General features: G+C 65.8%; 46 protein-coding genes and 3 pseudogenes. 28 read left to right on the top strand and 21 right to left on the bottom strand.

What is annotated here, in order from left to right; genetic code table 11:
• Positions 1–51 precede the first annotated feature (51 nt).
• From J7367_RS02910 to J7367_RS02895, 4 genes are all read left to right on the top strand, one after another.
• The gene (locus tag J7367_RS02910; RefSeq protein ID WP_057659912.1) at positions 52–1278 is read left to right on the top strand and encodes a hypothetical protein; all 1227 of its coding nucleotides are present in this window, start codon (positions 52–54) and stop codon (positions 1276–1278) included.
• Positions 1279–1353: 75 nt separating this feature from the next.
• Positions 1354–1608 (top strand): hypothetical protein, encoded by a 255-nt coding sequence (locus tag J7367_RS02905; protein ID WP_057659909.1) that lies wholly within the window; start codon positions 1354–1356, stop codon positions 1606–1608.
• Positions 1609–2237: 629 nt separating this feature from the next.
• Positions 2238–2774, top strand: coding sequence for a DUF4019 domain-containing protein (locus J7367_RS02900; RefSeq protein ID WP_057659907.1), 537 nt, complete (start codon positions 2238–2240; stop codon positions 2772–2774).
• Positions 2775–2799: 25 nt separating this feature from the next.
• Entirely contained in the window at positions 2800–3201 is a 402-nt protein-coding gene (locus J7367_RS02895) for an MAPEG family protein (protein WP_007963996.1), read from the top strand.
• Positions 3202–3227: 26 nt separating this feature from the next.
• Here J7367_RS02895 and J7367_RS02890 read toward each other — a convergent pair whose 3' ends face one another.
• Genes J7367_RS02890 through J7367_RS02875 form a run of 4 tightly spaced genes read right to left on the bottom strand, consistent with a single transcriptional unit; the run spans position 3228 to position 4998 of the window.
• Positions 3228–3548 carry a hypothetical protein gene (locus tag J7367_RS02890; protein ID WP_057659906.1) on the bottom strand — a complete coding sequence of 107 codons (321 nt, stop codon included), beginning with the start codon at positions 3546–3548 and terminating at the stop codon, positions 3228–3230.
• A complete protein-coding gene (locus tag J7367_RS02885) occupies positions 3545–3787 on the bottom strand; it encodes an RNA-binding S4 domain-containing protein (RefSeq protein ID WP_057659904.1) in 243 nt (80 codons plus the stop codon). The genes J7367_RS02890 and J7367_RS02885 overlap by 4 nt, the downstream gene beginning before the upstream one ends.
• A gap of 36 nt (positions 3788–3823) precedes the next feature.
• Positions 3824–4471 carry a hypothetical protein gene (locus tag J7367_RS02880; RefSeq protein WP_022558940.1) on the bottom strand — a complete coding sequence of 216 codons (648 nt, stop codon included), beginning with the start codon at positions 4469–4471 and terminating at the stop codon, positions 3824–3826.
• Positions 4472–4500: 29 nt separating this feature from the next.
• Complete coding sequence (locus tag J7367_RS02875; protein ID WP_022558941.1) at positions 4501–4998, bottom strand: sigma-70 family RNA polymerase sigma factor; 498 nt, start codon at positions 4996–4998, stop codon at positions 4501–4503.
• A gap of 167 nt (positions 4999–5165) precedes the next feature.
• Here J7367_RS02875 and J7367_RS02870 point away from each other — a divergent pair, with 167 nt between their 5' ends.
• The 4 genes and pseudogenes from J7367_RS02870 (at position 5166) to J7367_RS02855 (ending at position 11849) form a co-directional block, all read left to right on the top strand.
• Positions 5166–7025 (top strand): DEAD/DEAH box helicase, encoded by a 1860-nt coding sequence (locus tag J7367_RS02870; RefSeq protein ID WP_057659902.1) that lies wholly within the window; start codon positions 5166–5168, stop codon positions 7023–7025.
• A 248-nt stretch (positions 7026–7273) separates the two neighbouring features.
• On the top strand, positions 7274–9679 hold the full coding sequence (locus J7367_RS02865; protein WP_057659900.1) for an EAL domain-containing protein: 2406 nt from the start codon (positions 7274–7276) through the stop codon (positions 9677–9679).
• Between the two features lie 112 nt (positions 9680–9791).
• Complete coding sequence (locus J7367_RS02860; protein ID WP_057659898.1) at positions 9792–10514, top strand: pseudouridine synthase; 723 nt, start codon at positions 9792–9794, stop codon at positions 10512–10514.
• Between the two features lie 207 nt (positions 10515–10721).
• Positions 10722–11849 (top strand): annotated as a pseudogene (locus J7367_RS02855) (sensor domain-containing diguanylate cyclase).
• Positions 11850–12013: 164 nt separating this feature from the next.
• Here J7367_RS02855 and J7367_RS02850 read toward each other — a convergent pair.
• Together J7367_RS02850 and J7367_RS02845 are read right to left on the bottom strand one after the other, a co-directional pair.
• Complete coding sequence (locus J7367_RS02850; RefSeq protein WP_007971847.1) at positions 12014–12961, bottom strand: DMT family transporter; 948 nt, start codon at positions 12959–12961, stop codon at positions 12014–12016.
• Positions 12962–13361: 400 nt separating this feature from the next.
• Positions 13362–14195, bottom strand: a complete 834-nt coding sequence (locus J7367_RS02845; RefSeq protein WP_057659978.1) for a DUF72 domain-containing protein — start codon at positions 14193–14195, stop codon at positions 13362–13364.
• Between the two features lie 614 nt (positions 14196–14809).
• Here J7367_RS02845 and rraA point away from each other — a divergent pair.
• From rraA to J7367_RS02830, 3 genes are all read left to right on the top strand, one after another.
• Positions 14810–15310 carry a ribonuclease E activity regulator RraA gene (gene rraA, locus J7367_RS02840; RefSeq protein WP_007963982.1) on the top strand — a complete coding sequence of 167 codons (501 nt, stop codon included), beginning with the start codon at positions 14810–14812 and terminating at the stop codon, positions 15308–15310.
• Entirely contained in the window at positions 15252–16928 is a 1677-nt protein-coding gene (locus J7367_RS02835; protein ID WP_057659896.1) for a serine hydrolase, read from the top strand. Before rraA ends, J7367_RS02835 begins: the two co-directional genes overlap by 59 nt.
• 145 nt (positions 16929–17073) lie before the next feature.
• A complete protein-coding gene (locus tag J7367_RS02830; RefSeq protein ID WP_007963979.1) occupies positions 17074–18339 on the top strand; it encodes a cation:proton antiporter in 1266 nt (421 codons plus the stop codon).
• Between the two features lie 63 nt (positions 18340–18402).
• Here J7367_RS02830 and J7367_RS02825 read toward each other — a convergent pair whose 3' ends face one another.
• Positions 18403–19596 carry an ATP-binding protein gene (locus tag J7367_RS02825; protein WP_057659894.1) on the bottom strand — a complete coding sequence of 398 codons (1194 nt, stop codon included), beginning with the start codon at positions 19594–19596 and terminating at the stop codon, positions 18403–18405.
• Positions 19593–20282, bottom strand: coding sequence for a response regulator (locus J7367_RS02820; protein ID WP_005912893.1), 690 nt, complete (start codon positions 20280–20282; stop codon positions 19593–19595). Before J7367_RS02820 ends, J7367_RS02825 begins: the two co-directional genes overlap by 4 nt.
• Positions 20283–20386: 104 nt before the next feature.
• Here J7367_RS02820 and J7367_RS02815 point away from each other — a divergent pair, with 104 nt between their 5' ends.
• From J7367_RS02815 to J7367_RS02790, 6 genes are all read left to right on the top strand, one after another.
• Entirely contained in the window at positions 20387–21856 is a 1470-nt protein-coding gene (locus J7367_RS02815) for an efflux transporter outer membrane subunit (protein ID WP_057659892.1), read from the top strand.
• A gap of 19 nt (positions 21857–21875) precedes the next feature.
• Positions 21876–22712 carry a MipA/OmpV family protein gene (locus tag J7367_RS02810; RefSeq protein ID WP_057659889.1) on the top strand — a complete coding sequence of 279 codons (837 nt, stop codon included), beginning with the start codon at positions 21876–21878 and terminating at the stop codon, positions 22710–22712.
• Positions 22713–22734: 22 nt separating this feature from the next.
• Complete coding sequence (locus tag J7367_RS02805) at positions 22735–23841, top strand: efflux RND transporter periplasmic adaptor subunit (RefSeq protein ID WP_057659887.1); 1107 nt, start codon at positions 22735–22737, stop codon at positions 23839–23841.
• Positions 23838–26897, top strand: coding sequence for an efflux RND transporter permease subunit (locus tag J7367_RS02800; protein ID WP_057659884.1), 3060 nt, complete (start codon positions 23838–23840; stop codon positions 26895–26897). Before J7367_RS02805 ends, J7367_RS02800 begins: the two co-directional genes overlap by 4 nt.
• A 203-nt stretch (positions 26898–27100) precedes the next feature.
• Positions 27101–27697: a plasmid pRiA4b ORF-3 family protein gene (locus J7367_RS02795; protein WP_057659975.1), complete on the top strand. Its 597-nt coding sequence runs from the start codon at positions 27101–27103 to the stop codon at positions 27695–27697.
• 173 nt (positions 27698–27870) lie between these two features.
• Entirely contained in the window at positions 27871–29703 is a 1833-nt protein-coding gene (locus J7367_RS02790) for an ABC transporter ATP-binding protein (protein WP_057659882.1), read from the top strand.
• A gap of 209 nt (positions 29704–29912) precedes the next feature.
• On the opposite strand, the gene J7367_RS02785 is transcribed toward J7367_RS02790, so the two are convergent.
• Positions 29913–31718 (bottom strand): DUF885 domain-containing protein, encoded by a 1806-nt coding sequence (locus J7367_RS02785; protein WP_057659973.1) that lies wholly within the window; start codon positions 31716–31718, stop codon positions 29913–29915.
• A 341-nt stretch (positions 31719–32059) separates the two neighbouring features.
• Between J7367_RS02785 and J7367_RS02780 the strand changes: the two genes are divergently transcribed.
• Both J7367_RS02780 and J7367_RS02775 read left to right on the top strand, forming a co-directional pair.
• Positions 32060–32458, top strand: coding sequence for a GFA family protein (locus J7367_RS02780; RefSeq protein ID WP_057659880.1), 399 nt, complete (start codon positions 32060–32062; stop codon positions 32456–32458).
• Positions 32455–33258, top strand: coding sequence for a DUF4349 domain-containing protein (locus tag J7367_RS02775; RefSeq protein ID WP_057659878.1), 804 nt, complete (start codon positions 32455–32457; stop codon positions 33256–33258). The genes J7367_RS02780 and J7367_RS02775 overlap by 4 nt, the downstream gene beginning before the upstream one ends.
• Before the next feature lie 199 nt (positions 33259–33457).
• Here J7367_RS02775 and J7367_RS02770 read toward each other — a convergent pair whose 3' ends face one another.
• The 3 genes from J7367_RS02770 to J7367_RS02760 form a co-directional block, all read right to left on the bottom strand.
• A complete protein-coding gene (locus J7367_RS02770) occupies positions 33458–33751 on the bottom strand; it encodes a hypothetical protein (protein ID WP_005912915.1) in 294 nt (97 codons plus the stop codon).
• An 87-nt stretch (positions 33752–33838) separates the two neighbouring features.
• Positions 33839–34090, bottom strand: a complete 252-nt coding sequence (locus tag J7367_RS02765; RefSeq protein WP_057659971.1) for a DUF2867 domain-containing protein — start codon at positions 34088–34090, stop codon at positions 33839–33841.
• A 90-nt stretch (positions 34091–34180) separates the two neighbouring features.
• On the bottom strand, positions 34181–35173 hold the full coding sequence (locus J7367_RS02760) for a LysR substrate-binding domain-containing protein (protein WP_057659876.1): 993 nt from the start codon (positions 35171–35173) through the stop codon (positions 34181–34183).
• 170 nt (positions 35174–35343) lie between these two features.
• On the opposite strand from J7367_RS02760, the gene J7367_RS02755 reads away from it, so the two are divergent.
• Positions 35344–36231 (top strand): DMT family transporter, encoded by an 888-nt coding sequence (locus J7367_RS02755; protein ID WP_057659873.1) that lies wholly within the window; start codon positions 35344–35346, stop codon positions 36229–36231.
• A 59-nt stretch (positions 36232–36290) separates the two neighbouring features.
• Here the strand turns inward: J7367_RS02755 and J7367_RS02750 are convergent, their stop codons facing one another.
• Together J7367_RS02750 and J7367_RS02745 are read right to left on the bottom strand one after the other, a co-directional pair.
• Positions 36291–37262: a peptidylprolyl isomerase gene (locus J7367_RS02750; RefSeq protein ID WP_057659969.1), complete on the bottom strand. Its 972-nt coding sequence runs from the start codon at positions 37260–37262 to the stop codon at positions 36291–36293.
• Between the two features lie 75 nt (positions 37263–37337).
• Positions 37338–37580, bottom strand: coding sequence for a DUF378 domain-containing protein (locus J7367_RS02745; RefSeq protein ID WP_017157139.1), 243 nt, complete (start codon positions 37578–37580; stop codon positions 37338–37340).
• 391 nt (positions 37581–37971) lie between these two features.
• Here J7367_RS02745 and J7367_RS02740 point away from each other — a divergent pair.
• A pseudogene (locus tag J7367_RS02740) lies at positions 37972–38076 on the top strand (DUF1328 domain-containing protein); the annotation flags it as partial.
• Positions 38077–38344: 268 nt separating this feature from the next.
• Here the strand turns inward: J7367_RS02740 and xopN are convergent.
• The 4 genes and pseudogenes from xopN to trxA form a co-directional block, all read right to left on the bottom strand.
• On the bottom strand, positions 38345–40546 hold the full coding sequence (gene xopN / locus J7367_RS02735; protein ID WP_057659871.1) for a type III secretion system effector XopN: 2202 nt from the start codon (positions 40544–40546) through the stop codon (positions 38345–38347).
• Between the two features lie 713 nt (positions 40547–41259).
• Positions 41260–41737, bottom strand: a pseudogene (locus tag J7367_RS02730) (hypothetical protein).
• 22 nt (positions 41738–41759) lie between these two features.
• Complete coding sequence (locus J7367_RS02725) at positions 41760–42209, bottom strand: DUF4442 domain-containing protein (RefSeq protein WP_209028896.1); 450 nt, start codon at positions 42207–42209, stop codon at positions 41760–41762.
• A gap of 330 nt (positions 42210–42539) precedes the next feature.
• On the bottom strand, positions 42540–43397 hold the full coding sequence (trxA, locus tag J7367_RS02720) for a thioredoxin (protein ID WP_057659868.1): 858 nt from the start codon (positions 43395–43397) through the stop codon (positions 42540–42542).
• A 206-nt stretch (positions 43398–43603) separates the two neighbouring features.
• Here trxA and J7367_RS02715 point away from each other — a divergent pair, with 206 nt between their 5' ends.
• From J7367_RS02715 to rsfS, 6 genes are all read left to right on the top strand, one after another.
• Positions 43604–44221: a DUF998 domain-containing protein gene (locus tag J7367_RS02715; RefSeq protein ID WP_007962219.1), complete on the top strand. Its 618-nt coding sequence runs from the start codon at positions 43604–43606 to the stop codon at positions 44219–44221.
• Positions 44222–44288: 67 nt separating this feature from the next.
• Complete coding sequence (gene leuS, locus J7367_RS02710; RefSeq protein ID WP_057659866.1) at positions 44289–46931, top strand: leucine--tRNA ligase; 2643 nt, start codon at positions 44289–44291, stop codon at positions 46929–46931.
• A gap of 576 nt (positions 46932–47507) precedes the next feature.
• Entirely contained in the window at positions 47508–48152 is a 645-nt protein-coding gene (lptE, locus tag J7367_RS02705) for an LPS assembly lipoprotein LptE (protein ID WP_005912936.1), read from the top strand.
• 22 nt (positions 48153–48174) lie between these two features.
• On the top strand, positions 48175–49203 hold the full coding sequence (gene holA, locus J7367_RS02700) for a DNA polymerase III subunit delta (protein ID WP_057659864.1): 1029 nt from the start codon (positions 48175–48177) through the stop codon (positions 49201–49203).
• Positions 49200–50069 (top strand): nicotinate-nucleotide adenylyltransferase, encoded by an 870-nt coding sequence (gene nadD, locus J7367_RS02695; RefSeq protein ID WP_057659862.1) that lies wholly within the window; start codon positions 49200–49202, stop codon positions 50067–50069. Before holA ends, nadD begins: the two co-directional genes overlap by 4 nt.
• A 56-nt stretch (positions 50070–50125) precedes the next feature.
• The gene (gene rsfS, locus J7367_RS02690) at positions 50126–50539 is read left to right on the top strand and encodes a ribosome silencing factor (protein ID WP_005912943.1); all 414 of its coding nucleotides are present in this window, start codon (positions 50126–50128) and stop codon (positions 50537–50539) included.
• 156 nt (positions 50540–50695) lie between these two features.
• Here rsfS and J7367_RS02685 read toward each other — a convergent pair whose 3' ends face one another.
• Positions 50696–52231 (bottom strand): alkaline phosphatase PhoX, encoded by a 1536-nt coding sequence (locus J7367_RS02685; RefSeq protein WP_057659860.1) that lies wholly within the window; start codon positions 52229–52231, stop codon positions 50696–50698.
• 121 nt (positions 52232–52352) lie between these two features.
• On the opposite strand from J7367_RS02685, the gene rlmH reads away from it, so the two are divergent.
• Entirely contained in the window at positions 52353–52823 is a 471-nt protein-coding gene (rlmH, locus tag J7367_RS02680) for a 23S rRNA (pseudouridine(1915)-N(3))-methyltransferase RlmH (RefSeq protein WP_003486825.1), read from the top strand.
• Between the two features lie 76 nt (positions 52824–52899).
• Here the strand turns inward: rlmH and J7367_RS02675 are convergent, their stop codons facing one another.
• On the bottom strand, positions 52900–53577 hold the full coding sequence (locus tag J7367_RS02675) for an energy transducer TonB (RefSeq protein ID WP_057659858.1): 678 nt from the start codon (positions 53575–53577) through the stop codon (positions 52900–52902).
• A gap of 310 nt (positions 53578–53887) precedes the next feature.
• A complete protein-coding gene (locus tag J7367_RS02670; protein WP_057659856.1) occupies positions 53888–56968 on the bottom strand; it encodes a TonB-dependent receptor in 3081 nt (1026 codons plus the stop codon).
• Between the last annotated feature and the right edge of the window lie 216 nt (positions 56969–57184).

Here is a 57184-nt window from a genome sequence, read left to right as displayed (position 1 = left end):
CATTCAGCCATAGACTGCGGGTGATCTCCGTCGCGCGCAGTGCCCCACATCATGCTGAAATCGGTTTGTTTGTCCCTTGCCTGCTTGCTCCTGCTGGCCGCCTGCGATCGTTCGGCGACCTCGGCCGATGCAGCAGTTGCGCAGCAGGGTGGTGCAGGGCAGGCCGGCGATGGCGATCACATGGTGTCGGTGGATACGCCCGAACCGGTACCGCCGCCGCGCCCGCGCACGCAGGCAGGCGAGGCAAGCTGGCCGCAGGCGGAACTGGAATCGGGCCAGGCCTGGATCAGCTGCGCGACCGATTACAGCCGCGAGGCCGGCGACGGCACGTTACTGGCGGCCCTGGACCGGGCCAGCGTGGAAGCGGTGCTGGCGCCGTGTCGCGAGACCGGGCTGGTGCGGGTGCGCTACGCCGGCAAGATCAACGCAGGTTTTGCGGCGCTGGTGTGGCGTCTGGCCTCGGTCGCGGAGCAGTGGAAGTTGCCGCATCGCATCCTGGACCTGGATTCCAGTGGCGGGCAGGTGGAGGCGGCAATCCGCGCCGGCTACACCATCGGGGAATCCAACTGGACCATCTGGGTGCGCGAAGGCTCGATCTGCCACAGCGCCTGCGTGTTCGTGCTGGCGGCCGGCGACAACCGCCTGGTCGCCGGCAAGGTCGGCATTCACCGCATGATGCGGATCAGCTCCAAGGCCACCTCGCGCGCCGAGCTCAATCGCGAACTGCGCGAGGTCTACGGCAACGTCAAGGATTACCTGGAGCGCAACGGCGTGGCGGTGGCGGTGGCCGACCTGATGATGACCGTGCCCAACCGTAGCCTGCGCCTGCTCAGCATGGAAGAGCTGCGCGAATACGGGCTGGATGGCACCAACGCGGTGCAGGACGACCTGGAACGCATCCGCCAGATGCGCAAGTGCGGCGATGCCTTCGTACGCCGCAAGGACGCGTTTCTGGTCGCCTTCGACCAGAAGTGCAAGGGCGAGGGCGCAGACCTGGACGCGGTCAATGCCTGCGGCCTGGCCTTGAAGCAGCGCTTCGGCTTTCCGGATGCCGCCTGCCCGGAAGAAAGCCCGCTGGCCGAAACCGATGCCGCGGCGCTGCCGGCCAGCCAGCCGGCCGAGACGCAGACGGGTGAGGCGCAGACCGGCCAAGCGCAGAACGACCAAGTCCAGCGCGACGCCGCAGGTGCGGCAACACCTGCAGCCGAACCAGACGCCGCGCCTGCGCAGGATGCGGCCCAGGCCGGCTCGCCGTCCGCGCTGCACCCCGACGGCTGAGCGCAGCGACCGGCTTCACGCGTATCGCACTGGGCGCTGCCTATCGTCGCTGCATCACAACCGAGCCGGTGACGTATGCGAGGCAAGACCAAGGGTGTGTTACTGGCATATCTCCCGTCGGCCCTGCTGGTGCTGGTCGGCTTCGGCGTGGCCGAGTTGCTGCGCCTGGCCGCTGCCGCCATGCACGAACAATGGCCGGCGACGCTGGCGACCTGGCTGAGTCTGGCGGCGCTGATTGCCGCGATCGCGCGTGCCTTCTGGGTCAGTTGGCGTCTGTGGCGGCCGCGTGGCGTGGCGGCCGTGCCGCCGGCCTCCGGGGGCGAGGCCTAGATCGCGCAGACAACGGCGATGGGACTTCAAAAGGGGGGGGGCTGTTCGCGACTGGCCCCTGATGACTCCAAGACATTGCCGCACGCATCGCACCCAGCCGATGCTGCCATCTGCAGCATGCCTGCCACTTCAAACAGAAGGACGAAAACGCCGCTGCCAGACGGATGACGTCCAATGCGCGCGGCCGTCGGCCGTGGCCAGAGGTCTCTGCTCGCCGCTTGCGTGCTCGAGATATGCGTTGTCCCCAAGGCCCGCGTCAGCGCCTGCCTTGCTGCCTTCAGTGCGGTCTCCGGACCTGCACCCGAGACTTGTGTTGCGCACGAGGCGTCCCAGAGCGTGTTATGTACGTTGAGGTGATGCGAAGCGTCCTGTGGCGCGTGGAGGCAAGGCGCGCAGCGCGGTCTGGGCGCGCCACAGGGCGTTCCTGGCGGGTTTGCCGTCGGCGGCACGGCGCGGGCGCCGCGCGGCTTGCCTTGGCGCCAGCCAAGCCGGCGCCCACGCGGCACCCGCTTTGCACCGCCGGCGGCCAACGCATCTCATCTCAACGTGCATCACGCTCTAGACTGCGCAACTCATCAAGGGTTTGCTGCGCTCTCCCTTTCCACCCGATCCGTACAAGGTCCCGTCCCATGCTTCGTTCTCGTCTGGTTATCGTGTTGGCACTGGCTCCAGCACTGGCGTTCGCTCAACAACCGCAGGCCGCCAGTCGCCCTGCTAGCCCGGCTGGGGCGCAACCGGCACCTGCAGCGCCCGGAGGGCAGCCGGCCCTCAGCCCGGCGCAGCAGGCGCAGCTGACCAAACAGAACACCGAGATGACCCAGGCCGCCTTGCGCGTGGCGCAGATGGTGGACGGCAACCAGGTCGCTTCGCTGTGGGATGGCGCGTCCAAGGTGGCCAAGACCGCGGTCAAGCGCGATGTCTTCGTCAGCCAGATCGGTACCGAACGCGCGCGGCTGGGTGCGGTAGTGGGGCGCGGGCAGGGCTCGGTCACACGGGTCAAGTACGGTCCCGGCGCGCAGGTGCCCGAAGGCCTGTATGTCAACGTCAGCTTACCGATCCGTTTCGCCAAGGCGCAGCAGCCGGTCCGCGAGTTGGTGTCGTTCCGTCTGGACGAAGACAAGACCTGGCGGTTGGCCGGTTACAGCCTGCGCACGGCGGTGAAGTGATGTTTCCATCGGCCGGGAGAAACGTATGCAACTGACGATCGAGCTGCAGATGCTGGGCTGGGCGATGGTGCTCGGGTTGGTTCAACTGCTGGCTGCCTCGGCCAGCATGACCGCCCAACGCGGCACCAAGTGGAACGCCAGCGCACGCGATGGCGAGGCCAAGCCGCTGACCGGCGTGGCCGCCCGGTTGGACCGCGCGTTCCGCAACTATCTGGAGACCTTTCCGATCTTCGCGGCCGCCGTGCTGGCGGTGAGCGTGGCCGGGCGCACCAGCGCAGACACCGCACTCGCCGTGCAGCTCTATCTGTGGGCGCGCGTGGCCTATGTGCCGGTATATGCCGCGGGTATCCCGTACCTGCGCAGCGCCATCTGGGTGGTGTCGTTCTGGGGCATCATCAAACTGGTGCGTGCACTGCTGGGCATTTGAGGCAGCGTCGCCGGCAGGTGTGAGCTTCAATCAGCAGCTTGCACCCGCGCCAAGATTGCATCGATGGCCGCCTGCGTATTGCCGGTACGCAGGGCTTGCTCCAGCATTGGAATCACCCAGGCGCAACCGGCCCTGGTCACATGTGCACACCAGTGGCCGCGCCAGGTGTCCAGTTCTTGCAAGGCCAGCATGCTGCAGCCGCCTCGCTCGGCATGGCCGCCGCGGATGGATTGCTCCAGCCAGAACGGCTTGTCCGCGTCGATGGCGATCGAAAAAACACAGACGTCGTGCGTCGGATCGTCGGCCGAAGGTGCGTTGTTGCGCCGGCTGATCTCCACGACCTTCATGCGTCAGGCTCGGCGTCCGGGTCCCATGCCAGTACGCGAATTTCCACATCGTCCAGCTGTACCAGCTGGCCGGGGCGGATCTTGGCGGTCTTGCGCAGCTCCTGCACGCCGTCGACGCTGACCGCGCCGCTGGCGACGATCGCCTTGCCCTGGCCGCCGCTGTCGGCAATGCCGGTCAGCTTGAGCAACTGGTTGAGTTCGATGTAGTCGCCGTCCAGGTCGAATTCCAGGTATTGCATGGTGCGCTCGGTCGCAGTGAGGCCGCGATTATCCGCCTACTCGCGCTGGAAACGCGCGATCTGTTCCAGCAGGGTTTCGGTACGAGCGACGCTGCGGCCGGCGTGCACGGTGTCCAGGCGTTCCAGCCAGGGGTGACCGCTGCGCTGCAGCCGTCGATAGCACAGCCAGGTGCCGATGCCGCCGAGTACGCCGACCAGCAGGTTGCATAGCAGCCAGGCGTACGGCAACGAAACGCCGGTGAACGCGCGCCACGCAGCGTCTGCCACTGCCACCCACAGCACCCAGAACGCTACGCCCAGCCACGGCGCCACGCGTGTGCGCCAGCGCCGCAGCTGTGCAAGCGCGCGCTGTGTCTGCAGCAGTGGCCTGGCGAAATCCAGCTGCGACAACAGCCACAGTTGACGGGCCGCAGAGGCTGCCAGCGCAACGCACCACATCTGCAGCAATACTCCGCCGACGATGGCTGCCGCCTGTTCGGGGAACGCAAGCCAGCTGTGGGCAACGCAGCCGCTCAATCCGATGGCGCACAGCAGTTGCGCCGACTGGCTCAGCCACAACGGGCGCAGGTGCGCGCGTGCTGCGTGGCTGCGCAGGTCGCCGAGCAGTTGGTTGGTGAGTTCGGCTTGTTGGTCCAGCCGTTGTTCCAGCGAACGCCAGGCCAGGGCGATGTCGTCCAGTTCCATGTCTTGCTCCGGTTGCGGATTGGTGGGGTTCACAGCTCGGCGCGGATGCGCGACTTCAGGCGGCTGAGTTTGGTGGCGACATTGGTTTCGCTGATGCCGAGCACGTCGGCGATCTCGCGATAGCTGTGTTCGTCCAGATAGAGCAACAGCAGCGCGCGTTCCAGCGGCGGTTGGTGTGCGATGAAGGCATACAGCGCGGCCACCTGTTGCTCGCGCACCGGGTCGTGCGCACATGGATCGGCGATGCGCTCCACCACCGCGTCCAGCGCGATCGGCTCGCCGGCCGCACGGCGGCCGCGCAGATCGCTGATCGCTACGTTCAGGGCGATGCGGTACATCCAGGTGGAAAAGCGCCGATTCGGGTCGTAGCCGGGAAATGCCCGCCACAATTGCGTGGCGATTTCCTGCGCCAGTTCGTCGCGGTCGTCGCGGCCGCGGCAATAGCTGGCCGCCACCTTCAGCACGATGGCCCGATGCTGCTGCAGCAGGGCGCTGAAGCGGGTGTGCAGATCTGTGTCCAGGGGCATGGCTCCGGTCGGGCAGGTGAAGGGGCGACACGGGGTGATTCGCGCAGGAGCGCAATTCCTCACAACCTGAATGGACTGTCATGAAAATTTCGACAGCAAGGGGGCTGAAGAGGCACACTATGCTGCTTTGCGCCTGCCGGCTCCGTGCGGCGCCTCCGGAGTTACCCATGACCCAAGAATCTTCCGCGCCGCTGCTGTTTGCAGATCTCGGCCTCTCGGACGCTGTGATGAAGGCCGTTGCCAATGTGGGCTACGAGTCGCCGTCGCCGATCCAGGCCGCCACCATCCCCGCGCTGCTGGCCGGCCGCGACGTGCTCGGCCAGGCCCAGACCGGCACCGGCAAGACCGCCGCGTTCGCGCTGCCGGTGCTGTCCAACGCCGATCTCAACCAGGTCAAGCCGCAGGCATTGGTACTGGCCCCGACCCGCGAACTGGCCATCCAGGTCGCCGAAGCGTTCCAGAAATATGCCGAGGCCATTCCCGGCTTCCGCGTGCTGCCGGTGTACGGCGGCCAGCCGTATGCCCAGCAGCTGAGCGCGCTCAAGCGCGGCGTGCATGTGGTGGTCGGCACCCCGGGCCGGGTGATCGATCACCTGGACCGCGGCACCCTGGACCTGTCCCAGCTCAAGACGCTGGTGCTGGACGAAGCCGACGAAATGCTGCGCATGGGCTTCATCGACGATGTCGAAGCGGTGTTGAAGAAACTGCCGGAGCAGCGCCAGGTGGCGTTGTTCTCGGCCACCATGCCGCCGGCCATCCGCCGCATCGCGCAGACCTACCTGAAGGACCCGGCCGAAGTCACCATCGCGGCCAAGACCACCACTTCGGCCAATATCCGCCAGCGCTACTGGTGGGTGAGCGGTCTGCACAAGCTGGATGCGTTGACCCGCATTCTTGAGGTCGAGCCGTTCGACGGCATGATCATCTTCGCGCGCACCAAGGCGGCCACCGAAGAGCTGGCGCAGAAGCTGCAGGCGCGCGGCATGGCCGCAGCGGCCATCAACGGCGACATGCAGCAGGCCGCCCGCGAGAAGACCATCGCCCAGCTCAAGGACGGCAAGCTGGACATCCTGGTCGCCACCGACGTGGCCGCACGCGGCCTGGACGTGGAGCGCATCAGCCACGTGCTGAACTACGACATTCCCTACGACACCGAAAGCTACGTGCACCGCATCGGTCGCACCGGCCGTGCCGGGCGTAACGGGGATGCGATCCTGTTCGTGACGCCGCGCGAGAAGGGCATGCTGCGCTCCATCGAACGCGCCACCCGTCAGCCGATCGAGGAGATGCAGCTGCCGAGCGTGGACGCGGTCAACGACACCCGCGTCGCGCGCTTCATGACCCGCATCACCGAGACCCTGGCCGGTGGCCAGATCGACATGTACCGCGACCTGCTGCAGCGCTACGAGGCCGAAAACAACGTGCCGGCGATCGATATCGCTGCCGCGCTGGCCAAGCTGCTGCAGGGCGATGCCCCGTTCCTGCTGACCCCGCCGGTGCGCGGTGCGCGCGAGGATACTGCGCCGCGCGAACGTCATGAGCGTGCCGACCGCGGCGATCGCCCCCGCTTCGAGCCGAAGTTCGAACGTGGCCCGCGTGCCGACGGCGAGCGTCCGCGCCGCGAGCCGGCCCCGCGTGGGGAGCCGGAGTTCGGCATGGAGAGCTACCGCATCGAAGTGGGCCACAGCCACGGTGTGAAGCCGGCCAACATCGTTGGCGCGATCGCCAACGAAGCCGGGCTGGAAAGCCGGTATATCGGTCGTATCGATATCCAGGACGATTATTCGATCCTGGATCTGCCGGCCGACATGCCGCGCGAACTGCTCGCCCACCTGAAGAAGGTCTGGGTGTCCGGCCAGCAGCTCAACATGCGCAAGCTGGAAGACGGCGAAGCGGCCACTGCGGCGTCCAAGCCCCGCTTCCCGCGTGGCGGCAAGCCGTCCGGTCGCCCGAACGGCCCGGGCCGTCCGATGGACCGCGCCGGCGCCCCGCACCGCAAGGGTCCGCCGAAGCCGCGCGGCGAGTAAGCCTGTTCGGCATCGCCGGCAGGCACCCTGCAGACGGTGGGCTGCCCAGTATCGCTATGCATTAAAGAGCATAGCGAGCGGGTGGCGCGTTACGGCGCCTCAAGGCGGCGGCGATCAGGCTGATCTCGTCAGCGTCGCTAACCCCGATTGCGGTACGCCAAGCGGGCATAGCCATACAGACTCGGCCGTTACTGCCTTCAGGCGCCCACTGGGCGCCTGAATCGCACTGGGGCGAAGGACGGACGGCGATGGCGCAGGCAATACGCGGCAAGGGCGGTGGGCAAACCATGCATCTGGTGCGTGGCTGGCTGACGCTTCCTCTGGCGCTGTTGATCGGTATCGCCGTCTGCATGACGGTGGTGTCGGCGCTGGTGATCGAAGTCCAGTCCGGCGCTACCGCCTGGATCGTCGGCCAAAACCATTGGTCCAACGCCCAGCAAGAATCGGTGTACTGGATGGAGCGCTACCTGGGCAGCGGCGATACGGCCGATCTGCAGGCCGCCTGCCGCGCGCTGGAAGTGCCGCTGGGCGACCGTGCCGCACGCTTGGCAATCGAACAACCGGTGATCGATTGGGATGCGGTCTACGCCGGTCTGGGCGCCGGGCGTAATGCACATCAAGACATGCCGCAAATGGTGCGGTTGTATCGCTACGGGCACCAAATTCCGTATCTCGGCGACGCCATCGCGCTGTGGAAGCGCACCGACGCCGGCATCCTGCAACTGAGCGACCTGGCCGACCGTGCCGCTTCGGTGCAGGCCGCCAACCGGCCCGACCCGCGTGCGCTGCAGGCACTGCGCGATGAACTGCATCTGCTGGACGGCCGCATGCGCCGCGACGCCTCCGACTTCCTGTCGTACCTGACCCGCTGCGCGCGGCTGCTGCACGATGTGATGGTGGTCTGCAGCCTGGCCACCTTGCTGCTGGTCTTGATCACCTGCGTACTGGCGATGCGGCGCATCCGCGATTATCTGCTGTCGCACGAAGGTCGCTTCCGCACCGCGTTTCAGCAGGCGGCGCTGGGCATGGTCAAGTTCGATCTGCGCGGCAACGTGCTGGATGCGAACGCGTCGATGGCCAATGTGCTGCTCTACCGGCCCGAGGAGCTGCAGGCCTGCACGCTGGCCGAGGTGATGCATCCGGAAGACATCAAGCTGGACAGCCGCGGCATGCTCGATTGGCCCAAGCTGCTGCAGTCCGGCGAGTTGCGCTTCGTGCGTGCCGACGGCGGGGTGATGTGGGGCCGCTGGAGCGCGTCGTTCGTCGAGCCGGGGCCGGAAGAGCCGACCCTGGTGCTCGCGGTGATCGAAGATGTCTCGCACGCGCACGAGCTGGCCGACGAAGTGGCCTTCCATGCGCGCCACGATGCGATGACCGGGTTGATCAACCGGCATGAAATCGAACGCCGGCTGCTGCGCCTGATCGAACTGCCGCAATCACCGCAGATGTGCCATGCGCTGTGCTTTGTCGACCTGGATCATTTCAAGCTGGTCAACGACACCTTCGGGCATGCGGTCGGCGACAGATTCCTGTGCCACTTCGCCGATGTGATCACCATGCAGCTGCGTTCCGGTGATTGGTTGGGGCGCCTGGGCGGCGACGAGTTCGCCATCCTGTTGGCCAATACCGATCTGGCGCAGGCGCAGATCGTGCTGGAACGCATGCATGGCGCACTCGGGCAACCGTGGAGCCATCAAGGCGGGCGACCGCTGACGCCCAGTTGCAGTTTTGGCGTGGTGGAGATTCGCCAGGGCGTCAGCGACCTCAATGCCTTGATGACCGCCGCCGATCTGGCCTGTCATGCAGCCAAGGAAGAAGGGCGCAACCGCATTCGCTGCTTCAACGAAAACGATCTGGCGCTGGCGCAGCGCCGCCACGATGGTGGCTGGATCAGTGCGGTGCAACAGGCGATCGCCGAAGAGCGTTTGCTATTGTATGCGCAGAAGATCCAGGTGCTGAACGACCCGGGACGCCTGCAGTACGAGGTGCTGGTGCGCATGCGCGCCAGCGACGGACGGGTGCTGAGTCCGGGTGAATTCTTGCCGGCCGTGGAGCGTTACGGCTTGGGGCGCATGGTCGATACCTATGTGCTGGAAGCGCTGTGCGCGCAGTTGTCGGCCAACCCGATGCATGTGGCGACGCTGGACCTGTGCCACGTCAATCTGTCTGCGCAGTCGATCGCGCAACCGGATTTTCTCGACGTCGTCTGCGCCCTGTTCGAGCGCTACCCGGCACTGGTGCCGAAGCTGTGCATGGAGATCACCGAAACCGCGGTCATCGGCGATTTGGAACACGCGCAGCGTTTCGTGCAGAGCGTGCGCGCGTGCGGCTGTCATGTGGCGCTGGACGATTTCGGCAGCGGCCTGGCCTCGTTCGGCTATCTCAAGCAATTCACCGTGGACGTGTTGAAGATCGATTGCGGCTTCGTCCGCAACTATGCGCACGATGCGGTGGATCGCGCGGCGGTGCATTCGATCGCCCAGGTCGGGCTGGCGCTGGGCATCGAGGTGGTCGCCGAAGGCGTGGAATCGGAGGCCGACATCCCCGGGCTGCGCGAAGCCGGTGTGGGCCAGGTGCAGGGTTTCAGCCTGCATCGTCCATGCCCGCTGGAAGAGCTGTTGCACACGCCGCAGCTGGTGGCCGTCTCCGGATAAGCGCGCTTGACCCAGGCGACTTCCCGCAGTGCCATGCCGGTGCTGCGTGTACACGCCTCTGGCGGCTGCACGGTAGTTTTGTTGGCTGCTCTAAATCGCCGATAATTGGCAGATGACGATCCGACTCAACAAATACATCGCCGAAACCGGCTTCTGCTCACGCCGCGAGGCCGATCGCCTGATCGGCGAACGCAGGGTCACCGTCAATGGCATGCCCGCCGGCACCGGCGCGGTGGTCGGCGAGGAAGACACCGTGCTGGTGGATGGCCAGCCGCTACGCATACGCGAGGCCAAGAGGCTCGGTGGTCGCAAGCACGTCTACATCGCGCTCAACAAACCGGTGGGCATCACCTGCACCACCGAGAGTTCGGTCAAGGGCAATATCGTCGAATTCGTCGGTCACGAGCAGCGCATCTTCCCGATCGGCCGGCTCGACAAGGACTCCGAAGGGCTGATCCTGATGACCAGCAACGGCAACATCGTCAACGAGATCCTGCGCGCGGAAAATCGCCACCAGAAGGAATATCTGGTCGCGGTCAACAAGCCGGTCACCGACGAATTCCTGCGCGGCATGGCGCGCGGCGTGCGCATCCACAACGAAACCACGCTGCCGTGCCGCACCGCGCGCATTGCCAAATTCGGCTTCCGCATCGTGCTGGAGCAGGGCCTGAATCGACAGATTCGCCTGATGGCTGCCGAGTTCGGCTACCGGGTGACCCAACTGCGCCGGGTGCGCATCGACAACATCAAGCTGGCTGCGCTCAAGCCGGGGCAGTGGCGCAACCTCAGCGATGCGGAATTGCGCGGCCTGCTGCCGCAACGCACCGACTGGTAAGCGCCTGTGCCGGGCCGACTGCATCGCTGTTAGGCCAGCGCAGCCGGCGTTTTGGGCATGGCACCTGTCCGCGCTGCAGTGCCGTTCTGCCGCGTCACACGCGCAACCCCGTGCTGGGTGTTTGCGCCCGCTAGATGGGTCACGCTTGGAAACATCCGATGCCGGCCAGGGCGGTGCTTGCGGTGTTGCACAGTGGGGGCCCGCCCGATGGTGGCACTGGCTGGGCTCCGGCATACTTTTACAGATAACAGCCAGGGGGCGGCAGTGATCAAACCGGAATTGCCGAGCAACGAGGCCGAGCGGCTGGCCGCGCTGCGCCAGTACGACGTGCTGGATTCGCCGGCCGAACGGGCATTCGACGACCTGACCATGATTGCCTCCACGCTGTGCGAGACGCAGATGGCGGCGGTGGTGCTGGTGGACGAAGACCGGCAATGGTTCAAGTCTGCGCACGGTGCGCCGCGCAGCGAAGCACCGCGCGATATCTCGTTCTGCGCGCACGCGATCCTGCGCCCGGACGAAGTGCTGACGGTGGACGACACCTTGCTGGACCCACGCTTCCACGATAACCCGATGGTGGTCGGCAGCGGTGGGGTGCGCTTCTACGCCGGCGCGCCGCTGGTGACCAGCCAGGGCATGGCGCTGGGCTCGCTGTGCGTGTTCGACCAGGCCCCGGCGCATCTGCGTCAAGGCCAGCGCGAGGCCTTGCAGGCATTGTCGCGGCAGGCCTCGCAGCTGCTTGAGTTGCGGCTGGCCGGCAGGCAGTTGCGCCAGCAGTTGCATGAGCGCGAGTGATACGAACAGCAGATGGCCGGCTATTACGCGCAGATGGATGCGTTGAACGCCGACCTGGTCGAACAGACCCGCACCGATCCGTTGACCGGCCTGCCCAACCGGCGCGCGTTCGCGGTGGCATTGGCGGCGGCCACCGAACAGACGCGCGCGGTGGGCCAGCCGCTGTCGGTCGCGCTGCTGGATGTGGACCATTTCAAGACCGTCAACGATGTGCATGGGCACGATCAGGGCGATGCAGTGCTGCGCGAGCTGTCTACACTGCTGCGTGCGCATATGGCCGGTGCCGGCACCATCGCCCGTTATGGCGGCGAGGAATTCGTGTTGCTGCTTCCCAATGCGGATCTGCTGCAGGCACGCGTGCAATGCGAATACCTGCGCCAGAGCGTGGCGGCAATGACGATCGCGCTGCCGGTGACGGTGAGTATCGGTGTGGCGACCTTGTACCCGCAGGAAAGCGTGGAGGCGGTGATCAAGCGCGCCGACCAGGCCCTGTATGCGGCCAAACGCGGCGGGCGCGATCAGGTGGTTGCGCTGGAGTAGGGGTGGGCGTGGTTGCGCGCTCGCCGATGCAGATGGCCTGGCAGGCGCCTGGAACCTCGATCGCTGCGCACCGGGATGCTGACGCCGCGGATGCGGCTTGAACGTCAGCGTGCTTCAACGCAGCGGTCGCTGTGGAGAAGCGTTGGTCTTGCAGCGCCGTGCAATCAGTCGACGATATTCTTCGCCTCGGCTGTGCCGAGCAATTCCGGGTGCGCAACCGTCCGCCGACGCTCCAGGACCGGATGCAGGAATACCGCGCCGAGAATGATCGCCACGCCGAGATAGAACTGCAGGGTCAGCTCGCGTTGTTCGCCCAGCAGCGCGATCGCCAGCACGATGGCGTAGACCGGTTCGAGATTGGTCACCAGTTGCACCGAATAGGCGCTGAGATGCCGCAACGCCACCAGTGCCAGCGCGAAGGGCAGCAAGGTGCAGGCCAGCGATAACGCCAGCAGCAACGCGCCATCGTGCAGGCTGGGCACGACCAGCAGATCGCCATGCAACGCCGGCAGCAGCAGCGGCATCGCCGGTGCAAGCAGGGTCAGGGTCAGGGTTCCGGCGCCCAGTTCCAGCGCGGTGACGGTGAGCGGGTCGGCATGCGCCACCATGCGCTTGTTGAGCGAGCCAAATAGACCGACGAACACCGCCGAAATCGCGCCTACCACCACGCCGGCCCGCATGCCGTCCGGCACCCCGCCAACGACCAGCGCCACGCCGGGCAACACGGCCAGCCCGAACAACAACTCGCGCGGACGGAACGGGCGATGCGTGACCAATGGCTCGATCACTGCCGTGAAAACCGGCGCCAGTGCGATACAGGTCGCCGCCACCGACGCATTGGCCAGCTTGATCGCGCCGTAGAAGGTGAGCCAGTGCAAGGCCACCAGCGCGCCGATGCCGCAATAGCCCAGCACCACACGCCCGGACAAGCCGCGCAGCCCGCGCCACACGCGTGGCCACAAGGCCAGTGCCACCACCACGATCAACATGCGCCACCACACCAGCGGCAATGCCTGCAGCGTGATCAGCTTGCCCAGGATCGCGGTGATGCCCCAAAGCAGGACGCAGAAGTGGATGTGCAGTTGCGCCTTGCGCAGGTCGGTCGTGGGCATGCGCCATTGTCGCCGAAAACTGCGTGATGTTGCGCTGCGAGGGCGGCGGCGCCCCTGTGCAGCGGCGGGGCGAGGGAATGGCCGACCAGCTGTCGAGCCGTCATCGCGCGACCCGCCAGCCATCGACCGACTTGCATCACGGCAAGATGGCCGGCGAGCGATGCACCGCCTCGCGCAGCGATCGATCGCTGCACCTCAGCGATCCACGCTGCGCTCCAGAGACGGCCGCATCGATCATCGCCGGTTGCATGCGCGGACCAAGAGCAGCTGATAAAACGGCAAGCCGTCGTCAGATGGCTGTGGATGCAGCATGCAGACTCCGAGCGCACGCGCGGACCTGCCGGTTCCGAAGTGCCGGCGGTGCCCGCATCGCCGCTGCGCAGTCGCGTTGCGAGCTGCTCTAACGCGCCGACAATTCTTTCAACAGCGCCATCGCCGCCGCCGGGTTGCGTTCTTTCGCCGCACTGATGAAAAACACGAAGACCTCGCGCAGCTGCCGTGTCGGCGCTGCCAATGCATCCACGTGCGGCAGGTCCGCCGGGTCTTCGCCACGACGCCAGGCCTGGACGCGCTCTGCCCAGCGCGCCAGTGCCGGCGCCGGATACCCCGCAGTCAGGCGCGCCTGGCTGCGCATCAAACGCGCATAGACGAAATCAGTGGAGAGATCGGCGAACGAGGGGTGCTCATCCGAATCGGTGACTACCGTGGCCACGCCATGGCCGCGTACCAGTGCGAGCAGCGAGGCATCCACCGCATCGTGGTCGCGGATCTCCAGCACATGGCGCAGCGCACGCGTGCCTGCACGCTTGGGCAGCAACGACAAAAACGCGTCCAGATCGTCGGCCTGCAGCCGGTGCCCTTGTTCGAACTGCCACACCACCGGCCCAAGGGTATCGCCGAGCTCGACAATGCCGCCGATGAAGTCTTCCACCTGCGCCTTGGTGCCAGCCAGCTTGCGCGACTGGGTAATGCGGCGCGGCGCCTTGGCCGAGAATACGAAGCCGGGCGGCACGTCATCGCGCCACTTTGCGTAGGTGGCCGGCTTCTGCGTGCCGTAATAGGTTCCGTTGATCTCGATGGCGGTGACGTGGCGGCTTGCGTATTCCAGCTCGCTTCGCTGCACCAGCCCTTCCGGGTAGAACATGCCCGCGCGCCACGGCGCATAGACCCAGCCACCAATGCCGATATGGATGCCTTCGAGGGCTGGCGGGGCGGAAGCGAACAGATCGGTCATTGCATGGATACTCGCTGGCGAGGTCGTGCGCCATTGCGGATGCTTCAGTGGATGCAACGCGCGCCGGCCGATCATAGCCGTGGCGCGCGTGGCGTGATGAGAACGTGCGGTTGCCACCGGGGCGCCGTTGCGCGGTGCAATGGTTGAGCCTGCACGGCGCATCGTGGCATGGCAGTCTGGCTGTCGTCGCGCCTGGGGGCGTTGCTCCTGCGCCGGTCTGCCGCGTTGGCGTTGCAAACTGCTCGAGGTGGGCTGCGCAAGACGCCAACGGCGCAGCTGCCGGCAAGCCGCGTCGGCTGCGTGACGCGTCTCGATGCCGCTGTTCGGCGCTTTCGCAGTGCTCACCTTACGCCGATGCCCTGGACGCTAGCGCAGCAGCGTATTGGCAGGCCCATGCCCGGCAAGCGCCGTATGACGACTGCCTTGCAGCGACCATCATGAAACGGCGAACGCAGCGTTGTCCGCGTGCGCGCAGCTTCGCTGCGCGTGCGTGACTGCGTGTCGCGTTATCGGACATCGGGTATCGGTCATTGGTTATTGGTCATTGGTCAGCCATCGCCCGCGCGCCGCCACAGCCGGCTACCATGCCAGCTCTGCCGCGCGAGATCGCCCCGATGACCTGGACCACGCCTGATCTGTGTGACCGCTACCCCGAAGCGACAATCGCCGAGCCGCTGTTCCGCCACTTCGGCGGGCGCACGGCATTCGCCGGACCGATGGTCACGGTGCGCTGTTTCGAAGACAACTCGCGGGTGCGCGAGCTGGCCGCCACGCCGGGCGACGGCCGCGTGCTGGTGGTGGACGGGCAGGGCTCGCTGAAGCATGCCCTGCTGGGCGACCAGATCGCGGCCAACGCGGTGGCGAACGGCTGGGCCGGCGTGCTGATTCACGGCTGCGTGCGCGATGTCGAGATGCTTGCCACGTTGCCGCTGGGGGTGCTGGCGCTGGCGGCGTGTCCGCGCCGCACCGAGCGACGCGATCTGGGCGATGTGGATGTGCCGGTGAACTTTGCTGGCGTCCCCTTCGTTCCGGGCCATTGGCTGTACGCCGATGCCAATGGCGTGCTGGTGGCGCCGCAACCGTTGGCGCTGGATGGCGCCGGCGGATCGATCTGACCAACAACCTGAAGGTGATGCAGTGACCTTGAACCGATGGCTGAGTGGGGGCGTGCTGATGGTGGCAAGCTTGGTGACGACGACGCACGCGGCCGAACTCCCCGCCGGCATGCAGCAGTTCGATGCGCAGATGGAACGCGTGCGCAAACAGTTCGACGTGCCCGGTATTGCGGTGGCCATCGTCAAGGACGGCCAGGTGGTGCTGGAGCGCGGCTACGGCGTGCGCGAGACCGGCAAGCCCGCGCCGGTGCAGGCCGACACGTTGTTTGCGATTGCCTCCAATACCAAGGCGTTCACTGCCGCATCGCTGTCGATCCTGGCCGATGAAGGCAAACTCTCGCTCGATGACAAGGTCATCGACCATTTGCCGTGGTTTCGCATGTCCGACCCGTATGTGAGCGGGCAGATGCGCATCCGCGATCTGCTGGCGCACCGCAGCGGTCTGAGCCTGGGCGCAGGCGATCTATTGTTCTGGCCCAGCACCAGCTACACCACTGAAGAAGTCGTGCAGCGCCTGGCCAAGGTGCCGCTGAAGGGCGGTTTTCGCGACCGCTATGCGTATGACAACATCCTGTACGCAGTCGCCCAGAAGGTGATCGAGCAGGTATCCGGGCAGAGTTACGCGGCATTTCTGCAGCAACGCATCTTCGACCCGGTGGGCATGCGCGGCACGCGCTTCAACGCCGACCATCTGCAGCCCGGCGATCGCGCCGCAGTCGGGCACGCCAAGTACGACTTTACCGAGCTGCGCACGGTGGCGCCGCTGACCTGGTCCAACAACTCCGGCGCCGGCGGCATCTATTCCAGCGTGCACGACATGGCGCTGTGGATGAACGTGCAACTGGCCGGCGGCATCCTGCCCGATGGCAGACCGCTGTTCAGCGCCAAGCGTCAGCAGGAAATGTGGTCGATGATCACGCCGATTCCGATCGGCGAGGTGCAGGTACCCGAGCTTGCCGCGGCGCGGCCGAACTTCGCCGGCTACGGTGAAGGCTGGAGCCTGAGCGATTACCGCGGCCATCGCATGGTCTGGCACACCGGCGGCTGGCCCGGCATGGTATCGCGCCTGACGCTGCTGCCGGATCAGAAGCTGGGTGTGGTGGTGTTGACCAATCAGGAGGTGGGCGCTGCGTTCAACGCGGTGACCTTCCAGGTGCTGGATGCGTTCTTGCAGGTGCCGTCCACCGATTGGACCGCCGCTTACGCCAAGCTGGTGGAGAAGGCCGATCGCGATGCGGACGCGAGTTGGAACAAGCACCAGGACGCTCGCGCGGCACGTTCGACGCCGTCGTTGCCGCTGCGCAGTTACGCGGTCACCTATCGCGACCCCTGGTACGGCGATGTGGCGATTGTCCAGGACGGCAAGCGGCTGCGCCTGCAGTTCGCCAAGACCGCCCAGTTGGTGGGCACGCTGGAGCATTGGCAGCACGACAGTTTCATCGTGCGCTGGGACGACCGCTCCTTGAATGCAGATGCCTTCGTCAATTTTGCGCTGACCCCGGATGGCGCGGTGCGCGAGATGCGCATGGAGCCGATTTCGCCGCTGACCGATTTCAGCTTCGATTTTCAGGACCTGGTGCTGACGCCGGTGCCGACGCCGACCGCCGCGGGCAAATGATGCAGGCAAGCGCGGATCACCTCTGCGCTGCGCCTGGCGGGCCCAAGCGCGCAGATGGGCTCAGATCGCCACGGCAGCCGCACGCTATCGAAGTGCAGCAGCTCCGGTTACGATCTGCGCACTTTTCAGGGATGTTGCCGCACGCATGACCACTCCGCAGATGTCGGTGTACTTCTTCTTGCAGGCTGCTGCGATCTTGTTGGTATGCCGGCTGGTCGGCATGCTGGCCAAGCGCCTCGGGCAACCGCAGGTGGTGGGCGAAATGATTGCCGGCGTGATGCTGGGGCCCTCGTTGTTCGGTTTGCTGGCGCCGGGCGCGCAAGCGGCGTTGTTCCCCAAACAGACCTTGGACGTGCTGTATGTGTTCGCGCAGTTCGGCGTGGGCCTGTACATGTTCCTGGTCGGCACCGATTTCCGCGGCGACCACTTTCGCGCGCGCTATCGCAGCGCCATGAGCGTGTCGATGGCCGGCATCGCGGTGCCGTTCCTGCTGGCGTTCGCCATGTGCCCGTGGCTGATCAACGTGGAGGGGCTGTTTTCGGAAAGGGCCAAGCTGACCGAAGCGTCGCTGTTCCTGGGCGCGGCGATCGCGATCACCGCCTTTCCGATGCTGGCGCGCATCATCCACGAACGCGGTCTGACCAATAGCCCGTTGGGCACCTTGGCGCTGACCGCTGGCGCGTTCGACGATGCCGCAGCGTGGTGCATTCTGGCCGTGGTGCTGGCCAGTTTCGGCGGCAGTTGGGGCGGTGCCTACCTGGCCATCGGCGGCGGCATCGGCTATGCGGTCTTCATGATTTTCGTCGGCCGGCATCTGCTCAAGCGGCTGGCCGATCATGTGGTGCCCGGCCAGCCGCTGAGCAACAGCGTCTTGGCGGTCGTGCTGATCCTGTTCTGCACCAGCGCCTGGGCGATGGATGCGATCGGCATCCATGCAGTGTTCGGCGGTTTCCTGCTCGGTGTCTGCCTGCCCAGGGGCGCATTGACCGAGAAGCTGCGCGAGATGCTGCAGCCGTTCGTCGTGGTGTTGTTGCTGCCGATGTTCTTCACCTATTCGGGCTTGAAAACACAGCTCAGCGTGTTGCTGCAGCCGCAGATCATGCTGGCCGGCGTGGCGATCCTGGCCGCATCGTTCATCGGCAAGGGCGTGGCCTGCTGGGCCGCGGCGCGTGCGACCGGCGAGAACAACCGCGACGCGATGGCGATCGGTTCGCTGATGAATGCACGCGGATTGATGGAGCTGATCATCATCAACATCGGCTTGCAGGCGGGTGTGATCGAACAGGGCCTGTTCTCGGTGCTGGTGCTGATGGCGATCCTGTCCACGCTGATGGCCACGCCGTTGTTCAACTGGATCATGCGCCGCCACGCCCACGTGAGCGACGCGGTGCCGAGCCTGCAATCGCGGTGATCGGTTACGCAATTGCCCGCAGGTGCGGGCAGTTGCGCCGGCGTGTGCGTGGCCGGCGTTGCGTCAACGCCCCAGCGGTAACTGCACGCTGGCCAGCAGGCCACCGCCGGGGCGATTGCTGACGACCAGTTGGCCATCGTGCGCCTGACAGATGGCCGAGGCGATCGCCAGGCCCAGGCCACTGCCGCCGGAATGCCGTGCGCGCGAGCTGTCGGCGCGCCAGAAGCGGTCCAGCAGGTGCGGCAATTGCGCAGGCGCCACTCCGGGCCCGCGGTCGCCGACGGTAAGCTGCACGCCGGTGCCGTCGCGACGCACCTCGATCTCCAGCAGCTTGCCGGCTGCGGCGTAGCGCAACGCGTTATTGATCAGGATCGACAGCACCTGGCCCAGCCGGTGCCGGTCGGCATGCAGGCGCAGCGCCGGATGCGTGGGGTAGTGGATGGTCATCTGCGCCTCGCGCAGCGCCGGCCCCGCCCATTCGATGCGCTCGGCGACGAGCTCCCGCAGCTCGACGCTTTCCGGCTCCAGCACCAGCTGGCCGGCACGCGCCAGCGACACCAGGTGCAAGTCGCCGATCAGGCGATTGATCTGCTCCAGCTGGCGATGCACCAGCCGCAATTGCTCCGGCTCGCGCGGGAAGACGTCATCCAGCATGCCTTGCACGCGTCCCATCGCGGCATTGAGCGGGGTGCGTAATTCATGCGCAAGCATCGCGCTGGAGTCGCGTAATTCGCGCTCGTACTGCTGCAGCCTGCCGCTCATCGTATTGAAGTCGTCGGCCAGGGCAGTGAGCTCGTCCGGCGCGCCGCGCACCACTTGCGCGCGTGCGCCGAAATCGCCATCGCTGACCCGGTGCGCCGCGAAAGCCACCTGCGAAAATTGCCGCGACAGCGGCCGCGACGCGAGCAGGCCGCAGAACAGGATGACCGGCACCGAGATGGTCATCATGGCGCCCAGCATCCACCAGTCCGGATTGGCCAGCCCGGGCAGGAAATTTTCGATGTCGTAATAGCGCTGGAACAGCTCCCACAGGCGGGCCTGGTTGGCCCTGGGCTGCTCGATCAGCTGGGAAATCTCCGCACGCGGCTCGGCCGGCACATTGCTCAGGATCAGGCTGTAGCGCAGATTGAAATAGCACCACATGCCGAACGCGATGACCATCATGGTCACCACCGCCAGCGCGCTCATGCGCAGTCCGACCCACCACCATAGGGGCGCCTGGTTGCGCCAGGCATGAAACCGCCGCAGCACCTTCATTGAAAGCGATATCCCACTGCACGCACGGTGACCAGTACACCGGTGATGCCATGCACTTCGAGTTTGCGGCGCAGGTTGTGGATGTGTGAGTCCACCACCCGTTCCAATGCATCGCTGTCGGGCAGGCAGGCGTCGAGCAGTTCGCTGCGCGTAAAGGCCTTGAATGGGGTCTTGAGCAGCAGCGCGAGCAGGTTGAATTCGGTCGGCGTCAGATCCAGCGCCACGCTGTCGCCGTTTTCGTGTTGCACGCTGGCGACCACGGCGGCCGGATCCACGCTCAGCCGACCGTGCTGCAATGGCTCGCCTGGCGCGCGCACCGCCACGCTCCGGCGTAGCACGGCATGCACGCGCGCCACCACCTCCTTGGGGCTGTACGGCTTGACCACGTAATCGTCGGCGCCGTAGCGCAGGGCGCCGAGCTTTTCCGGCTCATCGCCAATGGCGGTGACCATGATCACCGGCGTGTCGCCGGCGCGGCGGATCGTCGACAGCACCTCGATGCCGCTGAGCTTGGGCAGCATCACGTCCAGCAGCACCAGATCCGGTGCCCATTGCCGGTGCAGCTGGATGGCGCGTTCGCCATCGCCGGCCACCGCCACATCGAAGCCGTCGCGGCGGAGATAGGCCTCCAGAATGCTGGCGCTATCGCTGTCGTCTTCCACCAGCAGAACCTTTTTGCCTGTCATGCGTGTTGCCTTGTCGTCTCGATCAAATCTGGATAATTCCCGAAAACAACCTGGACGCTGCGGGTCGAGGATGTCGGTCGAGATTGGCTCTGTGCTCCGACATCATGATTTCACAAAATATTCCGCATCGTTGGTCTTGCGTGTGCCTGGTTGCCGTCAGTGCGGTGCTGTCGGCTGGCTGCTCGCTGACGCCGGCCTACCAGCGCCCGGTGGTCAGCGTGCCGGCCACCTTCGGCAGCCCGCAGGCTGCATCCCCACCGGCATCCGGTGAGCCCGACGCCAATGCGACCCCCGCCGTCGCTCTGAACGAGCAAGAGCGCGCATTCCTGCAGGCCTTCGCGTCAGACCGCGACCTACGGCCCCTGGTCGAACGCGCCTTGGCGCACAACGGCGATTTCCGCCGTGCGGCGTTGCAGGTAGAACAGGCGCGTGCGCAGTACGGCATTGCGCAGGCGTCGCGCCTGCCGACGCTCGCCGTCGGCGCACAGCAGCTGCGGCAACATTTCGACAACCCGACGCTGGATGCGCGGTACCAGCAGGATCTGGTGATCGCCAATGCGGGGATCGGCAATTTCGAAGTGGACTTTTTCGGCAAGCTGCAGGCGATGTCCGAGGCCGCACGCCAGCGCTACCTGGCCAGCACCTATGGCCGCGACGCGGCGCGTGGCGCCCTGATTGCAGAGGTGCTGCGCGCCTACACCGCCGAGCGCACCACGGCGCAGGCGCTGCAACAGCTGCAATCGCTGGATGCCGACAGCGCTGCGTTGCTTGCCGTTGCCGAGCGGCAATATCAGGTAGGGCTGATTGCGCGCGATGAGCGCGATGCGCAGCGGCGACAGGCCGACCAGGCCCATGTGGCGGCCCTGCAGGGCAACGACAACCACGCTGCGGCGGTGCGTGCGCTGCAGTTGCTGGCCGGCTACGACAGCACTCCGGTACCCGGCGATCTGCAGGGTCTGATCGCCGCTGATACGCCTGCCGGTGCGTGGCGCGCGCTGGATTCGTCGCTGCTGCTGCAACGCCCGGACATCCAGCAGGCCGAGCTGGAGTTGCGCGCGGCCAAAGCCGACATCGGCGCGGCGCGCGCGGCGTTTTTTCCGTCGATCACCTTGAGCAGCAGCGTGGGTACGGCCAGCGACGGATTGAACGGCTTGTTTTCTGCGGGCCACGGCGTGTGGAGCTTCATGCCGCAACTGAACCTGCCGTTGTTCGATGGCGGCCGCAATCGCGCCAATCTGGATCTGGCGCACGTACGCGAACGTGCCGATGTCGCCGCTTACGAGCAGGCGATCGAGTCTGCATTTCGCGAGGTCGCTAACGCGCTCGACGCCCACGCCACCTTGTCGCAGGCTGAACCGCGCTCGCGCGAGCAGGTCGAACGCGAGCAACTGCGTCTTGCTCGAATGCATGAACGCGTGGATGCCGGTCTGGAAGACCGCAGCGCGCTGCTGGCCGAGCGGACCCGCCTCGCTCAAACCGAACTCGATTACCTGGATACCGCACGCCAACGCGTGCTGAGCCGTATCGCGCTGTTTCAGGCGTTCTATGGCGTGCGCCTGCCCACCGCTTCCTGACTTCCGACGGAGACCTTCGATGAACGTATCGTCCTTCAATCGCCAGCGTGCCACCCATGCCGTTCGCGCCGGCGTCCTTGCGTGCATGAGCGCCCTTCCATGCATCGCGCACGCACAAACCGATCTGACCGGGAGTTCGCGCCTGCTGGGAGACCGCACTGAAATCACGGCCGGCGCCGCAGCGGTGGCCACGCCCGAGTATGCCGGCGCCGAGCGCGCGCGCGTGCAATTCAACCCGGTGCTGGTGGTGCAGCGCGGCGTGCTGTTCTTCGACACTTCCCGCGGCGGCGGCCTGCAGTTCCAGAGCAAGTCCGGCTTCTACATATCGCAATCGCTGTATTACGACCTGGGACGGCTGCAAAGCGACAGCAACTGGCGGCCGGGCTCGCGCCTACTGGCCGGCATGGGCGATGTGCCTGGCTCGGTGACGGCGCGCACGCTGGTGATGCAGCAAGTGACGCCTTACATGAACGTCAATGCGGAGGCGGAATTCACGCTCAAGGATGCTGCGCGCCGCAACCGCTATCGCGCCGGGATGGAGTTCACCCTGCTGCATAGCGCCAACGACACGGTCACCCTGGATCTGAACGTGCATGGCGGCGACCGCCGCTTCAATCAGGCCTACTCCGGCGTCACCGATGCGCAAGCCGCGCGCACCCGCTTTACGGCCTTCAATGCCGGCTCCGGTGCGTATGCCGCCGCGGTAGGTGGCAGTTGGACGCACTCGCTGGGCGACCACTGGGCCACCACGTTGGGGGTCACCGGAACGCGCTACCTGGACAACGCCGAAGACAGCCCACTGGTGGCACGCCGCAGCGTGGTCAGCGGCAATCTCGCACTGACCTACAGCCGCTGAGCGGCATGAACCGGGGGATCGAATGATGACGATGTTTTATCGCGGCCTGGTGTGCGGCACGTTGCTGCTGGGACTGGCCGCATGCAGCGGGCCGGATGCGCCGGCCACCGAGACGCCGCGCGCGGTGAAGCTGGAGCGCTTCGGCGGCGGTAGCGATAACCCGTTGCAGGTGCCGGCGCTGGTGCGGCAGGAGCAACGCGCCGAACTTGGGTTCGAAGGGGCAGGCCGCCTGTCCGCCGTGCTGGTGGATGTCGGCGACCGGGTGACACGCGGGCAACTGCTGGCTCGCCTGGACGATGAACCGCTGCGCCTGCGCGAACAGCAGGCCGATGCCAACGTGCGCGCGGCGCTGGCGCAGTCTGGCGAACGGCAACTGCAATTGCGCCAGCAACAGGCAATGTTCGATGACGGTGCCAGTTCCAACGCCACCTTGACTGCCGCGCGTGCAGCGGCAGATGCGGCCGCTGCGCAGCTGCAGGTGGCCAGGGCCGACCTGGCCATGGCGCGCCGCGGCACTCGTTTGGGCGAGCTCCGCGCGCCCTTCGATGGCAGCGTGGTGGCGCGCCTGCAACAACCGCAGACCGATGTGGCGGCAGGGCAGACGGTGCTGCAGGTGGAAGGGCAAGGCCATGTGCAGCTGGTCGCCACGCTGCCGGCAACTGCCGGTGCCGGTCTGGTGCCGGGCCAAACCGTGCATGCCCGCGTGGTCGATGCGGGCGACGCACCGGTCGACCTGCGTCTGCGCAGTCTTTCCAGCCGCCTGGACAATGCCACGACGGTACAGGCCTTGCTGGAACCGCTCGCCGGCGCGCCTTCGCTGCGCAGCGGCGACAGCGTGATGCTGACGCTGCCGACGCCTGCCGCTTCCACGCCGAGTGTGCCGTTGTCGGCGGTATTGCCCCGGCTCAACCGGCAACAGGCCAGCGTGTTCGTTTACCAGCCGGCAAAGCGGGCTGTGATCGAACGCACGGTCGACCTGGGAACGATCGTCGGCGAGCGTGTGCAGATTCTGCGCGGGCTGCGTGCAGGCGAGCAGGTGGTGAGCGCCGGAGTGGGCTTCTTGGTGAACGGCCAGCCGGTGACGCCACTGCAGGCACAGACGCAGCTGAGCGGAGGTCGCACGCCATGAAGCTGACCCAGATGGCGATGCGCTCGAGCCGCCTGACGTTGTTTGCGGCAGCGATGATCCTGATCGGCGGCATCGTGGCGTTTCTCGGCTTCCCATCGCAGGAAGAACCGTCGGTGACCGTGCGCGACACGCTGGTGTCGGTGGCCTATCCGGGCATGCCCAGCGAGCAGGTGGAAAACCTGCTGGCGCGTCCGGTGGAGGAGCGCTTGCGCGAGCTGGCCGGCATCAAGCGCATCGTCACCACGGTGCATCCGGGCAGCGCGATCGTGCAGCTGACCGCCTATGACGATGTGCAGGATCTGCCGGCGCTCTGGCAGCGCGTGCGCGCCAAGGCCGCAGAGGCCGGCGCACAATTGCCCGCCGGCACCCTTGGCCCATTTGTCGACGACGACTTCGGGCGCGTGTCGGTGGCGTCGATCGCGGTGACCGCACCGGGCTTTTCGATGAGCGAAATGCGCGGCCCGTTGCGGCGCATGCGCGAGCAGCTGTACGCCTTGCCCGGCGTGGAGCAGGTGAAGTTATATGGCCTGCAGGACGAATCGGTGTATGTGTCGTTTGACCGTGCGCGGTTGCTGGCGAGTGGCTTGACGCCGTCCGTCGTGATGGCGCAGTTGCGCGCGCAGAATGTGGTGGGTTCCGGTGGGCAGGTCGCGGTGTCCGGGCTGGCGCTGACCGTGGCCACGTCCGGCGAAATCCGCACGCCCGAGCAGTTGCGCGGCGTCCTGCTGAGCGTGCCCGGCGCGCCTGCCGGCGGGGCCCGCGAAGTGACCCTGGGCGAGCTGGCACAGGTGCAGGTCATGCCGGCCGACCCACCGCAAAGTGCGGCCGTTTACCAGGGCCAGCCGGCGGTGGTGGTCTCGGTCTCGATGCAACCCGGCACCAATGTCGCCGACTTCGGCAAGGCGCTGCGCGCCAAGCTCGACGACACCGCACACGAGCTGCCTGCCGGCTTCACCCAGCACGTGGTGAGCTTCCAGGCCGATGTGGTCGAGCGCGAGATGGGCAAGATGCATCACGTCATGGGCGAGACCATCGTCATCGTCATGGCGGTGGTGATGCTGTTTCTGGGCTGGCGCACCGGGTTGATCGTCGGCGCGATCGTGCCGTTGACCATCTTCGCCTCGCTGATCGTCATGCGTGTGCTGAACGTGGAGCTGCAAACGGTTTCCATTGCCGCCATTATTCTTGCGCTGGGCTTGTTGGTGGACAACGGCATCGTGATTGCCGAAGACATCGAGCGACGTCTGGTGGCCGGCGAGGAACGCCGCCAGGCCTGCATTGATGCAGGCCGGACGTTGGCGATACCCTTGCTGACCTCGTCGTTGGTCATCGTGCTGGCGTTCTCGCCGTTCTTCTTCGGCCAGACCAGCACCAATGAATATCTGCGCTCGCTGGCCACCGTGCTTGGCGTGACGCTGCTGGGGTCGTGGTTGCTGAGCATCACGGTGACGCCGCTGCTGTGCATGTACTTCGCCAAGGTGCATGTCGCCAAGACCAGCGATGCAGCCGAATCGCGGTTCTATCGCGGCTACCGTCGTGTGATCGAACGCGTGCTGCAGCACAAGGTGCTGTTCATCGGTGCGATGACGGCGATGCTGGCGGTGGCGGTCACCGTGCTGGTGTCCATTCCATACGACTTCCTGCCCAAGTCCGACCGCCTGCAGTTCCAGATGCCGGTGACATTGCAGGCCGGCAGCGATTCTCGCCAGACCCTGCGCACGGTGAGTGAACTCAGCCGCTGGTTGGGCGACCGCCACGCCAACCCCGAGGTGGTGGACAGCATCGGGTATGTTGCCGATGGCGGACCGCGCATCGTGCTGGGCCTGAACCCGCCGCTGCCGGCGGCCAACCAGGCGTACTTCACGGTCAGCGTGCGGCCGGGGACCGACATCGATGCGGTGATCGCACGGGTGCGCTCGCATGTGCGCAGCCACTTCCCCGCGCTGCGCGCCGAACCCAAACGCTTTTCGCTGGGCGCCACCGAAGCCGGGATGGCGGTGTATCGCGTGGTGGGGCCGGATGAGGCGGTCCTGCGCAGCAGCGCTGCTGCGATTGCCAGGGCCTTGCGGGCCGTGCCGGGCACCGTGGACGTGCAGGACGATTGGCAGGCGCGCATTCCGCGCTATGTGGTGCGGGTGGACCAGCTCAAGGCCCGCCGCGCCGGTGTCAGCAGCGAAGACATTGCGCAGGCGTTGCAGGGGCGCTACAGCGGTGTGGACGCCACGTTGATCCGCGACGATGGCACCGGTGTGCCGGTCGTCGTGCGCGGCAGCACCGACGAGCGTGCCGCCAACGGCAATCCGGCCGATACGTTGGTGTACCCGCAGGCAGGCGGCGCACCGGTACCGTTGGCGGCGGTCGCCACGGTGCTGCGCGACAGCGAGCCGTCGGCGATCCAGCGGCGCAACCTCAGCCGTGCCATCACCGTGACCGCACGCAACCCGCAGCTGACCGCGACCGAGATCGTCGAGCGGCTGTCCGCGCCGATTGCCGCGCTCAAGCTGCCGGCCGGCTACCGGGTGGAGATTGGTGGCGAGCTGGAAGATTCGGCCGAAGCCAATCAGGCCTTGCTGCACTACATGCCGCATGCGCTGGGCGCGATCCTGTTGCTGTTCGTATGGCAGTTCAACTCGTTCCGCAAATTGTTCATCGTGCTGTCGGCGGTGCCGTTCGTATTGATCGGTGCGGCCCTGGCGCTGGTGATTACCGGCTACCCGTTCGGCTTCATGGCGACCTTCGGCTTGCTGGCGCTGGCCGGCATCATCGTCAACAACGCGGTGTTGCTGCTGGAGCGCATCGAAGCCGAACTTGCCGATGGCCTGCCGCGCCGCGAAGCGGTGGTGGCTGCCGCGGTCAAACGGCTGCGCCCGATCGTCATGACCAAGCTCACCTGCATCGTTGGCCTGGTGCCGCTGATGCTGTTTGCCGGCCCGCTATGGACGGGCATGGCCATCACCATGATCGGTGGGCTGGCGTTGGGCACGCTGGTGACGCTGGGCCTGATTCCGATCCTGTATGACCTGCTGTTCGGTTTGCGCCTGCGCCGCAGGGCCTGAGCGTGGCGAATAAACCGTCGCGAGCGATGGTCAGGCGGGCGTGGCCGGGGCACTCACCGCGATGTACAAGCGGTACATCCCGATCCGGGCACCGGCCGCGCCCGCCTGGTGGTTGCGCTGTTGTTTCTCGCTGATCTAAACAGCGTCTGCATTCGCCAGCCTGGCACGCCATACTGGTGACAGGCAGACGAATGCACGACACGATGGCCAAGGCAAAAAAGAGATCCGCTCAGCAAGCGCTGCAGTCACCTGCGCCGGTGTATCAACTGCATGTGGCATTGACCGGCAGTGCGCCGTTGATCTGGCGGCGCCTGCTGGTGTCGGGCGCAGTACGCCTGGCCACCTTGCATCGCGTGTTGCAGCCGGTGATGGGCTGGAATGGCGCGCATCCGTACGAGTTCGACCTCGGCGGCGGGCGTTACGGCGAATCCGGACTGGATGTGCCCGAGCGCCCCCGGCTCAAGCATGCCGGGCGTGTCACGCTGGAAAGCGCGGTGGGCGAGCTTGAAGGCTTCGATTACTTCTACGGCGCCGGCCCTGGCTGGCAGCATCGCCTGCAAGTGGAAGCGCTGTTGCCGGCCGATGCCGGACTGCGCGTGGCGCGCTGCGTGGACGGCGCCAATGCCTGCCCGCCCGATAGCAGTGGCGGCATTGCCGATTATCAGGCGGTGATGCGCATCATCGCCGACCCGGACCACCCGCAGCATGTGCAGGAATTGGCAACCTTGGGTGGGCGCTTCGAGCCCGGGCATGTCGATCTGGCAGAGGTCAATCGTTTGCTTGCGCGCGTGCGCGAGTGACAGCGGTGGGCGCCTCATGTGCGCAGGCGCTGCAAACCTCGTCTCTATAGTTCTCGTCGCCAGGGCGTTGACGCCTTGCGTGGCCCGATCAGGCCGCGCGTGCCGACCAGCGCCACTGCGGCTTGACGCCCGATCGGCTAGCCTGGGCTCCCGGTGTTTTTGAAGTCTGCGCAATGTTCCGCTGGTTCGAGTCCCTGATCGATATTTTCCCGCCCATCGAGCGGGAGATGCCGCCACGCAGCGTGTGGCGCTTTTATCTGCATTATCTGCGGCCGTTGTGGCCGATCCTGCTGGCCACCTTGATCGCCGGGCTGCTGCTTGCGCTGGTGGAAGTGGCGATGTTCGACTTCCTCGGCCGCATCGTCGACATGCTTGCCGGCAAGCCGGGGCCCGACTTCTTCCGGCAGCATGCGGGCGAACTGATCTGGATGGCGGTGATCACGCTGGTGGCAAGGCCGCTTTTCACCGGCCTGCACAATCTGCTGGTCAATCAGGCGATCGTGCCGGGGCTGAGCAACCGTTCGCGCTGGCTGATGCACAACTACGTGGTGCGCCAGAGCCTTGGCTTCTTCAACAACGATTTTGCCGGGCGCATCGCCAACCGGGTGATGCAGACCGGCACCTCGCTGCGCGAGTCGGCCGTGCAGATGGTGGATGCGCTGTGGTACATCGTGGTCTACACCGGCAGCGCACTGTGGCTGTTCGCGCAGGCAGACCCCTGGCTGATGGCGCCGCTGCTGCTCTGGCTGGTGGTGTACGTCGCGCTGATGGCGTTCTTCGTGCCCCGCATGAAGGCGCGCGCATGGATGGCATCGGACGCGCGCTCCAAGGCGACCGGCCGCATCGTCGATGGCTATACCAATATTTCCACACTCAAGTTGTTCGCCCATGCCGGCCGCGAACAGGCGTATGTGCGCGATGCCATCGACGAGCTGGCAGTGAAGCACCGCGGGCAGACCCGGGTGACCACCGCCATGGATACCGCCATCGCAGTGGCGAACGGCTTCCTGATCGTGGGCACCTGCGCGCTGGCGCTGTGGTTGTGGAGCCGCGGCCAGATCAGCGTGGGCGCGATCACCTTGGCGACCGGCCTGGTGATCCGCATCCACAACATGTCCGGCTGGATCATGTGGACAGTCAACGGCATCTTCGAGGACATCGGCACCGTGCAGGACGGCATGCAGACCATCTCCCAACCGGTGCAGGTGCAGGATGCCGCGGATGCGGTGCCGCTGCAGGTAACCCAGGGGCAGGTGCAGTTCGAGCACATCCATTTCCATTACGGCAAGCGCGGTGGGGTGATCGCCGGGCTGGATCTGCAGGTGCGTGCCGGCGAGAAGATCGGCCTGGTCGGGCCGTCCGGTGCCGGCAAATCCACCCTGGTCAATGTGTTGCTGCGGCTGTACGACCTGGAGCAGGGCCGCATCCTGATCGACGGGCAGGACATCGCAACCGTGACGCAGGAAAGCCTGCGTGGACAGATCGGCCTGGTGACGCAGGACACCTCGCTATTGCATCGTTCGATCCGCGATAACCTGCTGTACGGGCGGCCGCAGGCCAGCGAGGCGCAACTTCTCGACGCCGTACGCAAGGCCCGCGCCGACAGCTTCATCGACACGCTGATCGACGGCGAAGGCCGCCGCGGTTTCGATGCGCATGTGGGCGAGCGCGGGGTCAAGCTGTCCGGCGGCCAGCGTCAGCGCATCGCCATTGCGCGGGTGTTGCTGAAGGACGCGCCGATCCTGATTCTGGACGAAGCCACCTCTGCGCTGGATTCGGAAGTGGAGGCCGCCATCCAGGACAGCCTGGATGCGCTGATGGGCAACAAGACCGTGATCGCGATCGCGCACCGTCTTTCGACCATCGCGCGCATGGATCGACTGGTGGTGATGGATGCCGGCAGGATTGTCGAGACAGGCACGCATGCGCAGCTCATCGCACATGGCGGCCTGTATGCGCGATTGTGGGCGCGGCAGACCGGTGGATTTGTTGCGGCGGATGCGTGATTGAAAACTGTGCGCGAGCACGGCGCGACCGTAGCCCCTCTCCCGCGTGCGGGAGAGGGGTTTGGGGGAGGGCAGGGGCGAAGCCGCCTGCCGTGTCATTCCGAAGGCGCGTAGCGACGCGTTTGACATGGCAGGTGGTCACACCTTCGCCAGGCGCCCCCTCATCCGCCCCTGCGGGCACCTTCTCCCGCGCGCGGGAGAAGGAGCAATCACTCGATCGGCTGATCCAGCATCAGTTCGCGTGCGAAGCGTACCGGTGGGGCACCGTACGACAGCATCTTGTCGTGATAGGCCTTCAGGTTGAACTTATCGCCGAGCTTGTCCTGTACCGCCTTGCGGGTGTCCAGATGTTCCTGCACGCCCACGAAGTAGGTCGGGAGCTGCGCGGAGGAGAGCTGCGCACGCACCCACTTGCCCGAGGCTTCGCTTTCCTGCTGGAAGGTGTCGTGGGTCATCAGGTGCATCGCCTTGTCGCGATCCCAGCCGTCCACATGCACGCCTTGGTCGAGAATGGCGTTGGCAATGGTGCGCAGGTAGAACTTGAGTTGCACCAGATGGAACAGCGGGTCGTTATCCAGGTAGCCCTGCTCCTGCATCATGCGCTCGGTGTACACCGCCCAGCCTTCGGCGAACATGCCAGAACGCAGCACCGCGCGCAGCGTGGAGGGGAACTTGGCCGAGTGCCAGCCTTCCAGGTAGTGGCCCGGCGTGCCCTCGTGGATGCTGAGTAGCTGGATCATGCGGGTGTTGTATTCGCGCAGGAACGAATCCACCTGCTTGTCGTTCCAATCGTCGGGAATCGGCGACACCGCGTAGAACGTCTTGAGGTTCTTGTCGAGCGGGCCGGGCGAGTCGCAATACGCGACCGCCACGCCACGCTGGAATTCCGGCATCAGGATGATGTCCACCGGCGAATCGGGCAGCGTCATCAAATCCTTCTGACGCACGAATTCGGTCGATTGCGCCAGCGCTGCCGTGGCCGCGTCCACCACCTTGTCGCGCGCCGGCTTGTCGGCATACGCCAGTTCCAGGGCCGCTTCGATCGCCGCCTGCTGTTGGTCGTCGTCGGGCGACTCGGGCAGCTTGGGAGCGCCAGGCGTGTCCTTGAGCACCGTGCGCGCAATGCCATACATTTCGCCGCGTACGCGCTTGAGCTCGGACTCGGCACGCTGCTTGATGTCGGCACGCGACAGCGACGACAGCAGCGCGAATTTCAGCTTCTGGTCGTATTTTTCCGCACCGATGCGGAAGTCGCCCTTGGCATTGGGCACCAGCACGGTGTCCAGCCAGGTCTGCTGCTCGGCCACTGCCTTGCGCAGGTTGTCGATGGCCGCCTGGGCGCGCGCCGCCTCGATCGGGCCAAGCTGGCTGATGTTGGGCGCGATGAAGCTGTCGACGATGCTCAGGATGCCCTTGTTCTGCTTGGCCACCGTTTCGGCATGGATCTTCGGCACGCGCGCCGGGTCCAGGTTCTCGCGTGCCTGCGCAAAGATGCTCGGGATCTTTTCCATGCGCTGTGTTGCTGCGGTCAGGCGCTCGGGCAGCGGCGCGAATTCGCGCGCCATCAGGCTGTACAGTGCGCTGCCGGCCAGGCCGTTGTAGACCTGCGGGTCCCAGGCCCAGCTTTGCAGCACCTCGGTGTTCCAGATCTCCGATTGCAGCTGGTTGCGCAAAATCGCCGCATCCACCTGGTTCTCGCGCGACAGCTTGGTCACCTCGATCGCATCCAGGGTGGCCAGCAGCTTCTTGCCCGCGTCCAGGCTGCGCTGACGGCCGCTCGCGCTCAGGTCGTCGATCTGCGCATCGAAGCGGTGGTCGCCGGTCTGGGTGGCGGTCACCGGCGACAGCTGCATCCAGGTGTCCAGCGCTTGTTTGGATAATGCGGCAAAGCGCGCATCCGGGGTCTGTGCTTCAGGGGCGGCAGGCGCGGTCGTATCGGCACGCGGTGATTGGGGCTGTTGCTGGCAGGCGCTGAGGCCGGTGAGCAGGGCGAGGACAAGCAGGCGTTGACGCATCGTGGGTCCTGGTGGAATCAAACCGCCAGCATAGGCATCTGCGCGCGCGGGCGCATCCGCCATTGGTGTAGGGCAGCCAATAAGTCGACGGCGCTCACCGCCAGGCGGGCGCGGCCGATGCTTGGGACCCGCTGTGCCGCTTGCACCTTCGGCGCCTGCGCGCCCTCCGCCTTCCCTAATGGATGCTCACCATGCGTGGGTGGCTGCCCCTATCCTGCCGGCCGGCCAGCGGTGCCAATCGCCCGGGGCGCACCACGGCTGCACGTTGTGGGTGCGATCGCTCGTACACTCCGGTTCCCGGGCGCAGCCTCGCTCCCCAGGCTGCGCCTACACGCAACACCATGCTTGCCACCCGCACGGTGGCCTGTGCCAAGGAGGATCACATGCACTACGCCGGTAGCCGTCATTGCGGACGCATCGCGTTCGATCTGCAGACCGAAGCGCCCATCGCCGAGGTCTACGACTGCAGCTGTTCGCTGTGCCGCCGCCGCGGCGGTTTGTCCTGGTTCGGCGCGCGTACGCAGCGGCTGCTTCAGGCCGCGCCGGAAGCTGTCGGCAGTTACCGCTTCCATCAGCACCACATCGATCGCCACGATTGCCGGCAGTGCGGGATCGCACCCGGTAGCGAAAGCCTCAACCCCAAGACCGGCGCAATGGGCGTCGCGATCAATGTGCATTGCCTGCCGGCGCTGGATCTTGCCGGGCTGCAGGTGCATGCAGTCGACGGAGCCAGCCGATGATCTGCGCCATGCAGCGGTATGCCACCGCGATGCTGCTGGGATGGGCAGTGTGCGGGTGTGCAAAGCATCCCGCAGAGATGGCGGCCGACGGCGGCGCTGCGGCGCCGGCACCGCCCGCCGCGCAGGGCAATGCCTTGGCCTACGAGCACGATGTGCGTATCGAGCTGCCTGCCGACCAGATCGGTCAGCGCATCGCCGCGATACGCACTGCCTGCCAGGGCGCGCAGTTCGGCGATTGCGCCTTGCTGGCAGTGGAGCAGGAAGGCGGGCGCGATCCCACGGGACGCGTCAGCGTACGGCTGGCACCGGACGGGATCGAACCCATGGTGCAGTTGGCCGGCCAGCGTGGCGATGTCGCCGCGCGTAGCACGCGGGCCGAAGATCTGGCGCAGCAGATCGCCGACACCAGCCTGGCGCAGGCGCGACTGCAGAAAGAGCATGCGCGCCTGCTCGAATTGCAGCAGCGCCGCGATCTGGCGGTGACCGATCTGCTGGCCTTGTCCAAGCGGCTGGCCGAGATCGAAGCCGAAGCGCAGCAGACCCAACAGCAGGCCGCGCAGCAGCAACGTCGGGTGCGCACGCAGTTGCTGACCCTCAATTTCCGTAGTACCGGTGGCGAGCAGGGCAGGGGCGAGATCACACAAGCCGCCGCCGAATTCGGCGAGGTATTTTCCAGCAGCGTGGCATTCGTCATCCGCGCAGTGGCGGCGCTGTTGCCGGTGGCCGCGGTCGCACTGATCGCCGGCTGGTTGTTGCTGCAGGCGTGGCGTTGGAGCGTACGTCGGCGCCGGATGTCCTGAGGCACCGCAGCTGCGCGACACTGCCGTGCAGCTGCGGGAAAATCCAACTTGTCATTGCACGCGGCGTGCGTCGTCGGTGCTGGTCGCACGCCGCTCGACAGGCGCGGCGGCATGCCCAATCGCAGCAGGACGCGTCACGGCGTCACCCGCGATCCAGCAATGCGGCACCATCGCCGCAGATAAGGCGGCTGAGCCTGGCTCAGCCTTCGTCGACTTCGTACTCCACAAACACGTCCAGCTGCAGTGCCAGCTCCTGCACCGCGTCGCGTACCTTCTGCGCGGTGGCCTCGTTGCCGGCTTCCACTTCGAACTCGTGGCTGCCCGGACCTTCGTCGTCCGACAGGCCGGCCGAGCTGGAATCTTCGTCGTCCAGATGCGGCATCAGATCGTCCACTTCTTCCACGTGCTCGATGCCGTCGATGCTTTGCAGCAAATTGGCAATGGCACGCGCGTCGTCGTCGGTGCCGGTGATGCGCATGCGGAGGGTAGGCATGGGAGTGTCCTGTGGATTGGGGACGTCAAGCCTAGGCATCGCGAGGACAAAACGAGGTGATGGTGTGCGTTGCTTGCGTCACGCGGGCTATGCCGGCCATGCCTGGCTTGTGAGGGGTTCGGCATGCAACACGCGGCCTACTGCGGCGCGCAGCATCGTCGGCATGACGTCATGGTGATGCGCATGATGCATGCAGCCCATGTAGGCACGGCCAGGCCAGTTGCGGCAGCTCACCGGTGTGGCCATGGTCGGCGCGATCTCGTGCGTGCCGACCCGACGCAATGCAACCGACGAGCGGAAGCGCAGATGTTTGTCGTCGGCGTCCAGTACGATCTGCACTTGCTGCACATCGGCGTCGCTGCGTGGTGCCAGCACCGGGAAGCGCCCGGGATCGCCCCGTTTTTAGCGAATGCCAGATTGCCGCTTCCTTCATTCCGCTGCCGATGCTTGCCGCAAACGCCGCCGCGTACGCGGCTCCTGCACGCCTTCGCTCGGCGGCAACGCCACCAGTTCGGCAGGCAGTGCAGGCATCGGGGTGCGTTCGTCCTGTGCTTCGCGCTTGAGCCAGTCGATGAACAATGCCGCGGCCGGGCTGAGCTCGCGGTGGCTGGGGTGCACGATGTAGTACGCGTAACGCGCCTTGAGCGTGGGGCCGGGCAGGCGTACCAGTTCGTAACGTTGCAGGTAGGGCTGGGCGATGTGCTTGCGCGCCAGCACCGCGCCCAGGCCATACACGGCAGCGCGCATCGCGTCGGTGCTGTCGTTGAAGGTATGCATCGGCGGCACGGTGGTACCGCGGACCTGGGCTGCGCGGAACCAGTCGCGCCAACCCTGCGGCGACATATCGGTCAGTAACGGCAATTGCGCGATCTGCGTCGGCGTGCGCAGTGCAGCCACTTCCGGCAACGACGGCGAGGCTACGGGGAACAGCTCGTCGTCCATCAGATGATGCGAGGTTAGTCCGGGCCAAGCGCCTTGGCCATAACGAATACCCAGGTCCGGGCCACCTTCTTCGAAGCGCGAAAAGGCCGTATCCGATTGCAGGTCCATGCGGATATGCGGATAGGCGCGGCAAAAGCGCGGCAACCGCGGCAATAACCAGCAGTACGACAACGACCGCAACGTGGTGACCCGCAGTGGAATGGCGTCTTCGCGTGGATGCAGGTTGCCGGCCACCGCCGCGATCTCGGCCAGCGCGGCGGTGGCGGCGTCGGCCAGCTGGCGGCCTTCGGCGGTGAGCTTGACGCCGCGTGGCAGCCGTTGGAACAAGGTCGCACCTAGCAGCGCTTCGAGCTTGCGCACATGGTGGCTGACTGCGCTGGCGGTAAGGTGCAGTTCTTCGGCGGCGTGGGCGAAATTCTGGTGGCGGGCGGCAGCGGCGAACACGCCCAACGCGGGCAACAGGGTAGGGCGCAGATTCATCGAGGCATGAGTGAGATTTGTGGCTCGCCCCGATACTACGCGCTTGTCGCGCCCACGGTGGCAACCGATGCTGCGTCATCCCTTCGCGACGATCGTGCCATGTCTCCCTGTCTGCCCGCTGCCGTCTTCTGCCGTTTCATTCCTGCATGGCACGGTTTGGGGGCACGGCCATGAGCGCGCAATCGTCGGCGCAGCCTGGGCTTGAAGCACGCCAGTGGCGCACCCCGCTTGAGCTTGGCTTTTTGGGCGTCGTTTGGGGCTGCTCGTTCCTGTTCATGCGCGTGGCCGCGCCCAAGTTCGGCACCGTGGTGCTGGTGGAAATTCGCCTGGCGCTGGGTGCATTGGTGCTGCTGCCGTTCCTGTGGCTGGCGCGCGAACGTTTTCCGCTGCATCGCTGGCCGATGCTGGCGGCCATCGGTGTGCTCAACTCGGCGTTGCCGTTCCTGCTGTTCGCCTGGGGCGCGCAACACGCACCGGCGGCAGTCGGGGCGATCTGCAATGCGATGACGGTGTTGTTCACTGCGCTGATCGCCTTCCTTTTTTTCGGCGAACGGATCGGCACGCGTCGCGCACTGGCTTTGCTGGTGGGGTTCATCGGCGTGCTGGTGCTGGCCACCGGCAAATCCGCCGGTTTGAGCGTCGGGCCGGCAGCGCTGGCTGGCGCAACTGCCTCGGTGCTGTATGGCATCGGCTACAACCTGGTGAAGCGCCATATGGGCGATTTGCCGCCTGCTGCGTCGGCGGCGTCGACCCTGGGCTGCAGTGCGCTATTGCTGGCGCCACTGGCGTGGTGGCAATGGCCGACCACGCCGGTGCCGGCGGTGGCGTGGGCCTGCGCCACCGCATTGGGTGTGGTGTGCACGGGGCTGGCGTTCTTGATGTATTACCGGCTGATCCAGCGCATCGGCCCGGCGCGTGCGTCCACGGTGACCTATCTGGTGCCGGTGTTCGGCGCGCTGCTGGCATGGTCGCTGCTGGGCGAACCGCTCACCTGGACCATGCTGGTGGCCGCGGTGCTGATCCTCGGCAGCGTCGCCTTCAGCCAGCGCGCCCGCTGACTGAGCGCGCTCGTCGTTCCGCAGATGTCCGAACCGGTTCTGCTTTGCCTATTCCCGATTCAATCAGCAGGCGGCGCCCGCACCGGCAACGGCACATTGCACAGGTCGATGTGCCCGGCCGGGCGCTTGTAGAAATCGTCCTTGCGGTTGCGGCGCGCTTCGACCACATCGCGGAAGGTCTGGCTGTCGGTGCGCAGCAATTGCAGCGGTGTGCGTTCGGGCGCAGGCACTTCGCTGGCCAGCCGGATCGCGCGGATCGGTGCGCGTTGCGCGGTGTCTTCGTAAAAGCCCATCGGGTCGGGACCGCGTGGCGTGACGCTGAGCAATTCCATGCCCTTGACCACGCGTCCGACCACGGTGATGTTGCGATCCAACTGGCGCGGCGATTGCCCGGTGACCACATACAGTTCGGCGCCGATGCTGCTGTCTTCGTCGTTGTTGCGGCCCGCGCCCAGGGTGCCGTAGCAGTGCGCCAGCCAGGTCTTGCCGGTGGCCGTGTCGCGGCCGACCGGGAAGCCGTCGACAAAGCCCACCTGCGGCGCCCAGCCATCGCTATCGGGCAGGCGCTGGAAATCCAGGCCCTGCGATGCGCGTTCGAATTCTGCCGGCAGATGCGTCTTGGCCGAGCCGAGCGATTTGGCCTTGGCCGGCGTCTCGCCATCGGGGTCGCCGAACTGCACCACGAAATTGTCCTGCGAGCGGTAGATGCTCAGCCCGTCCCAGAAGCGCTCATGCGCCAGCGTGCGAATGTTGGCGACGTGCTCTGGCGCAAATTGCGGCGCCAACTCGATGATGACCCGTCCGGCATCCAGCTCCAGGTACAGCGTGCGGTCCGGATCGAGCACGCGCCACGCGCTGGCCGGCGAGCTGTCGAGAATCTGTTGCGGGCTACGGTAAGCCGCGTTGGCGGCTACGGGTAACAGCAGGGCGAGCAGGCAGGCAGAAGCAACAGTGCGCAGGAGCATGAAGGCAGCCAGCAGGGAGGTGTCTGCGATTCTTGCCGACCACGCGCCCGGACGCAAAGCATGCATCGCATGGCATGGCATGACGCCGACGCAGTGCGCCGGCGTCATGCCGAGGTGCGAAGACCTGCCGCGGGCAGGAGGTTACGGATTGTTGCGCACGTGCGGGCTGGTGTGATGCTCGGCGGTGCCATGGTTGTTGCGGAACAGCGGTACCAGCTGCCACAGCGCCGAGACACCCACCAGCGTGTAGACCACACGCGACAGCAGCGCGTCCTGTCCGCCGAACAGTGCGGCAACCAGATCGAACTGGAACAGGCCCACCAGCCCCCAGTTCAATCCGCCGACGATAAGAAGCACCAGAGTGATGACGTTGATCGTTTTCATGAACGCATTCCATGTGGGTTGGGAGGCCCCAGACTCCGCATGCCCCAGCGAGCAGGCCGTGAGCGTCGCCCACTGGCAGCCTGCCTTGCACACATGTCGCTCACATTCGCCGGCCACGTGCGGTGTCTGCGCGCTTGGGCTGCGGTCGCCAGCCGCACGATGGCCGAGGATCGATGCCTTTGGCAGAGCGGCGACGATCCGATGCTCATAGGGGCGATCTCGCGTCGTTCAGCGCCGAGGCGAACGATGCAGCGGTGTGCATGTTCGGCCTGATGCTGTCCTGATCCGGCACTGAGTCCGCTTCGTCATCCGCGCGCCAGCGCGGCCGCCGAGGACGCCGTACACCCATCGTCAAACGATATCGCCAATGGATAAGGTCGCGTCCGGTGCGGCGGCTGGCTTCGCACGCATGGCCGGCGCGGCGATGGGGATCGCCAAGTTCCTGTTCTGGGCGGGCATCATCATCGCCATCGTGCTGTTCGTGCTGGGCATGACGTCGCGTCCATCGACTGCGTGGCTGGGTGACGCCCATCGCCGAGCGGCCTTCGCACACAGCGCTGACGTGCACATGCGCTGCGATGAACAATCGGGCGACTCAAAACCCTCGGCATCTTTCGAACAAAGTCCGCATCGGGATCACGCTGCCTGCATGCCGGCAGTGCGTGTGGTCAGGCTTGCTGACCCATGCCTTCGTCCCGCGCCCGGGGCACGGCATGCGGCATGTTGCAGGCAGGCAAGGCCCTGCAACATGCCGGATGATCACCTCACACCAAATCCTTGGAGTGTTTGCCGGCCATGCGCGCGAACTCGTGGAGTTCCACCCCCAAGTTCCGAGCACTCTTGGACCGGGTTATCTCGTCGTTCGTCTGCCCCAGCCTCGATCGGTTCGGGCTACTCGGGGCCGAAACATGTTCCCGGCGCGGTGGTGCCGCCCTGGATGTCGATGGCAGATCCTGTGGCTGGCTGGAAGAGGCGCTTGCCTCCTGCGCAGGCAACGCTCTTGCCGCTGCTAGCAGCGCTTCAACGTCATTGCCCTCCAACAAGGCGTTGATGGCCTTGCTGGCCTTGGTCGCACGGCGCTGGGAGAGCGTTTCATGCATCGCGCCCATGACGCCGCGGCTTACCTGCTTGCCCAGCCCGATGTCGGTGCTTCCCTCGCGACGGTTGTTCTTGATGGTGATGGCGGTGTGCTGGTTCAGGGCGCCAACGGTGGCCATGCCTCCGGATATCGCCGACACCGCCAGGCTTTGCGCGACCGGAACATTGCGGGTCCCGCCCTGGGCGGCCGAAACGAGTTTGCTGATCACCGACGATGCGGCGCTGCCCAGGAAGACCAGATGGAACATCTGGCCGATGCGCTGTGCGGTTTGCGCGGTGAACTCGAGATAGTTGTACTTCTTGGCGATATCGTTGAACAGCTGCTGCGACAGCACAGATTTTTCGGCACCGATAAGCAGCTTGGATGCGGTGCCGTTCGGGTCGATTTGGTCGAGCCTGCCCTCACGCAATGCCTCAAGGTCGTTGCGCAGCAAGCGCAGGTCCTGCATTGCCTTGCTGGCGTCGCCGGCCTCGATGTCGCGGTCGTCTGCCGTGATTGCGCCGTGCTGCGCATCCTCTGCTGTCACCGCATCCGCCAGCAGCTTCTCCAGCTCGGCGACCCCGGCGGTGACGCGCTTGACCAGGGCTTGGGTGGGCGACTGGATCAGGCTGCGTAGTTTGTCGGCCTTGATGTCTTCTGCGCTGACCGCCGTGCCGCTGGCCAGCTTCTGCTTGCCTGCGGCGGTCAGTACGTCGGCGTACAACAGGTTGAGCTTGTTGTTGGCTTCCTGCTTGGCTTGCTCGTCGAAACCGGCGGCCACATGTTGTGCAGCCGTCATCAACATCGCGCCAACGGTCTGCGCCGTCGGCGACAGCGCACGCATCGCGCCTGTCTTGCTGAGCAGCCCCAGCGTGCTGGCGACCGGCGAACGTAAGATGCGTGGAATGGCCTGCCAGCGGTTGCCTTGCCACTGGCGATCGTGCGCGCCCTGGGTCATGACGAAATCATGCTGGGCCTGGTGCAGATCCTTCTCTGCTGTCAGCAAGACCTCGGCTGCCGCTGCGCGTTCTGCATGTGGGGAATTTGGATCACGCTGGATCTCGCGAAACCTGTCGCAGGCGTTGGCAAACGTTTCGATCTTTTCCTCGAGGGCGCTTGCCAGTTCGGGGAGCCAGTGCTTGTCATTGATCTGCTTCTTGTCCGGCACGATGACGTGAGCGCCGTGTTCGCGAATCGACTCGCACAGGCTGACAACCGCCGATTGTTGGCCGGCATTCACAGGTGCGGCGACCAGCATGGTCGCCAGGCCGAACCCAGCGCCCGCCCAAGGTTGGCGTGTCGCATAGTTGATCCACGGCGAGACGATGTACTGCATGGCGTTGGTGAGGAAACTGCCGCTCGGGTTGGGCAGGCCGGAGAGCAGTGCGGTGCGCCGCAGGGTGACCACGTCGTGTTCGTTCAGCCCCTGCGCCTTGTACCAATCGCTCACATCGTGTTCGCTGATGCGGCTGACCAGGTCCGCATGCGTGGCCGCGCGTGCCTGCGCACCCGTGGTGCCGGGCGATTTCATCGGCCTGAGCCTGCTGATCAGATCGGCCGCCAAGTCCGGTGCGATTGCGCGTGCATTGTCCGAGGCCAGCTGCTGACGAAGCCGTGCCAGCGTCGCCTTGGTTGCAGTCGATGAGGTGACCGGTGGCGGAGCGAGGGCCGGTGCGTCTTGCTCGGGCCTGGCTAGCAGCGCCCCTAACGTGGTTCCGCTATTGCGCCTGACGGGCGCGCGCCCAAGTGGGCTGAGTGCGGGATCAGGCGCAGATTGCGGGATGACCGTTGCAGAGGTGGAGGCAATGGCGAGCTCTGTCTCCTGGATCTCAGGCGAGTGCGTCCTCGCACTGCGGCTGGCCGGATCGACGGATGCGGATGACTTCATCGGGATATCTCCTGACGTGGATACGGCAGATAGATTGCTTGCGTACCAGACGATTGTTGCGCATCGCATGGGATTGCATCGCAGATGCCGTGGAACCTTCCACCCTTGGCGAGGTTCCTGGTGCAATCCTGAGCCTGCCGGTAGTGATGGAGGCGAGGTGGTGAATGCACTGCGCGAAAATTGAACTACCAGAGCCCTATGCCGCCTGTCTGCACAGCAGATCTTCTATCGCCGTACGCGAACCAAATGAGGTTCCGAAACGGCGCTTGGTCCGCATCAATGTGGCGTACGTGACAGAGCGCGGTTTTTTAAAGGCGCTGGAGTTCGGCCGTTGGCCGGTCTCTGTCTCGTCAGCAGTGTCCCGGATGCGCGTCCATGGCGAGCAGGTCGACGTGGGTGCAGGCCAACACAGGTGCTGCGCTTCAGGATTGCGGCAACGGACCGCATGCTAAGCGAGGTCATTCGAGACGAGTATCACCTGAGGTGCCGAAACCCCTGTGGCCACTACAGCCTTCATAGCTGACTTGAGTAAACAGGCAAGCGTGCGCATTTAGCGAGTGACGTCAGGCTCGCGCTTCGTGCGTTGCGCCGCCGATTCGCGCTTTTTTTACGGCGATTGGGCGCTGACAGTGACACTGCTCGGGTCTGGCAAATGATTCGCCGCCCAGACCGGTCCGTGGCGTCCGGAAGCGGGCGAATCCTCCCGCGCTGCATCAGCGCGCGCGGAACGCCAGCATCGCGCTGGACAGCATCCAGGCGACCGGCAGGTGGCTCTTCTTCGGCGACGCAGCGGTCTTGCGCAGCGCGTTGTGGCGCCGCTTGCAAACGCCTGAAGGCGCAACTGCGTGCAGGTCTGAAGGATCGCCCGTTTGCAGAGCCGTCGGACGAGCAGCTCGCAGTGCAGGCGGAAAACGTGCAATGGGCGGATACCCGTTTGCAGGAGCGTATTGAAGCGTTCGGTGCGGGCGCCGCCTAGGAAGTTGCCGCCGATATGAAGGCGGTCGGCAGTAAGGCGTCGCTGCCCATTGCGTATGAAAGTTTCAGATCGTTTTTCGTTGGCGCGGTGCGGACGCCGCGGTTCCTGCTGCGGCGCCTGCAGCTGGTCGTGAGGGCATGCAGGTTTCGCGCCGGCATCATCCGTTGCGTGAGCGGCGAGGTGAGCGAAGCATGCATCGCCGCATCAGCTGGCATGGCAGCAGCACGGCCGTCATCCTCAGCGGGCCGGCTTGCGTTTGACGTAGAGCTGCTTGCGGACCTGTGCGACCACTTCGCCGTCGCGGTTGTAGACCGTGTTCTCGAACCAGTGCAGATGTTTCTCGCCGTTTGCGGTGGCCTCGCGCAATTGCGCCAGCACGCTGTCGTCGATGACGAAATCCGCCGTTACCGTGCCGCGCCCGGGCTTGACTAAGTCGATGCTGCCGGCCTTGTCCCACACGTAATAATCGCGGCCCAGATTCTGCATGGTCAGTAGCATCCAGAACGGGTCGGTCATCGCAAACAGGCTGCCGCCGAAATGGGTGCCGACATAGTTGCGATTCCACGGGCGCTGGCGCAGCTCCACCCGCGCAAAACGGTAGTCGGCCGAGAGCACGGTGACGTGGATGCCGGCGAACAAGAACGGCGGCCAAAGATTGATGCCTAACTTGAACAACGATACGCGCATGCGGGCCTGTTTCCTTGGCGAGGGAAAGTGCCCAGCATAACATTCGCATGCGTATGGAGGCTTGCCGCATGCCGACATTGAGACGGTCGTGTTCGTACTGCGAGCCAGTCCAGGCGGTGGGTCATCTCCGCTTACGCAGTCGCATGGTGTGCATTGCCGCTTGGTGCACACCGGGCAAGAGCCCACCGTGGTGGTGCAGTTTTCGTAGGAGCGGACCTGGCCGCGACGGCGCGCTCTCCGCGAATATCTTATCGAGGACTGGCGAGTACCGCCTGGTCGCGGCCGGGTCCGCTCCTACGTGTCCGTGTGGCGCCGCAGCGCCACTGGCTGTCAGAACACCAGCGCCGACATCTTGCGACGATAGCGGCCGACCAGGTCTTCGTCCTCGATCACGCGGAAGGCATCGATCAGGCTACGGCGCGGCAGGTTGTCGTCGAAGCTGCGGTCCTGGCGCAGCATTTCCAGGAACTGCTCCAGCGCCGCTTCGTCGTTGCCGTCGAGCAGATGGCGCACGCCGAGCAGGTGGCGGGCGCGCAGGTCGGCGCCGTTGGCATCCACGGCGGCCTGCAAGGCGCCGGCGTCCGGGGCGTCCTTGAGGACGTTGGCAAAACTCAGCCGCGCCTTGGCGCGCACCGCGCGATCGTCGGCGGCCAGATTGGCGGGCAGGGCGTCGATCAACTGCTCGGCCTCGGTGGTGTCGCCGGTCTTGAGCAGCGCCAGCGCCAGGTCCAGCTTGAGTTCGTCCTTGTCCGGTTCGGCGGCGACCGCTTCACGCAGCGCCGCGGCTTGCGCCTGCGGGTCGAGCGGCGCCAGCGGCACATCTTCGGCCACCTGCGGCTCGGCCGGCAGCACGCCGTGCTGGGTCAGGAATTCGCGCACCTGGCCTTCCGGCATCGCGCCGGGGAAGCCGTCGACGATCTCGCCGCCCTTGACCAGGAACACCGTCGGCACCGAACGGATCTGGAACGCCGCGGCGATCTGCTGTTCCTTGTCCACGTCGACCTTGCCCAGCTCGAACGCACCGTTGTACTCGCCGGCCAGCTTTTCCAGGATTGGCGTCAGCGACTTGCAGGGGCCGCACCAGGTGGCCCAGAAGTCCACCAGGACCGGTGTGGTCAACGATTTCTGCAGGACTTCGGTCTCGAAGGTGTCGGTGGTGGCATCGAATACATGCGGCTTGTCGGACATGGGCTTCCAGAAGTTAAGTACGGCGACAGTGGGAGGTAATGGTGGCAAACGCGGCTGACACAAGCCTAGCGGCAATGACGCGCGCACGTGCCCGGGTCGGGCGCCTTCCGCATGGCCGTGTGAGCACCGGGGGTTCACGCCGCGCCCGGCCGGCACGACAATGCCGCGTCCTGGCGGCGCTTCGCGCCCCGTGTTGGAGTAAGCCAATGGCAACCACCGAGCGCGCACAGCGCTACATGGGCCTGATCGCCGCAACGGTTTTCGTATTGGCGCTGGCCGGTTTCGGCGTCACGCTGCCGGGCTATCTGCAGGCCAGCCATCCGGTGGCGCTGTTGGGCGCGCAGGGCGTGCCGCATGCGCTGGGCTTCAATCTGGTCGCGTTCGTGCTGGTGGGCGCGCTGGGCATGGCCACCGGGGTCAGCCTGCTGGCGCGCATGCCACCCAAGGCGAGCTGGAGTCTGCGCGTGGGCGGGCAGTTGATCGTGCTGGCCGGCCTGGCCTTTCTGGGCATGGGTATGCTGCCGCTGGACCCCGCCGATCTGGATGGCCGCGCCAGCCAGGCCCACGCCACCGCCTGGTTGTTGTGGGCCGTGGCGTTCGTGCCGGGCATGTTGTTGATTGCCGCCGCGCTGCTCAACGGTGCCAAGACCCGCGGACTGGCCTGGCTGAGCCTGGCGGCAGGGCTGCTGGTGGCGGTGCTGGCATTCGGCCCGCCGGGCCTGGTGCGCCAGGCCATTGCGCAACGGCTGGCGTTCCTGGCCTGGGTCGGCTGGCTGGCAGTGGCGGGCTGGATCTGGCCCCAGAAGCCGGCCACGCTGCGGTAACGGTTTGGTCCACCTGCTGCACTGCGGTACCCTGTACCGCTTTGCACCGCCCTAGCATCCGCTCCCAATGTCCACCGTCGAACCGAACGTCTACGACCCGCAGCAGGTCGAAACCTCCGCCCAGCAGTTCTGGGATGCCACCCGCGCCTTCCAGGTCGACGAGAACTCGGAGAAACCCAAGTTCTATTGCCTGTCGATGCTGCCGTACCCGTCCGGTGCGCTGCACATGGGCCATGTGCGCAACTACACCATCTCCGACGTGGTCAGCCGCTACAAGCGCATGACCGGCCACAACGTGCTGCAGCCGATGGGCTGGGATGCGTTCGGGCTGCCGGCGGAAAACGCTGCCATCAAGAACAGGACCGCGCCGGCCAAGTGGACCTACGCCAACATCGCGCACATGCGCGCGCAGCTGAAATCGCTGGGCTACGCCATCGATTGGTCGCGCGAGTTCGCCACCTGCACGCCGGACTACTACGTGCACGAGCAGCGCATGTTCACCCGGTTGATGCGCAAGGGCCTGGCGTACCGCCGCAATGCGGTGGTGAACTGGGACCCGATCGACCAGACCGTGCTGGCCAACGAGCAGGTCATCGACGGCCGTGGCTGGCGCTCCGGCGCGGTGGTGGAAAAGCGCGAGATCCCGCAGTGGTTCCTGCGCATCACCGATTATGCCCAGGAACTGCTCGACGGTCTGGACCAGCTGGACGGCTGGCCGGATTCGGTCAAGACGATGCAGCGCAACTGGATCGGCCGCTCGGAAGGGCTGGAAATCCAGTTCGACGTGCGCGACACCAATGGCGCTGCGCTGGACCCTTTGCGTGTGTTCACCACCCGCCCGGACACGCTGATGGGCGTGACCTTCGTATCGATCGCCGCCGAGCATCCGCTGGCGTTGCACGCGGCCAAATCCAACCCGGAACTGGCCGCGCTGCTGGAAACGCTCAAGCACGGCGGCGTGTCAGAAGCCGAGCTGGAAACCCAGGAAAAACGCGGCATGGCGACCGGCCTGACCGCGGTTCACCCGATCAGCGGCGAGCAGGTGCCGGTGTGGGTGGCCAACTTCGTGCTGATGGGCTACGGCACCGGCGCGGTGATGGCCGTTCCCGGCCACGACCAGCGCGATTTCGAATTCGCCAACAAGTACGGCCTGCCGATCGTGCAGGTGGTCAAGCTGCGCGAGCCGCGCAACGAAGAAGAGCAGACCTGGGACGCCACTCACTGGCGCGATTGGTACACCGACAAGAGCCGCGAGCTGGAGCTGATCAATTCGGCCGAGTTCGATGGCCTGGATTTCGGCGGCGCCTTCGAAGCACTGGCCGAGCGCTTCGAGCGCAAGGGGCAGGGCCAGCGCCGGGTCAATTACCGCCTGCGCGACTGGGGCGTGAGCCGCCAGCGTTACTGGGGCTGCCCGATTCCGGTGATCTATTGCGCCAAGTGCGGCTCAGTGCCGGTACCGGAAGACCAGCTGCCGGTGGTACTGCCGGAGAACGTGGAATTCTCCGGAACCGGTTCGCCGATCAAGACCGACCCGAACTGGCGCCAGACCACCTGCCCGGACTGCGGCGGCCCGGCCGAGCGCGAGACCGATACCTTCGACACCTTCATGGAATCGAGCTGGTACGTGGCGCGCTACACCAGCCCGAAGGCACGCGACATGGTCGACCGCCGCGCCAATTACTGGATGCCGGCCGACCTGTACGTGGGCGGCATCGAGCACGCGATCCTGCACCTGATGTACTTCCGCTTCTATCACAAGCTCATGCGCGATGCGCGGCTGGTGGACAGCGACGAGCCGGTGACCAATCTGCTCACCCAGGGCATGGTCATCGCCGACACCTTCTATCGCGATGCCGATAACGGCGGCAAGGACTGGATCAACCCGGCCGACGTCGAGATCCAGCGCGACGAGCGTGGCCGTGTCACTGGCGCAGTGTTGATCGCCGACGGCCAGCCGGTGCAGATCGGCGGCACCGAGAAGATGTCCAAGTCCAAGAACAACGGCGTGGATCCGCAATCGATGGTGGCCAAGTACGGCGCCGATACGGTGCGGCTGTTCTCGATGTTCGCCGCGCCGCCGGAGCAGTCGCTGGAATGGAACGAGGCCGGCGTGGACGGCATGGCGCGCTTCATGCGCCGGCTGTGGGTGCAGGTACACAAGCATGTAGGCGAGGGCGCAGCCGCCGCGCTGGATGTCGCCGCATTGACCGCCGAACAGAAGGCGATCCGCCGCAAGACCCACGAGACCATCGGCAAGGTCAGCGACGACTATGGCCGCCGCCACAGCTTCAACACCGCCATTGCCGCAGTGATGGAACTGTCCAACGCGCTGGCCAAGTTCGACGACATCAGCGAACAGGGCCGCGCGGTGCGCCAGGAAGCGCTGGAAGCGATGGTGCTGCTGCTCAATCCGATCACCCCGCACGCCAGCCACGCGTTGTGGCAGGTCCTGGGCCGTGGTGAGACTCTGCTGGAGAACGTGGCCTTCCCGCAGGCCGATGCCAGCGCGCTGGTGCGCGATGCGTTGACGCTGGCAGTGCAGATCAACGGCAAATTACGCGGCACGATCGACGTCGCTGCCGACGCGACCCGCGAACAGATCGAAGCGCTGGCGCAGGCCGAGCCGAACGCCGCCAAGTTCCTCGAAGGTCTCAGCGTGCGCAAGATCATCATCGTGCCCGGCAAGATCGTGAACATCGTGGCGGGGTAAGTTTTGCTGATCCGTTGGCTTGCCTTCGCCGGCCCGGGCAGTGCGCCGGACCGGCGTGGCAAGGGTAGGTAAGAAGGCCGGGCGTTCCAGCGCGCATATGGGTGCTGACGCGGTCAGCACGCATCGGTGATGTTGCCGCTGCGGCTGCTGCACACTGCACCGGCGTGCGATGTGCGGGTGTGCTGCTGCGACGGCTCTGGCCATGCACTGCGTGGGCGCGCGGCAACACCGAAGGCGAGAGGTGATCGGCGCGAAGCGCCAGGCGTCTGCGGCGTTTGTTCCATCAGTGCGTGACGACGCGCTGCTGGGCTTTCAGGGACACCAGTGCATCGGCGCGTGGCGTGGCTTACGTGGGCACGGCTTTCGTTTTCGCCACTGCCCTTCGCTGGCGCGCACGGGCGCGTGGGGGAGTTTGCAGTGGTTTCTCGACCATCCGTTTCACTGGCGCGTGGCGACGCGTTTTTCATTCCTGGGGCGCCGCAGTTTTTCGCGGCGCCCTCTCAAGCCCCGTTCACGCGGTCTCGGGCAGGCTAGCCGCCTGTTGCCGCCGCCGGGGCGCTCATCCAGACTGTGCCCATGATTCGATTTCCTACTGCCTTCGCTGCGTCCCTCGTGCTCGTCTCGAGCCTCACCGCCTGCGGCTTCCATTTGCGCAATGCGCTGGCGTTGCCGCCCGACACACCGGCGGTGAAGGTGCAGTCCGCCGTGCAGTACAGCGAGCTGGCCAAGCTGTTGCGGCGGGGTCTCAAGGCCTCCGGCGCCACGCTGGCCGACGATGATGCCAAGACCGGCTTTGCCCAGGTGCAGGTGTTGTCCGAGCGTTGGGGCGATCTGCCGATCGCCATCGACAGCCAGGGCCGTGCACAGGAATACAGCCTGCGCTACGCGGCCATTTTCACCGTCACCACCGCCAATGGTTCGGTGCTGGTGCCGCAGCAGGTGATCGAGCTGTCGCGCGATTACGTGTCGCCACCGGTGGACGCCACCGGTACGGCAACCGAGCGCGAAATCCTTGCCGACGAACTGCGCAGGGACATGTCGGCCTCGATCCTGCGCCGTATCGACAGCGTGGTGCGCGCACGCCTGCAGCGCGGCGAAGGTCTGGAGAGCACTCCGACCGCGCCATTGCCGCCGGCTCCGACGGCGCCAGCGCAGCCGACCACGACGCCCGAATCCAGCGTGCCGGCCTCGTTGCCGCCCGCGCCCACGTCGGGCAATTAAGCCGCGCCCCGCGTTTCCGGTCATGGAACTTCGCCCAGAGCAGCTGGCCGGCCAGTCCAGCCAGCCATTGCAGCCGGTGTATCTGATCGCCGGCCCCGAGACCTTGCGCGTGCTTGAGGCCGCCGATGCGGTGCGCGCGCGCGCGCGCGCCGAAGGCATCGGCGAACGCGAAGTGTTCGATGCCGACGGCCGCGAGTTCGACTGGAATCAGCTTGACGCCAGCTTCAATGCGCCCAGCCTGTTCAGTCCGCGCCGCCTGGTCGAAGTGCGCCTGCCCAGTGGCAAGCCCGGCAAGGACGGGGCCGAGGTCATCAGCCGCTTCTGCGCCAACCCACCGCCGGACGTGGTGCTGCTGATCACCGCCAACGACTGGAGCAAGGCGCATCACGGCAAGTGGGCGGAGGCGGTCGGTCGCATCGGCACCATCGCGGTGGCCTGGGCGATCAAGCCGCACGAACTGTCCGACTGGATCGAGCGCCGCCTGCGCGCGCACGGCCTGCGCGCCGACGCCGCTGCCGTGCAGCGCCTGAGCGAGCGGGTGGAAGGCAACCTGCTCGCCGCCGCGCAGGAAATCGACAAGCTCGCCCTGTTGGCCGACGGCAAGACGCTGGATCTGGAGGTGATGGAATCGCTGGTGGCCGATGCCGCGCGCTATGACGTGTTCCGGCTGGCCGAAACCACGTTTTCCGGGCAGCCGGCCGCGGTGATCCGCATGCTTGCTGGCCTGCGCGGCGAAGGCGAGGCGGTCGCCGCGCTGATGCCGATCCTGATCAAGGAACTGCTACGCACCGCGGCATTGGCGAAGGTGCAGGCCAACGGCGGCAACCTGGCCGCCGAAATGAAGGCGCAGGGGCTGTGGGAATCGCGCCAGGCGCCCTTCAAGCGCGCGCTGCAGCGTCACCCCGAACCGCACCGCTGGGAACGCTTCGTCGCCGAAGCCGGGCTGGTCGATCGCATGGCCAAAGGTCGCGCCGACGGCGACGCCTGGGTTGGTCTGGAACGCCTGCTGGTGGCCGTGGCCGAAGCCCGCGCGGTGAGATTGTTGGCGTGAAGGCCAGGGACGCCGGGACCCGGGACCCGGGACCGGGGAGCCGGGAAGGGCAGGGTGACCGGCAGCGAGCCCATTCCGACCAGCTTGCGCAGGGCAGCCGTGCAATCGGCTCTTCCGGATCGCAGGAACAGCAACACTCCCATCCCGACCACGTTGCAGACCCCGGCTCTTCCGATTCCCGAATCCCGAATCCCGATTCCCAGCTCCACCTTTACTACGGCGGCACCTTCGATCCGATCCACCTGGGCCATCTGGCCATCGCCTGCGCGGCGCGCGAGGAACTGGGCGCGTGCGTACGGCTGGTGCCGGCTGCCGACCCGCCGCATCGTCCTGCACCCGGTGCCACCGCCGCGCAACGTGCGCAGATGCTGAAACTGGCGCTGGCCAACCATCCAGGGCTGCAACTGGATACCCGCGAACTGCAGCGCGCCGCGCATTGCGATGCGCCGTCCTACACGGTCGATACCCTGCGCGGGCTGCGTGCCGAACTCGGCCCCGCGGCGCCGATCGCCTGGTTGCTCGGCGCCGATGCCTTCATTGGGCTGCACCACTGGCATCAGTGGGAGGCGTTGTTCGGGCTGGCGCATTTCGTGGTTGCCGCCCGACCGGGCACTGCATTGGCGCTGGCCGACGCGCCGCAGCTGGCCGCGGCGGTGCAGGGCCGTTGGGTCGCCAGCGCCGACGAGCTGCTCGGCGCGCCGGCGGGTCGCCTGTATCTGCTGCATCAGCCACTGCGCGGCGAATCGGCCAGTATGGTGCGTTCACGCATCGCCACCGGTGCGCAATGGCAGAGTCTGGTGCCGCCGCCGGTGGCCGGAATGATCCAGCGCGAAGGCCTGTACCGCAGCGTCCGCCCGGCTACCTGAACACGCGTCCGGCCGGACCGGCCTATAATTCACGCCAATTCCATCGAGTTGCCGCTTTGACCAGCCAAGCCCAAGTCATCAAGACCTCCCTTCCGAACCCGCCGCCGTCCGTGCCGGCCCTGTTGGCTACCGTGCGCGAGGCTGTCGAAGAACTCAAAGCCAAGGACGTGGTCGAGATCGATGTGCGCGGCAAGTCCAGCGTCTGCGACTACATGGTGGTGGTCTCGGGCACCTCGACCCGCCACGTCAAGTCGATCGCTGACGAAGTGGTCAAGTTCGCCAAGCGTCTGGACGTGATGCCGCTGGGCGTGGAAGGCGAGCGCGAAGCCGAATGGGTGCTGGTCGACCTGGGCGATGTGGTGGTGCATGTGATGCTGCCGCGCGTGCGCGAGTTCTATGCACTGGAGCGTCTGTGGACCGTGGGCGATCAACGCCCGTCCGACGAAGACGAGTCCGACGAACTGCGCTGAGTCTGCGCAGGTGCGCCGTAGGCGTGCAGAGACAATAACGGCGCCCTTGGGCGCCGTTGTCGTTTGGGGCGTACGCTGCGCAATCGGCCGGCGTCATGCATTCCCTGCCACGCGCTGTTTGGGGCATGCGCACCGCCGGCGCGTAGCGCCACGCACTTACAGCGGTCCGCGTTCCCACGGCCCGGTGATGGCCAGGGTGATGCCCGGCGTCTGGATGTTGACGAACAAGGTGCGCGCCAACGGGTCCCAGCACGCGCCGCAGAACTCGGTGTCGCGGTAGTCGCCTTCGGCAATGGTCTTGCCGGCATCGGCAATCTGCTGTGAGGTCAGCTGCACATTGTTCTTGGCCAGATAGAACGACTCGCCGTTGCGCGTCAGGCCGAGCAGACGCGCGCCGGGGCCGTACTCGTCCGGGCTTTCGCCGCCGTCTTCGCACAACACCACGCCGCCGCGCGCACTCACCGTCACGTTGTCCGGATTGTGCGCGGCCAGCTGATTGCCGCTGACGAACAGCGCGCTCAGGCGTTGGGTAAACAGGTCCAGCACCCACACCGCACCGTTGCCGTAACCGCGGCGACCCTGCGCATCCACGCCGGTGCTGGTGTCGACGATGAACATCTTGCCGTAGCTGTACCAGATGCCTTCGCCGCGGCTCATGCGCAGCGCGCCATCGGCCCAGGCCTGTGCGAACGGGCCGCTCAGGGTGTCGTTGGCGCCGATGTCGGCAAAGCCGGTTGGTGCGGCGATGCTGTCCAGGTCGGGGTCGGAGACATCCACCCATTCGAGCTGGAATTGCTGGCCGATGCTGGCCACGGTGAGGTCGGCATTGCGGCGCCCGCGCACGCGCGCGGCCTGCAGCCGGCCGTCGTTTTCCAGTGAACCATGACGGCCGCGGCGGTCGTTGGGAATGAAGCGATACAGGCCGGCCTTGTTGCGGTCGTCTTCGGTGAGATAGACGATGCCGGTGCGCGGATCGACCGCCACCGCTTCGTGGCTGAAACGGCCAAGTCCCACCAGCGGGCGGCCGGTGGTGCGGTGGCTGTCCGGGTCCACCTCGAACACATAGCCATGCTTGCGGCCGGTGCTGGAGACCGCATTGGTCTTGATCTCTTCGCAGCTCAGCCAGGTGCCCCATGGCGTAGGGCCGCCGGCGCAGTTGACCAGCGTGCCGCCCAGGCTCGGCTCCAGGCTGCCCCAGCCGCGCCGGCCATAACTCAGGGTGGTGGTACCGCCGCCGGCCTGCTGGGTGCCGCTGAGGGTGCCGGTGTCGTACATCGCCGGGGCGCGGAACGCGCTGCCCGCGCCGCGTTCGTGGTTGCGGATCAGCACATATTCCAGGCCGCGCAGCGGGTCGCTACCGGGACGCCAGTCGGGTCGGCGCAGGCCGACCACGGCCATGCCGTCATGCCGGTCGGGGCAGGGCTGGCCGTCGTCCATGCGGTCGCCGCTCCAGCCGAACGAGCGATAGCTGAAACCCTGTGGCAGCTGCAGCAGCGGCAAACCGGTGCTCTGGTCGGCGACCGGGGCGAGTGGGCCGTACCGGCTCGGGACCGGTGCAAGTTGCGTGGAGTGCGAGGTGGCGGCCTGGGCCTGGCGCGACTGCAACGCGCTCAAGCTGCCAAGGGCGCCGGCGGTCATGACGGCAGCACTGCCCTTGAGAACCTGGCGGCGGGCGGGATCGAAAATCGGCATCGAACGACTCCTGCGTGGCTGGGTGGTCGGGCGACACTAATTGCCAGCTGTAACCACACCATGACACGCAGTGACAAATGGCCGCGGACTGCCCGGGCTGTGACGCGGATATCATGTCGCCATGAAATGCCGACTCATCGCCACCGGCGAGCGCGCACCGAGCTGGGTGGCGCAAGGTTTTGCCGAATATCAAAAACGTCTTTCGCACTGGATGCCGCTGGAGCTGGTCGAGATCGAACCCGGCCTGCGCGGCAAGGGCCGCGATGCGCAGCGCGCGACCGACGACGAAGGCCGCCGCGTGCTCGCTGCGCTGCCGAAAAATGCCTATGTGGTGGCGCTTGATGTGCCGGGGCGCCCGCTCAGTTCCGAACAGCTTGCCCAGCGCATGGAGCATTGGCGCGGGCAGGGCCGCGACCTGGCGTTTCTCATCGGCGGCCCGGAAGGCCATGCGGCGGAGGTGCTGAAGAGCGCCAGCGAAAGCTGGTCGATCGGCCCGCTCACCCTGCCGCACATGCTGGTGCGCCTGATCGTCGCCGAGCAGCTGTATCGCGCCGCGGCGATGCTGGCCAACCATCCGTATCACCGCGCATAAGCGCGGCTAACGAACCGTGTGTGCAGAGCCATAGCGATGCGGCGGCTGCGGTTGCAGGCCGCCGCATCCGGTCCGCTCAATTCAGCGAGAAACTCACCGGCACCAGACCATAGGCCTGCACGGCCTGACCGTTCTGCATCGCCGGCTGGAAGCGCCAGTTGCGCAGCACCTGGCTACGCGCGGCCAGGTCGAGCATGCGATGACCACTGCTGGTCTGCACGCTGACTTCGGCCGGACGCCCATCGGTGCCGACCAGTACGCGCAGCAGGACCGTGCCCTGCTGACCTGCGCGCAGTGCGGCCGTCGGATAGCTCGGCGCTGGCGAACTCAGATACTGCAATTGGCCTGCTTCGATCGGTCCACTGGGGTCGGTGGTGGTAGTCGGGGTACTGTCTGCAACGACGTCGGAGACCGTTGCGGCAACGGCAGACGGTGCGCTGTCGACCAGGGATGTTTCAGTGACCATCGGAGTCTGTACCGGCGCCTGGAGCGTCTTGGTCGGTGAATGCGTTTTCGGCGTGAACGTGACTTCGACTGGAAACGCCAGCGGGGGTGGTGGCGTCGGGATGCTGACCGGCATGAGCCAGCGCTCTTTTGGCGCGGTCTGCTGTGGAATGGCCCGGTGCGAGAGCGGAATCAACAACAACCCGCCCGCCAGGAGGTGCAATGCCACGGCCGTGCTCATCGCCAGAACGCGCGAGGGGTCGATGCCAAGGGGACGGGAAGAAACCTGCGATTGCGTGCGAACCATCATCCACCTCCAGAACGGAACTGCGGAAAGGACCAGCGCGACCCGGATGCACATCACCGTCCGGTGGCGTAGGTTTACCGCAGCGATAGCGACCGCACAAGCGCCACGCAAGATTGCGTGCTTGCGCCGAACCGTCAACGCGGCACGCGTCATCCTTGTGATGCTCGGCGATACCTCGCCGCTCACGTGTGTCGCATGGGTCAGCCGCGGCAATCGTCCGCGCAAACGAAACGCCCAGCCGAAGCTGGGCGTGGATGCAAGAAAAGCCCAGCCCTTTGCAGGGCTGGGGAAACGACGCTGACGGGAGAGTGCGTCAGTAGTCGTACGACACGGAGAACATGGCGTAACGCGGCTGGGTGAAATAAAGCCCCATTCCGTAGGTATTGGACAGCGTGAAGGCACTATCCTCCCAGGTCGAATCCACCTGCAGCGGCTTGCGCTCGTTGAAGATGTTGAAGGCCTGCAAGGTCATGGCGAGCTTGTTGTCCGCGAACGCCGGGCGATAGGTCAGGCCCAGGTCGACGATCTTGGTCCACGGCAATCGGCCGGCATCGCCTGGACGCGACGGTTGGCCATTGCAGGTGTGGTACGAAGAACCATAGCCCACCGGATCGCCGGCATCGGAATCTTCGCTGATGCCGTTGATGCTCACATATCCCAGGCAGGATTTCGGGGTGCCGGACAGGATGCGGATATTGCCCGCGATCAGCCATTCGGGTGCGATCTGATAGGAGCCGTAAAGCTTGATCTGATGGCGGCGATCGTTGGCCAGATACCCGCCCGAGTACCACATCAGCGCAGCAGCGTCCCAATCCTGGGTCTTGGACACATCGGTCTGCCCGATATCGGATTTCACCTGGCCCTCGGTATTGCCGAAGTTGCGCGACCAGGTGTAATCGATACGGCCTTCCCACTTACCGTCGAATGGATGCTGCAGGAACAGGTCCACCGCCAGGTACGTGCGCTTGGCCTTCTTGTCGAAGCCCCAGTCCGAGGGCGACATCGTCACCGAGGTGCGGCCCGAGCCGTCGAGATTGGCGAGGCTGAAGGAATTGGTTTCGCCGGGATTGAAGATGATGCAACCAGGCACGTTGACGGTGCTCGGGTCCACGCCCGATGCCGTCAACTTTGTCCGCATGCGGTCCGCATCGCAGACGTCGTCGATGGTGGCGCCGAGCGTGCGGTAGGTAGCCTTGGCGCCGGTGACCCAACTCTCGCCCAGGGTCTTGTCGAAGCCGAGCATGAACTCGTCCTGGTACATCGACTTCAGGTCGGTGGCGGCGATGCCGGCCGCATCCGGTGCCTGGCCGCATTCCAGATTGGACGACACGATGTTGCCCGAACAGGAGAACCCGGCCGATGGATCCACTGCGACCGGCGTCAGCCCGGTCGGGCTGCCTTGCGCATCGATGCCGGAGTAGGTGAAGTATTCGCGCGTGAAAGTGGACGGCGATGCGCCACGGATGGCCACGCTGTTGGGCAACGCCAGGTAATAGCGACCTGCGTTGCCGTAGACCTTCAGCGACGAGTCGCCGAACACATCCCAGCTCAGTCCCAGGCGTGGCGCCCATTGGTCGCCACTGGTCACGTAAGCCTCGCCCACATCGTTGAAGTTGGTGAACTTGTCGTTGCGGATACCCAATGTCAGCAGCAGCTTGTCGTTGACTTGCCACTTGTCCTCGAGGAAGTAAGCCTTCTGCGCGACTGACATGCTGGTCGCCGTATTGAACACCGAGCGATACACGTAATAGCCGTTGCCACCTGCCGGACCCACGCCCAGCGCAGCGCTGATGGGCGAGGTGGGGCGGGAAGAGCGGCCATAGATCCAGCGGTAGCCTGGCCCCGTGGTGATGACGCCCTCGTTGTCGGCATTGAAATACATGTTGTCCACACCTGCGGTCAGGGTGTGGCTGCCCAGCACGTACTCCAGATCGATGCGCAGGCCGCGCGTCTTGTTTTCGCCGTCGCGTGCCTGGCTGGAGGTCTGGTTGTTGCGGATCTCGCTGCCACCGGTGATGGCCGGGTCCTGCAGATTGGTGTTGGTCAGCAGAGGTGCGGTGCTGGGGTTGTTGCGGAAGTCGGTCTGGCGGCTCTTGCCGTAAGTGGCGCTCAGTGTCAGATCGTCGGTGATATAGCTGGTGTACTTGCCGATGTAGTAGCGGTCGTTGACCTTGACCGTATCGGCGAATGCGCCGTTGGCGTCGCTGACAACGTCCGGGTATCCGTTGAAATCGGTATAAGCACCGCCTTCGCGAGAATTGTTCTTGACGCCGGTCAGTTCGAGAATATTGCTGTCGTTGATGTTCCAGTCGATCTTGGCGTAGACCTTCGGCTCATCGATGCGATAGTTGTTGCGGCCGATGACCGGGTCGTCCCGGCGTGCAGTGGAAACGCCTTCGGTGCGTTCCTGCTCTGCGGCAACGAACACGAACAGGCGGTCTTCGACCAGCGGGCCGCCGGCGTAGACGCTGTAGACCGTGTTCCAGAAGGTGTCGTCCTTTCGGCTGCGGTAAAGCGTGCCGGGCAGGCTTTCATCGCTGTACTCATAGCCGGCAGGCGGTGCGGTATCGGGGTAGAAGACATTTTTGTAGTCGCTGGACAGCGACTTCGGACGCCACAAGGCCTGCGCGCCAAAATGCCACTCGTTGGTGCCACGCTTGCCGACCTGGCTGAGCACGCCCCCGGCCGAGCGGCCGTAGCGGGCGCTATAGCCGCCGGTATAAGTTTCCTGCTGATCGATGGCACCAAACGGCAGGGTGATCCCGCCGATGTTGGTCAGCGGATTGGAGCTGAGATAGCCATTGAGGTAGTAGGCGTTTTCGGTAACGCCGGCGCCGCCGAAGGAAATGGCGTTGCCGAAATAGCCGCTGCCTTGCACCGCGCCGGGCGACAACAGCGCGATCGCTTCGCCCGAGCGCGCCAGTGGCAGGCGTTGCAATTGCTCGGCCGTGATGACGGTACGTGAAGCAGTGGCGGAGACGTCCACCGGCGAGATGTTCTTGCCGGTCACCGTGATGGTGCCAAGGGTGGCAGTCTCGTCGGACGCATTGCTGCTGCCGAAGGACACATCGGTGCCGGCGCCGACGCGTAGCGCGATGTTCTTGCGGGTCTCGGCGGCCTGGCCTTCGCGCTGCAGGGTGACGGTGTAGGTGCCCACCGGAAGGTTGCCGATGGCATAACGGCCATTGGCATCGACGGTTGCAGTGCGCGTCAAACCGGTGTCGCTCTGCGCGGTGACCGTGGCGCCTGCACTGGCCGGCGCGCTTCCGTAGATGCCGGCGGCGAGCATGCCGACGGCGCCGCTCAGGGCAAGCGCAAGCATGCTGATGCGGCCATAGCGCGCAGGCGACGTGGAACGAAACGGGCGGCGTTGCCGCGCGGCGTGGCTGGTCATCTCTATCGCTCTCCAGATGGGCGCCGTCACGAAGATGACGGTGCGCTGACAATCGATGCTAGAGAGCGGTCGCGCCTGCTTAAAGAATAATTTCGCTAAATTTCATATTTTTTTAAGCACAAACAATCAAAAACGCGTATTCAGGCCAAGTCGTCATGACTCTGGGCACTTGCAGCCAGGCATTTTTTTTGGTTTTTAGGGATGGTCTGATCAATG

The sequence above is a fragment of the Xanthomonas sp. D-36-1 genome (assembly GCF_017746155.1).
Taxonomy (GTDB): domain Bacteria; phylum Pseudomonadota; class Gammaproteobacteria; order Xanthomonadales; family Xanthomonadaceae; genus Xanthomonas; species Xanthomonas cissicola.
Note: the sequence above shows the minus strand (reverse complement) of the source record. Positions and strands in the feature narration are given on the sequence as shown.

Excerpts from the sequence above, each read along its gene's own strand:
- J7367_RS02910 (WP_057659912.1), top strand. The coding sequence starts at position 52 with ATGCTGAAATCGGTTTGTTTGTCCCTTGCCTGCTTGCTCCTGCTGGCC.
- J7367_RS02905 (WP_057659909.1), top strand. The coding sequence starts at position 1,354 with ATGCGAGGCAAGACCAAGGGTGTGTTACTGGCATATCTCCCGTCGGCC.
- J7367_RS02900 (WP_057659907.1), top strand. The coding sequence starts at position 2,238 with ATGCTTCGTTCTCGTCTGGTTATCGTGTTGGCACTGGCTCCAGCACTG.
- J7367_RS02895 (WP_007963996.1), top strand. The coding sequence starts at position 2,800 with ATGCAACTGACGATCGAGCTGCAGATGCTGGGCTGGGCGATGGTGCTC.
- J7367_RS02890 (WP_057659906.1), bottom strand. The coding sequence starts at position 3,548 with ATGAAGGTCGTGGAGATCAGCCGGCGCAACAACGCACCTTCGGCCGAC.
- J7367_RS02885 (WP_057659904.1), bottom strand. The coding sequence starts at position 3,787 with ATGCAATACCTGGAATTCGACCTGGACGGCGACTACATCGAACTCAAC.
- J7367_RS02880 (WP_022558940.1), bottom strand. The coding sequence starts at position 4,471 with ATGGAACTGGACGACATCGCCCTGGCCTGGCGTTCGCTGGAACAACGG.
- J7367_RS02875 (WP_022558941.1), bottom strand. The coding sequence starts at position 4,998 with ATGCCCCTGGACACAGATCTGCACACCCGCTTCAGCGCCCTGCTGCAG.
- J7367_RS02870 (WP_057659902.1), top strand. The coding sequence starts at position 5,166 with ATGACCCAAGAATCTTCCGCGCCGCTGCTGTTTGCAGATCTCGGCCTC.
- J7367_RS02865 (WP_057659900.1), top strand. The coding sequence starts at position 7,274 with ATGGCGCAGGCAATACGCGGCAAGGGCGGTGGGCAAACCATGCATCTG.
- J7367_RS02860 (WP_057659898.1), top strand. The coding sequence starts at position 9,792 with ATGACGATCCGACTCAACAAATACATCGCCGAAACCGGCTTCTGCTCA.
- J7367_RS02850 (WP_007971847.1), bottom strand. The coding sequence starts at position 12,961 with ATGCCCACGACCGACCTGCGCAAGGCGCAACTGCACATCCACTTCTGC.
- J7367_RS02845 (WP_057659978.1), bottom strand. The coding sequence starts at position 14,195 with ATGACCGATCTGTTCGCTTCCGCCCCGCCAGCCCTCGAAGGCATCCAT.
- rraA (WP_007963982.1), top strand. The coding sequence starts at position 14,810 with ATGACCTGGACCACGCCTGATCTGTGTGACCGCTACCCCGAAGCGACA.
- J7367_RS02835 (WP_057659896.1), top strand. The coding sequence starts at position 15,252 with ATGGCGTGCTGGTGGCGCCGCAACCGTTGGCGCTGGATGGCGCCGGCG.
- J7367_RS02830 (WP_007963979.1), top strand. The coding sequence starts at position 17,074 with ATGACCACTCCGCAGATGTCGGTGTACTTCTTCTTGCAGGCTGCTGCG.
- J7367_RS02825 (WP_057659894.1), bottom strand. The coding sequence starts at position 19,596 with ATGAAGGTGCTGCGGCGGTTTCATGCCTGGCGCAACCAGGCGCCCCTA.
- J7367_RS02820 (WP_005912893.1), bottom strand. The coding sequence starts at position 20,282 with ATGACAGGCAAAAAGGTTCTGCTGGTGGAAGACGACAGCGATAGCGCC.
- J7367_RS02815 (WP_057659892.1), top strand. The coding sequence starts at position 20,387 with ATGATTTCACAAAATATTCCGCATCGTTGGTCTTGCGTGTGCCTGGTT.
- J7367_RS02810 (WP_057659889.1), top strand. The coding sequence starts at position 21,876 with ATGAACGTATCGTCCTTCAATCGCCAGCGTGCCACCCATGCCGTTCGC.
- J7367_RS02805 (WP_057659887.1), top strand. The coding sequence starts at position 22,735 with ATGATGACGATGTTTTATCGCGGCCTGGTGTGCGGCACGTTGCTGCTG.
- J7367_RS02800 (WP_057659884.1), top strand. The coding sequence starts at position 23,838 with ATGAAGCTGACCCAGATGGCGATGCGCTCGAGCCGCCTGACGTTGTTT.
- J7367_RS02795 (WP_057659975.1), top strand. The coding sequence starts at position 27,101 with ATGGCCAAGGCAAAAAAGAGATCCGCTCAGCAAGCGCTGCAGTCACCT.
- J7367_RS02790 (WP_057659882.1), top strand. The coding sequence starts at position 27,871 with ATGTTCCGCTGGTTCGAGTCCCTGATCGATATTTTCCCGCCCATCGAG.
- J7367_RS02785 (WP_057659973.1), bottom strand. The coding sequence starts at position 31,718 with ATGCGTCAACGCCTGCTTGTCCTCGCCCTGCTCACCGGCCTCAGCGCC.
- J7367_RS02780 (WP_057659880.1), top strand. The coding sequence starts at position 32,060 with ATGCTTGCCACCCGCACGGTGGCCTGTGCCAAGGAGGATCACATGCAC.
- J7367_RS02775 (WP_057659878.1), top strand. The coding sequence starts at position 32,455 with ATGATCTGCGCCATGCAGCGGTATGCCACCGCGATGCTGCTGGGATGG.
- J7367_RS02770 (WP_005912915.1), bottom strand. The coding sequence starts at position 33,751 with ATGCCTACCCTCCGCATGCGCATCACCGGCACCGACGACGACGCGCGT.
- J7367_RS02760 (WP_057659876.1), bottom strand. The coding sequence starts at position 35,173 with ATGAATCTGCGCCCTACCCTGTTGCCCGCGTTGGGCGTGTTCGCCGCT.
- J7367_RS02755 (WP_057659873.1), top strand. The coding sequence starts at position 35,344 with ATGAGCGCGCAATCGTCGGCGCAGCCTGGGCTTGAAGCACGCCAGTGG.
- J7367_RS02750 (WP_057659969.1), bottom strand. The coding sequence starts at position 37,262 with ATGCATGCTTTGCGTCCGGGCGCGTGGTCGGCAAGAATCGCAGACACC.
- J7367_RS02745 (WP_017157139.1), bottom strand. The coding sequence starts at position 37,580 with ATGAAAACGATCAACGTCATCACTCTGGTGCTTCTTATCGTCGGCGGA.
- xopN (WP_057659871.1), bottom strand. The coding sequence starts at position 40,546 with ATGAAGTCATCCGCATCCGTCGATCCGGCCAGCCGCAGTGCGAGGACG.
- J7367_RS02725 (WP_209028896.1), bottom strand. The coding sequence starts at position 42,209 with ATGCGCGTATCGTTGTTCAAGTTAGGCATCAATCTTTGGCCGCCGTTC.
- trxA (WP_057659868.1), bottom strand. The coding sequence starts at position 43,397 with ATGTCCGACAAGCCGCATGTATTCGATGCCACCACCGACACCTTCGAG.
- J7367_RS02715 (WP_007962219.1), top strand. The coding sequence starts at position 43,604 with ATGGCAACCACCGAGCGCGCACAGCGCTACATGGGCCTGATCGCCGCA.
- leuS (WP_057659866.1), top strand. The coding sequence starts at position 44,289 with ATGTCCACCGTCGAACCGAACGTCTACGACCCGCAGCAGGTCGAAACC.
- lptE (WP_005912936.1), top strand. The coding sequence starts at position 47,508 with ATGATTCGATTTCCTACTGCCTTCGCTGCGTCCCTCGTGCTCGTCTCG.
- holA (WP_057659864.1), top strand. The coding sequence starts at position 48,175 with ATGGAACTTCGCCCAGAGCAGCTGGCCGGCCAGTCCAGCCAGCCATTG.
- J7367_RS02685 (WP_057659860.1), bottom strand. The coding sequence starts at position 52,231 with ATGCCGATTTTCGATCCCGCCCGCCGCCAGGTTCTCAAGGGCAGTGCT.
- rlmH (WP_003486825.1), top strand. The coding sequence starts at position 52,353 with ATGAAATGCCGACTCATCGCCACCGGCGAGCGCGCACCGAGCTGGGTG.
- J7367_RS02675 (WP_057659858.1), bottom strand. The coding sequence starts at position 53,577 with ATGATGGTTCGCACGCAATCGCAGGTTTCTTCCCGTCCCCTTGGCATC.
- J7367_RS02670 (WP_057659856.1), bottom strand. The coding sequence starts at position 56,968 with ATGACCAGCCACGCCGCGCGGCAACGCCGCCCGTTTCGTTCCACGTCG.